Origin of the sequence: Mesorhizobium sp. ORS 3428, assembly GCF_001854785.1 — a bacterium.
Lineage (GTDB): Bacteria > Pseudomonadota > Alphaproteobacteria > Rhizobiales > Rhizobiaceae > Mesorhizobium.
On sequence record NZ_MDFL01000115.1, the window covers coordinates 1 to 56,650 of the forward strand.

Sequence of the window (56,650 nt, forward strand, 5' to 3'; positions counted from 1 at the left end):
CCTCCGGGTCAAGCAGCCGCAACAGCCGCGAGAAGGTGTCGTGGCTGGGCGCCGCCTCATATTCGATCAACCGCGACAGCGCCTGTTTGCGCTCCTTTGCGAACAGGGAGAACTCCGTCGCATTGCTGGCGCCGCATAAGCTCGCCGCGATCATCATCACGATCAGGTCGCCAAGCCGATGCGTGGCGTTGCCAGCACGCGGATCAGGCACCGCGCCGAAATAGCTCTCAAGGCTGGAAATGGCAGTCTCTCCCTCGCTCGACTGCCTGCCCAAAGAATCCTTTCTCAGGCCAACTTCAAGTCCCAAAAAGCCATATGCGATTCCCCTGCCCACTAGGGGGAGATGTCCGGCAGGACAGAGGGGGGCGCGAAGGAACGCAACTTCGCCAGGTTATTCTTCTTCTTCGGCGCTCMCGAAGCGCTGCTCCTCCGCAAGCGCCGCCTTCACCAGCGCATTGGCCGCCCACACCGACAAATCCTCGCCCTCCGCCGCGCTGAGGCCRCAGACGTCGCGCTGGACGATCAGCGCCTCCCAGCCGATCACCATGGCAAGGGCGCGCACGAGCTGGTTCCAGCGCTTCGGGTCCAGCCTGGCCCGCAACGGCGACAAAGCCTGCTCGATCCACTCGATCCGGCGATAGCCGCGGCGCGGCGCGCCCTCCGCCGGTGGCTCTCCATCGACCGTGAGCTTGATCAACGAGCGGCCGAGCTTTTCGACCTCGGGACTGACATGGTGCAGCGCGCGCACCAGATGCTCGACGCGGGCCTCGCCGTTATCGCTCGCCTGCTCGATGGCGCGATCGACCGACGCTTGGCTGAGCGCGCCGATCGTCGCGTCGAGCAGCAGCTGATCGAAGCTCGGGAAGTAGAGATAGACCGTTCGTCGCGAGACCTCGGCCGCGGCGGCTACGTCGTTGACGGTCGGCGTCTCGCCGCGGGCGAGCAGCGCGATCGCGGCATCGACGATCGCCTTGCGGGTGCGACGCTTCTGCGCGGTACGGGGGTGCGGATTGACATTCATGCAGGCGGAGTATACCGGAGTGCATTAATTGCACAAGAGTGCAATATAGGTATCAAACTCTTTCAAAGGGGGCTTTCATGACAATTTCCAGCCATACCGCCGATGACGCTCGTTTCCTGGGGCCGGGTGAGGGGGAGGCGATCTGGTTCCTGAGAAACCGCATGACGGTGAAGGCCACCGCGGCCAGCACTGGCGGCGGCTTTGGCCTGTTGGAATCGCTCATCGCGCCGGGTTTCTCGCCGCCGCTGCACGTCCATCGCCGCGAGGACGAGTCCTTCTATGTGCTGGAAGGCGAACTGACGATGAAATGCGGCGATCGCACCTTCCGGGCGAGCGCGGGCTCATTCGTCTTCCTGCCGAGAAATGTTCCGCACACTTTCGTGGTCGAGGGAGACAAGCCGGCGCGGATGTTGACGCTGCTGACGCCGGGCGGCGGCGAAGGGGTTTTCATCGACGGCGGAAGGCCGGCGGAGGCAGAAGGATTGCCGCCGGCAACGCCGCCCGACATCGAGGCGCTGAAGCGCGTGAGCGCCCGCTATGAGGCCGAAATCATCGGGCCGCCGATGGCGCCGACGGGCAGCTCAGCAGCGGCCAGGGGCTGACGTCGCTAGAGGTGCACGTAAGCCGTCAGCGGCAGGTGATCGGAGGCGACCCGCGACAGCGGCGTGTCATGCGCTTCCACCGCCGAGACCATGCCGTGCCGGTTGCCCATAATCCGGTCGAGCGCCAGCACCGGCAGGCCCGACGGAAAGGTGGGCACCGCCGGCGGAGAGGGCCCGAAGGTGGTGTGCAGCGTGTTGAGCGCCGAACGGGTGCCGAGCCGCCATTCGTTGAGGTCGCCGAGCAAAAGCGTCGGCCTTTCGTCGGCGCTGCTCATGATGTCGTGCACGACGCGGGCCTGTTCGGAGCGCCAGCGGCGCAAGAGGCCGAGATGGGCGGCGATCACGCGCAGCGTCCGCTGCTCGTCGAGATCGATCTCGGCGACCAGCGCCCCGCGCGGCTCCAGCCCCGGCAGCTTGATCTGGTGGACGTCGCGCACCGTGCCGCGCTTGATCAGAAGCACGTTGCCGCGCCAGCCATGCGCCTTGCCGTTTCCCAGAACCGGCACCGGCACAAGGCCCGTTTCCAATTCGAGGCGTGCAAGATCGAGCAGGCCGGCGCGGTCGCCGAAGCGGTTGTCAGCCTCCTGCAGCGCAATGACGTCCGGGCTGATTTCGCGGATGACGCGAGCGGTCCGCTCCGGGTCGAACCTCCGGTCGGTGCCAATGCATTTGTGGACATTGTAGGAGGCGACCACTATTTCGGCGCCGTTGATCCGCTTGCGCGGCGTCGACAGGGCCTTGCGTGCGTTTCTGCCGCGAATTGACAAGAGCACGGTGTGCGGAAGGCTGCGTCCGTTTCTCTCCATTGGTCTGATGCTCGTCCTCCTTGTTTATAGATAGGGCGATCCCAGCCACAGCAATCGATCGAAGACTCGAACGACGAAGGGCCGGGCCTTCAGCGTCTGCAGCGTCACCGGCCGCGCGGAAGCGATTGCGGCGTCGATGCGGGCCGCGATCGCGGCGGCAAAGCTGGCGTCCAGGATCTCCATGTCGATCTCGAAATTCAGCCTCAGCGACCGGRCATCGAGGTTGGAAGAGCCGACATAGGCCCATACGCCGTCGATCGCCATCAGTTTCGAATGGTCGAACGAACCTTCGTGGCGCCAGACCCGGCAATAGTGTTTCAGCACCTGGTCGAACTGCGCCGTCATAGCATGGTCGACGAGGAATAGGTTGTTCACCTCCGGCACGACGATGTCGATCTCGACGCCGCGCCGGCCGGCCGTGGTCAGCGCGCTGATCAGCTCGCGGTCCGGCAGGAAGTAGGGCGACATGATGCGGATCGATTTGCGGGCGACCGAAAATGCTCCCATCAGCAGCTTGTGGTTGGTTTCGTTCGCGGCATCCGGTCCCGTCGCCACGGCTCTGACCAGCATCGGCTGACCGGGCGGCGGCTGGAGCCGATCGAGCTGCCAGACATCGCCCTTCAATGCCTCGTTGCCGGCGAAGCGCCAGTCCTCGGYTGCCACCGAGAACAGGTCGGCCACGACCGGCCCGGTGACCTCGAAATGCGTGTCCCGGGAACTGTCGGAGCCGGCGAATTCGGCGGAAAATCCCTTGCGGATGTTCATGCCTCCCGTGAACGCCACCGTGCCGTCGACAACCAGGATCTTCCTGTGGGTTCTTAGATTGGCATAGGGAAGTCTCAACCCCATGACGATGGCGCCATTGAAGAGGTCGACGGCGACGCCGGCCTCCCGGAGTTGCTTCAGGATGCTGGGCACCGAATAGCGCACGCCGACGGCATCGATCAGCACCCGCACGGCCACGCCGCGTTTGAYCGCGCCGGAGAGCGACTGCACGAACATCTGCCCGACCGCGTCATTGTCGAAGATGTAGGTTTCGAGAARGACGCTGCGCTTGGCATCGTCGATCGCCCTGCACATCGCGGTATAGGCCTCGTCGCCGGTCTCGAGCACGGCGATCGTGTTGCCCGACGTCAGCGGGCGCCGCGCCACCCTGTCGCCCAGCGTCTTCAGCCCGATGAAGCGCTGACCGTATTGCGCGTTGATCAAGGCTTCCATCGCGATGTCGCGGTCGTGCCTCGCCTCCGCGGTCTCGCCGGTGACGGGCCGCAGGGCGCTGATCGTCGCGCGGCGGATGCGGTTGATGCCGGCGATGGCGTAGATGATCGCGCCGAGGAAGGGCGACAAGAGCATCACGCCTACCCAGCCTGTGGCGGCGCGCACGTCTTCCTTCGTCATGATGGCGTGGACGATACCGACGGCCGCCATCGCCAACGACAGGAGAAGGATAAGCGTAGACCAGTGACTCGCGATCGCCTGCAGCATCGGCCCGACTATTGTGCGAGCCGGCGCGGAAGGCAATGCGGATGGTCAAGGCGATCCACGCCCGGACGCCGGGATGCGCCAACCGCGCAAGGGGCTGAAAGCGTCACGATCGTTCGGCCGCCTGCAGCCTGGCGGCAAGGACGGCGGCCATCTGCTCGACCAATTCCGAGATCGGCCGCGTCTTCTCCCAGGCATAGATCGAGACCACCATCGGGGGCTCCGCGCCGAACGGCGCGTAGGGCCGGACGCGATGTCCGGCTATGGCGCTCCTGGGCAGCAGCGACAGGCCAAGTCCGGCTTCCACGCCGACCAGCACATTGCGGAGGCTGCTGCCGGAGAAGGCGATGTACCAGCGGCGCTGCTCGCGTTCGATCCGCTCGAACATGGCTTCGCGATAAAGTCCTCCGGGAGGGAAGGYGACCAGCGGAACCGGATCGGGCCAGTCGGACTTGCTGTCGGCGCTCTCGAACCATGCCAGCGCCTCGGGAAAGCTGGCGCGGCAGTCGGGCTCGGCCTTCGCTTCCTTGACGATGACGATATCGAACTCTCCGCCGCGATAGCGTCGGGTCAGATCGCGGCTCAATCCGGCGGTGACATCCAGCCGGATCTCGCGATGGCGTTTGGCGAAACCGCCGAACACCTCGGCCATCGCCGTGTTGACGATATCCTCCGGCACGCCGATCCGGACGGGTGTTGTGCCGGCCGGATCGCCAAGCGCCGTTTGCGCCTCCTGCTGCAGGGCCAGGATGCGGCGTGCGTAGCCGAGCAGCCGCTCGCCCGCAGCGGTCGGCCTGATCGGCCGCGTGACGCGGTCGATCAGGCTGTAGCCGAGGGCATCTTCGAGTCGGGCAAGCTGCTGGCTGATGGTCGACTGCGTCATGTTCAGGCGCTCGGCGGCCTGGGTGAAGCTGCCCGCGTCGGCAATCGCGATGAAGGCGCGCAGGAGGCGAGGATCGAGCATCTTTGTCACCTCATGTCGATGCGGAGCTTCGGTGGTCCGATCCATTCAAAATCATGATGACGTTGATGCATACATTTAATTTTTGGATGGAGCCAGCAGCCCTTATCTGATGATCGGAAACGGTCGTGCATCGGCCGGTGCCGTCAGGAGTGCAAAAATGCTTCGTCTCGCAACTGTTTTTGCTTCCGCGCTGCCGGTCCTCGCGTCCATGTTGTCGATCGCATCAGGAGAAACCATGAGCCAATCCCCATTGCATGCGGCCGCGGCTGGCGATGACGTGCGGACCATCGAGAAGCTTCTGTCCGAAGGTGCGGAGATCGACGCGCGCGACGGCACCGGTGCCACGCCGCTGCTTGTCGCGACCCATGGCAACAAGATCGACGCGGCCAGGGCGCTGATCGAGGCCGGGGCGGACGTTAACGCCAAGGACAATATCGAAGACAGCCCCTACCTCTATGCCGGCGCGCGCGGACATATCGAGATCCTGAAGACGGCGCTATCCCACGGCGCCGATCTGAGAAGCATCAACCGCTATGGCGGCACCGCGCTCATCCCGGCTTGCGAGCGCGGCCATGTCGAGACCGTACGCACGCTGATCGAGGCAGGCGTCGATGTCGATCATGTCAACAAGCTCGGTTGGACCGCGCTGCTTGAGGCGATCATCCTTGGCGACGGCGGCGAGCGCCACCGGCAGATCGTCGGACTGCTGGTCAAGGCGGGAGCCAATGTCAACCTCGCCGACAGCGACGGCGTCACGCCGTTGCGGCATGCGCGCAGCCGCGGCTTCAAGGAGATCGAAAAGCTGCTCGTGGCCGCCGGCGCAAGCTGAGCGGCGGCTTCGATGCAGAAGCATTTGCGGGTCGAGACCGCCTCCGGCCGTATACTGATGCTAGCGGTCGTCGCTCTGGTCGGCCTCAACCTCAGGCCTTTCATTACCGGCATTGGTCCGCTGGCGGCAAAGGTGCGGGCTGGGACTGGTCTCGACATGCAGGGCATCGCCCTCCTCACCCTGGTGCCGATGCTGGTGATGGGACTGTTCGCCTTTGCCGGCCCGTCCCTTGAGGCTCGCATTGGGGCAAGCCGGGCGCTGATTGCGGCGCTTGTCATCCTCGCCCTCGCATCGTTTCTGCGCCTCTTCGTCTCGACCGGCGTCGAGATGGAGGCTACGGCGGCCCTGCTCGGACTAGGCGCGGCGGTCGTGCAGGCCCTGTTTCCCGGCATCGTCAAGCGGCAGTTTCCCGACCATGTCGGCCTCGTCATGGGACTCTATTCGGCGACGCTGATGGCCGGCGGCGCGCTTGGCGCGCAACTCGCGCCGTTGATCGCCGCGGCTTCTGGAAACTGGCATGTCGGGCTTGCCTGGATGGCGTTTCCCGCCTTGATTGCCGCTGCCCTCGCCATGTTCTGCCTGCCGCGCCACGGTGCCCGACGGTTGGGCGGGAATGCGGCGGCGGCCCTCCTCAGGCGGCCGCGCACATGGTTGCTGATGGCATGCTTCGGCCTCGTCAATGGCGGCTACTCGACCTCGGTGGCCTGGCTGGCACCTTGCTATCAGGAGCACGGCTGGGCGAGTGCGGCGAGCGGCGCATTGCTGGCGATCATGGCGGTTGGCCAGGCGCTGTCGGCCCTGCTGCTCCCCGCGCTTGCCGGCAGAAGCGAGGATCGCCGGCCATGGCTCTGGCTGACGCTGGCAATGCAGGCAGCCGGCTTTGCCGGGCTCGTGCTGCGGCCCGAAGCCGCGCCGTTCGTCTGGGTGGTTTTGCTGGGAGCGGGGCTGGGCGGTTGCTTCTCGCTCACCATGATCGTGGCGCTCGAGCATCTTCCGGAGCCGGCGGCGGCAGGCGCGCTCTCGGCCCTGATGCAGGGCGGCGGTTTCCTGATCGCGGCGATCCCGCCATGGATCGTGGCCGTGCTTCACGACATGACCGGCAGCTTCACGCCTGGATGGCTGCTGCATCTCGCGTGCATCGCCGTCGTCATGGTGCTGACGCTCCGCCTCGCGCCGCGCAGCTATGAGCGAGCGATGAAGCTGTCGCAGCCTGCACCGCTCGCGCTCTGACCGGGACGCACCTCACGCCCGCCTCGCCGCCATCCTTAGCCACGGCGCGAGATGGAACGCCGCCATCAGAAGATACATCGGCACCATGCCGCTGAGCGTCGAGGCGCCGGGACCGGACATGCACATCATGTCCTGGGCGCCATAGGCGGCCGTAAGCAGCGCCATGAGCGCGAAGGTCGGCGCCGCGGCGAGACCGAGCCGATCGGCGAGGCGGAAGCCGCCCGACCCGGACGGGCAAGGGGCGTTCGCCGCTTCGACGGGAAGATCCGGGTTTTCGGCGCTCATCGCATTCACCTTCCAAATGGCTTTCAAGACGCGGAGGRGAAATTGGGGAAATCGGCCCTGGCGGCGCGGGCGACGCCGCCAGAGTCGCTTCGCGCTCAGGCGTTCTTGTTGCGGAACGCCGCCTCGCCGGCATCCGACACCTCGACCCATCTCTGGTCGGGAGCGGCGCCTTCCTCGTAATTGTCGTGCCAGTTCCACCATTTGTAGGTCGGCGTCTGGGGATAGCCTTCGGGCGAATCCTCCCACACCTCCTGGCGGCCGAGCGGCGTGACGTCGAGATAGCTCCAGACGGTGCCAAACGCCTCGTCGCCGCGGTTGTTGACGAAGTAGGTGCGGAAGATGCGGTTGCCGTCATGGATGAAGACGTTGTGGCCGTGCCATTCGTCGACGCCGAAATCCTTATCCCAGCTGTCGGTGATGGTGTACCAGGGCATCTTCCAGTCCATGCGCTGCTTCAGCCGCTGAATGTCGGCCTGCGGCGCGCGCGAGGCATAGGCAAGCGTGGTGTCGCGGGCATTGAGATGGGCGAGGTTGCCGACCTGGTCGGCGCCGAGCGAGCAGCCGCGGCAGGCGTGCTCGGGCCAGCCATAGACGCCCGGCTCGAAGAAGGCGCGGTAGATGATAAGCTGGCGGCGGCCTTCGAAGAGGTCGAGCAGGCTTGCCTTGCCGTTGGGGCCTTCGAAGACATAATCCTTCTCGACAAGCATCCACGGCATCCGGCGGCGTTCGGCGGCCAGCRCATCGCGGGCGCGGGTCAGGGCCTTCTCCTTGACGAGCATCTCCGAGTGGGCGCCTTCCCACGCTTCTTGCGAAACGACCGGCGGTGTCTTCATGTGCTGGGTCATTGCTCTTGTCCCATTCTTTCGGTTTGGTTGAGGGTGACAAGCACAGACATAGGACCGGACGGCGCGATGGTGAGAGTTACAAGTGTGACGCGATTCGATCCGGGTGCTGCGGCGGGCACTGAATGGACTCGCTGATCACCGCCGCCGGCCGCGCGCTCGCCGCGGGTGATCCGCTCGGCGCGCTGAAACGTGTCGCGCTGCGCGACGACGCGCCGGCGCTGGCGCTGCGCGGCATCGCGATGGCGCAGCTCGGCGACCTCGAGCGGGCCAAGGCGCTGCTCAAAAGTGCCGCCCGCGCCTTCAGCCCAAGGGAGGCGGTGGCGCGCGCCCGCTGCGTCGTTGCCGAAGCCGAGATCGCGCTGGTCTCGCGCGACCTCGGCTGGCCGGAGAAGGCGCTGCGGGCCGCGAGATCGACGCTTGCATCGCATGGCGACCGCGTGAATGCCGCCTATGCCGGCAGCCTCGAAGCGCGCCGCCTTATCCTGATCGGCCGCCTCGACGAGGCCGAGCGTCTGCTGGCCGGCTTCGATCCGGCGCCGCTGCCGCCTGTCGCTCGTGTTGCCCATGAGCTCGCCGCTGCCGGCATCGCGGTCCGGCGCCTGAGGACGAAGGCCGCGCGCGCAGCGCTCGGCCGGGCATCGCTTGCCGCTTACGAGGCCAACATTCCGGCGCTGAGGACCGAGGTCGAAAATGCCTCGCTTGTGCTGAACGAGCCCGTGGCGCGGCTTGTCGCGGAGGGCGGGGAGAAGCCGCTTCTGCTCGAGGAGGTCGAGGCGCTGCTGGCGTCCGGCGCGCTCGTCGTCGATGCCTGCCGCAATGTCGTGCGCCGGGACGGAACGGTGGTTTCTCTGGCGACGCGGCCGGTGCTGTTTTCGCTGGCCCGCACGCTTGCCGAGGCCTGGCCGGCGGATGCGTCGCGCGAGACACTGCTCAGGCGCGCCTTCCGCGCAAGGCATGCCGACGAGTCGCATCGTGCGCGCTTGAGGGTCGAGATGGGACGACTGCGCGCCGAGTTGAGCGGGCTCGCCGAGATCAACGCCACCGCTCAAGGCTTCGCGCTTGTGCCACGCCATGCCGGCGCGGTGGTCGTTCTGGCGCCGCCCGTCGAGGAGGAGCACGGCGCGGTGCTCGCCTTTCTCGCCGATGGCGAGTCATGGTCGAGCTCGGCTTTGGCGATCGCGCTTGGCGCCAGCGCGCGCACCGTGCAGCGGGCGCTGGAGGAACTGTCGGCTGAGAACAAGGTGCAGGCGGTCGGACGTGGCCGGGCGCGCCGCTGGATGACGCCGCCGATGACCGGATTCCCGACTGTCTTGTTACTCCCGGGTCCGCTGCCGAGCGATTAGGGTCGAGGCAAGATTGTTCCGATTGATGGAGATCAAGATGAAACGAGCGACTGCCGAAATCCTGCGAGAATACGGACCTTTTCCGGGCGTCAAGACTGTTGCCGGCGTGACCTTCGACGGCGAGAAAGTCTGGTTCGCTTCCGGTGACAAGCTTAACGCGCTCGATCCCGTGACCGGCGCCACGACGCGCTCGATCGATGTCGCCGCGCATGCCGGAACCGCCTTCGACGGCAAGCATCTCTACCAGATCGCCGAAGACCGCATCCAGAAGATCGATCCGGCGACGGGCAAGGTGCTGGCCAGCATTCCGGCCCCCGGCAATGGCGGCGACTCCGGTCTTGCCTGGGCCGAGGGCTCGCTCTGGGTCGGGCAACATCGCGCCCGCAAGATCCATCAGGTCGATCCCGAAACCGGCAAGGTGATCCGCACCATCGAATCCAAGCGCGTCGTCACCGGCGTCACCTGGGTAGACGGCGAACTCTGGCACGGCACCTGGGAAGGAGATGAAAGCGATCTGCGCCGCGTCGATCCGCGCTCGGGCGAGGTGCTGCAGACGCTGGACATGCCGGCAGGAACCGGCGTGTCAGGTCTGGAGTCCGACGGCAAGGGCTGCTTCTTCTGCGGCGGCGGAGGCAGCGGCAAGGTCAGGGCAGTGCGCCGTCCCGGATACACCCCGAACAAGGTTTCCGCCGCCGGCAAATAGCGGGCTGGTCGAACCTACACAACAGAAAGGGCGGCCTCGATCAGGCCGCCTCGCGCGCTGGCTGCGCAACACCCTTGGAGACCTGTCCGGCATTCGTCCTGTCGATATGCGCCCAGGCCGGCCGCTCGAACAGGAAATTGCCGAAACCCGTCAACTTCACCATGAAATAGAGTGCTACCGGGCTGACGACCGAGACGATGAGCACCGCCAGGCTGAGCATGCCGGTATCCGTCAGAAGCCCGCTTGCCAGCGCGGCACCCCGGAACAGCGACATCGGGATGGTGAAGGCGACATAGACGACCAGCGAGTGCTCGCCGAGCCAGCGCAGCCATTCCATGGCGGCGAATTTCGACAGGAAGCCGCCGGCGACGCAAAGCGCCAGCGCCCCGGCAACGGCGAGCACGAGATGCAGCGGCGGCCACGCCGCAAGGCCCATCTGCGTGCCGACCGGCTGAACGGAATAGCCGGGCGAATAGACGAGCAGGCCGTTGACGATCGCCCAGGCGACGAGGCCCGCGACCGCCAGAGCCGGACGCTCCTGCATCCAGGCGACCAGCCGGAACACCAGTGGCGCAATGACGAAGCCGAGATAGAAGAACACGAAATAAGCCGCGAACTGTTCAAGCGCATAACTGTCGGGATGCGGCGCCCACATCTGCAGTCCGCTCGCGACCGGGATGACGGCCCAGTGCGGCACGCGAAGTTCCCGCAAAATGCGCGCGACGAGGCCGAAGACCGCCAGCATGTAGATGAACCACAGCACGCCATAAGGCTGGACGACGGCCATTGCCAGGTCGTGCAGCATGCCGTCGAGGTCGCGGCTGTAGATGCCGATCTTCAGCCCGATCGAGATGATCGCCCACAGCACGTAGAAATAGAGATAATGCACGACGCGCCGGTCGATATAGCGCCGCCATGGCCGGTCGATCACCTGCGACAGGAACAGGCCGGAAATCAGGAAGAATTCCGGCATGCGGAAAGGCGTCGCAAAGCCGATGACATAATGGAGGAAGCCGACGCCGCCGGTATATTCACCGGTGTTGTAGGCAGAATACATCATCACCACCAGGATGATCGAAAGACCTTTTGCCGTGTCCACCCACGGCATGCGCGTCGAGCTGTTCATAAGCAAATCTCGAGGAGAACCTGCGCTATACTACCGGACAGGCTCATCTCTAGCAGCATGAAGCTTCGGATATCGTAAACGCCGAACTCTTGCCCGATGGTGTTATGCGTTTCCCTTGGGATGGGGTTAATGCCCCGTATCCCGCATCGCCACTGCCACGATCGCGCCCGAGAGAAAGGTCAGTGCAGCGATCGCCGCGATTGCCGCAACGAAGCCGAAGAAGTCGGCGATCAGCCCCGCCGACAGCGCGCCAACCGCATAGCCAAGATCGCGCCAGAAGCGGTAGACGCTGAGCGAGCGCGCCCGCCAGGAAGGATGCGACGCGTCAGACACCGCTGCGATCAGGCTCGGATAGACCATCGCCGTGCCGAGGCCGAGCAGCACGCTCGCCAGCAGCCACCAGCCGAAATCGCGGGTCACGGCGGTGGTGAGAAGCCCCGCCCCCTGCACCCACATGCCGGCGACGATGAGGCCCTTGCGGCCCCACCGATCGCTCAATGGTCCGGTCGCGACCTGCAGCACGCCCCAGACCGCGGGATAGACCGCCTTGAGGATGCCGATCCGTTCGACGCCGAGCCCGTTGGCGACGAAGAAGAGCGGAAACAGCCCCCAGCTCATGCCGTCGTTCAGATTGTTGACTAGGCCCGCCTGCGAGGCCGCGAAGAGGTTGCGGTCGCGGAAGGAAGTCAGCATGAAGATCTCGCGGAAGCCGAGCGGCGAATCCTGTTTGGCGTGGTTCGAAAGCTCCAGCCGCACATGTTCGCGTGTGTCGCGTACCAGGAGGATCGACAGCGCAGTACCCAGGATCGCATAGCAGACGCCGAGATAGATCGGCGCCGGACGCAGCCCGTAGCGGCTGGCCAGATAGCCGGTGAGGAACGCTGTGACGCCGACGGCGAGATAGCCGGCAAACTCGTTGAGGCCGACGGCCAGCCCGCGCGATTTCGGCCCGACCAGATCGACCTTCATGATCACTGTCATCGACCAGGCAAACCCTTGGTTGATGCCGAGCAGCGCATTGGCGGCGACGATCCAGCCAAAGCTCGGCGCCCAAATGATGATGAAGGGCACCGGCAGGCCGAACAGCCAGCCGAGGATCAGCACGCGCTTGCGGCCCCATTTGTCGGCAAGCTGTCCGGAGACGAGATTGGCGCAGGCCTTGACCACGCCGAAGCTGACGATGAAGGACGTGACCAGCGTGGTCGAGGCGATGCCGAATTCTTCCGCGCCGATCAGCGGCACGACGGTCCGCTCGATGCCCACCATGCCGCCGACGAAAGCGTTGATCAGCACCAGCAGCGCGAACTGTTTCCAGTTGGCCTTGAGGCCGAGCGCTACGCCGGGCGCGGCTGCGCTCAAGATTTCGCTCCGGCATTCGCAGCCCGGTTGCGCGCGGCGTCCGGCGGCGGGGGAGGGATGTCGGCGGTCATGGCGGCGACGAACTGGTTCTCGTCCTCGATGCGGAACGCCTTGTTAAAACGCCGCTCGAAGCCGATCGTCGATGTCGGCTTGCCGCTCAGCGAACGGCCGCAGACCGAACCTGAATAGGCGCCGGGCAGCACCTCGATGTGATCGGGCAATTCCTTCAGCCGCCGGACGCTGGCGTAGAGCGCGCGGGCGCCGTCCTCGGCGCTGGAAGCAAGCTCGGTGCGGCCGAGATCGCCGACCATCAGCGTATGGCCGGTCAGCACGAACCAGGGTTCGCTCGATCGCGTCCGGTCRGTGACAAGCAGGCTCAGATGTTCCGGCGTGTGGCCCGGCGTGTRCATCACGGTCGCCGTCACATTGCCGAGCTCCAGCACCTCGCCATCCTTCACGCGCCGGAACGGGAAGCCGGCCTCCACGCCCTCGAAGAGCACGTATTCGGCGCCTGTCGCCTCGGCGAGCGCCCGCCCGGCTGAGATGTGGTCGGCATGGATATGCGTGTCGACGACGTAGAGGATGCGCATGCCCGTCGCGCGCGCAGCTTCGATATAGGGCGCTATGTCGCCGACCGGATCGACGACGGCGGCGGAAGCCTTGCCGCCGCAGCCGAACAGATAGGAGGCGGCAACCGGATCGGTATGCAGGAACTGCCTGAGAATCATCGCTTTTCCTCCGCACGGGTGGCCGCGCCGGGCGCGCCGCGCCGCTTGACAGCAGGTCGAAATCGTCATTCAATTATTCTGTTGAATGACGATGCGTCGTTGAAAGGACGATGTCAATCCGCAATCCGAAGCAGGCGCTCTACGAACAGTTCGCGATCGTCGCCAAGGCGCTCGGCCATCCGTTGCGCCTGGAGATGATCGAGCAACTGGCGCAAGGCGCGCGCAGCGTCGAGGCGCTTGCCGCCAAGCTCGGCCAGCCGATTGCCAACATCTCCCAGCACCTGCAGGCGCTGCGCCGCGCCGGCATCGTTGCGGCCGAACGCGACGGCAAGTTCGTGCGCTATTCGCTTGCCGATGAGAGTGTGCTTTCCGCCTTCGCCTCGGTGCGCGCGGTCGCCGAGCGTCGGCTCGCGGAGGTCGACCGCATCGTGCGCGGCTATTTCGAAGCGCGCGACCAGATGCGCCCCGTCAGCCGCGACGAACTCCAGGTGCTGATGCGCGACGGGCTGGTGACGGTGATCGACGTCCGCCCGCCGGACGAGTTCGCGCTCGGTCATGTGCCGGGCGCGATCAATGTCCCGCTCGGCGAGATCGAGGCCTGGTCCCAAAATGCCGATGCCGGCAGGGAAGTCGTGGCTTACTGCCGCGGTCCCTGGTGTGTGATGTCCTTCGAGGCGGTGGCCGCGCTGCGCTCGCTCGGCCATTCCGCGCGCCGGTTAGAGGACGGCATGCCCGAATGGAAAGCCGCCGGCCTGCCGGTGGAAATGGCCGCCTGAAGGCCTGCGAGATGTAATGCCGAGCTCGGCCCCATGCCGGCCTGCCGGTTGGAAGTCTTCAGGCTGGAAACAGGAATGCCGAAGCGGGATCGAAAAAGATCTGCCGGCTCGAACCGCCGACGGCGTGGTCCGGTTCGGCCGCGTCTGAGGTCGGCCTGACGTCGATCTCGTCGCCCGACGCGGTGCGCRCCACGACGCGCCGGCGGTCGCCGAAGAAGGCGGCATCGACGATCTGGACGGCGAGCGACGCATTTCCCGGCACGGGCGCCAGGCGGAATGCCTCCGGCCGTACCATCAGGCTGGCCTTCTGGCCGCGGTCGAGCTTGTCTATCGCCTTTACGCCCTTGACGATCGAGCCGTCAGCCAATCGCACCACGGCTGTGCCGTTCTCGGTTTCGAGATGCTCGACGGCCAAGAAATTGGAATTGCCGATGAAGCCGGCAACGAATTCGTTCGCGGGCCTCAGATAAAGGTCCTCGCCGGTGCCGATCTGCGCGATGCGTCCGCTCCTGAACAGGGCTATCCGGTCGGAAAGATGCAGAGCCTCCTCCTGGTCGTGCGTGACGTAGAGGATGGTCACCCCGGTCTCGCGGTGGATGCGGCGGATCTCGGCCTGGATTTCCTGGCGCAATTTCTTGTCGAGCGCCGACAGCGGCTCGTCCATCAGAAGGATCGGCGGATCGTAGGCGAGCGCGCGGGCAAGCGCCACGCGCTGCTGCTGGCCGCCCGACAGCGCGCCCGGATAGCGGTCGGCGAAACTCTCGAGGCGCACCAGCGCCAGCATGTCGGCGACCTTGCGCTTCACCTCGCTGTCCGGCTTGCGGCGCACGCGCAGCGGAAACGCCACATTCTCGGCGACGCTCAGATGCGGAAACAGCGTGTAGCGCTGGAAGACCATGYCGATGTTGCGCTTGTGCGACGGCACGGCAAGTAGCGACTTGTCTTCGAGCAGTACGTCGCCCGAGGTCGGGTCCTGGAAACCGGCGATCGCATAGAGCGTCGTCGACTTGCCCGATCCGGACGGCCCGAGGAAAGTCAGGAATTCGCCCTTGGGCACATCGATGGTGACGTCGTGGACGGCCACGAAGGCGCCGAACGCCTTCCTCACCGCGCGAATGGAAAGGAATGGCCGGGTCATCTGGACAGTTTTCTGCGAAGGAGTGYGGTCACGATCATCAGGCATAGGGTCAGGCCGACGAGCAGGCTGGAGGCGGCGGCGACGACCGGGCTGAGGTCGGCGCGCAGGCTGCCCCAGATCTTGACCGGCAAGGTCTGCAGGGTCGGGCTCGCCATGAAGATCGCCACCACCACTTCGTCCCACGAGGCGAGGAAGGAAAAGATGGCGGCCGAGAAGATGCCGATTCGGATCGAGGGCAGCGTAATTCTGAGCCTCGCCTGCAGCGGGCTGGCGCCGCAGACGATCGCCGCGTCCTCGATGGATTTGTCGAAGCCTTCGAGCGCGGTGGCGATCGGAATGATGGCGAAGGGCAGCGCCAGAATGGTGTGGGCGATGACGAAGCCCGTCGTGGTGCCGGCCAGCCCAATGCGAAGGAAGAAGGCGTAGATGGCGATGGCGAAAACCACGACCGGCAGCACCATCGGCGTCAACAGCAAGCCACGCAGGAACTGCCGCCCGCGAAACTCGCCCCGGACCAGGCTGAAGGAAGCAAAGAGGCCGATCAGTACCGAGAGGATGGCGGCCATCGCGGCAATCTTCGCGCTGGTGAGCGCTGCATCAATCCAGGCCGGATCGGCCAGCAGCTCTTGATACCATTTCAGCGTCCAGCCAGGCGGCGGGAAGGCCAGCCAGCGCGACGAGCCGAACGACAAAAGGACGATGAAGACCACCGGCAGCAGGAGGAAGGCGGCGACAAGCGCAGTGAAGCCGGCAAGTGCCGCGCGCAGCCATCCGAGCCGGTCGTAGTCGAGCAGCATCTCAGAGCCCTCCGCCGAGGCGCCTCGCGCCCACCAGGCGAAGCTGGATCGCATAGAGCGCCATGGTGACGACGAGCAGCACGAGGGCGGCAGCACTTCCYAGCCCCCAGTTGAGCAGCGACTGCACCGTCTGGGCGATCATCTCGGCGAGCATCATGTTCGACGTGCCGCCGAGCAGCGCAGGCGTCACGAAGTAGCCGAGCGACATGACGAAGACCATCAACCCGCCCGCGGCGATCCCGGGAAGCGACAGCGGCAGGAGGATGCGGCGGAACGCCTGGAGCGGGCCTGCGCCGCAAAGGGCGGCGGCGCGCAGCGTCATCGGGTCGATCGCGCGCAGCGTGCCGACCAGCGGCAGGATCATGAAGGGCAGCATGATGTAGACCATGCCGATGGTGACGCCGGTGAGATTGTTGATGAGCGGCAGCGGCTCATGCGTGATGCCAAGGCCCATCAGCGCCCGGTTGATCACGCCGGTGCGCTGCAGAAGCACCATCCACGCATAGGTGCGGGTGAGGAGGTTGGTCCACATCGACAGGATGATGATGCCGAAGACGATCGAGCCGAGCGCCGGCGGCATGATCGCCAGCATCCAGGCGATCGGAAACGCCACAACGATGGTGACTGCGGTGACGACGGCGGCGACCAGGAAGGTGTTGAGGAACACCCGCACATAAGTGCCGCTGCCGAAAAGGGCTGCGTAGTTCTGCAGGCCGGGCTCCGGATCGGTGACGCTGCGCAGCAGTAGCGCGACCACCGGCACGATGAAGAACAGGCCGACCAGCGCGAGGGCCGGCAAGGCCCCGCCGCTGCCGGCCGGCAGGCCGGCAAAAGATTGGCGTCTGAAAGCGCTTCCCGTCATGGAACGTTCCGTCCTTCGAGCGGGGCGCGATTGCCACGCCCCGCTCTTGTCTTGGCGGCTACTTGGTCTGCCAGGCGTACCAGCGCGTGGCGATCTCGTCGCGATGCTCGGCCCAGTAGTTCATGTCGAGGTTGATCTGGCCGTCGACATGCGCATCAGGCAGACCCTTAACCACGTCGGCGGGCATCTCGGCCTTGGCCTTGGTGTTGATCGGCGCATAGCCGCTCGCCTCGGCGAACTTCGCCTGGCCGGTCGGGCTGGTGGCGGCGGCGAGGAACTTCATGGCGCTGTCCTTGTTCTTGGCGCCCTTCGGGACGACGAGAACGTCGGCGGCGGTGAGGTTCTGATTCCAGGAGACGCCGACATCGGCGCCGTCCTTCTCCAGCGCGAAGACGCGGCCGTTCCAGAGCTGGCCGAATGCAGCTTCGCCCGAAGCGATGAGCTGCTGCGATTCGGCGCCGCCGCCCCACCAGACGATGTCCGACTTGATCGTGTCGAGCTTCTTGAAGGCACGATCAAGGTCGAGCGGATAGAGCTTGTCCGCCGGCACGCCGTCAGCCAAAAGCGCGATCTCGATCACGCCCGGCGCAGACCATTTGTAGAAGGTTCGTTTGCCGGGAAACTTCTTGGTGTCGAACATGTCGGCCCAGCTTGTCGGTTCGCCGGAAACGGCGCCCTTGTTCCAGGCGAGCACGAAGGAATAGTAGAAGCTGCCGACGGCGTATTCATTGCTGAAGCGCGGATCGAGGTCGGCCTTCGGCACGGCGGCGAAGTCGATCGGTTCGAGCAGCCCGTCTTTCGCCGCCTTGATGGCGAAGTCCATCTCGACGTCGACGACGTCCCAAGTGACGTTCTTCGCGTCGACCATGGCCTTCAGCTTGCCGTAGTCGGTCGGGCCGTCCTGCAACACCTTGATGCCGGAGCTGGCGGTGAACGGCTCGGCCCAGGATTTGGTCTGCGCCTCCTGCGTGGTGCCGCCCCAGCTGGTGAACACCATTTCATCGGCCTTGGCGGCGGTTGCAGACAGCAGTCCGGCGAGAATGCCGGCTAAGATCAGTTTCATCTCATTCTCCTCTGATTTCTCTGTTCCGTTTCTTGTTTTTTTTCTGTGCATCCACGCCATGCCGTTCTCAGCGCATGACGAAGGGATCGGGGATCGGCTCGTCCGAGGTCTTGATCMAGACGGATTTCGAGCGCGTGTAATCGCGGATGGCGTCCAGCCCGCCTTCGCGGCCGAGCCCCGACAGGCCGTAGCCGCCGAAGGGGACGAGCGGCGAGACGGCGCGGTAGGTGTTGACCCAGACCACGCCGGCATAGATGTCGCGCGCCATGCGGTGCGCCTTGCCGAGATTTGAGGTGAAGACGCCGGAGGCGAGGCCGAAGGGGGTGTCGTTGGCGAGCGCCAGCGCTTCGGCCTCTGTATCGAAGGCAAGCACGCTGAGCACCGGGCCGAACAGCTCCTCGCGTACGCAGGGCAGATTGATGTTGCCGGCCTCAATGATGGTCGGCGCGTAATAGAAGCCGGCGCCGATTTCTGGCCTAGCCCCGCCAGTGACCAGCGTGCCGCCGGCGGCGAGGCTTTCGGCTACGATATTCTCGATCCGATCGCGCTGGCGCAGCGTTGCGAGCGGCCCCATTTCGGTCGCCGGATCCTGCGGGTCGCCGATGCGGATCGCTTCGGCCTTGCGCTTCAGCCGGCCGAGGAATTCGTCCTTCACGGAGCGTTCGATCAGCAACCGCGATCCGGCGACGCAGCTTTGACCGGATGCGGCAAAGATGCCGGCGACGACCGCATTGGCGGCGCTGTCGAGATCGGCGTCGGCGAAGACGACGACCGGGCTTTTGCCACCGAGCTCGAGGGTCGTGTAGGCGAGGTTCTCCGCCGTGTTCCTGACGATGGCGCGCGCCGTTGACGGCCCGCCGGTGAAGGCGACGCGCGCGACCAGCGGATGGCTGGTCAGGCGCCGTCCGCAATCCTGCCCGAAGCCGGTGAGGATGTTGACAACGCCGGCTGGAAAGCCGGCTTCGCTAACCAGCTCGGCGAGGGCGAGCAGCGGCGCCGGGCCGTCCTCGGAGGCCTTGAGCACTACCGTGCAGCCGGCCGCCAGCGCCGGGCCGAGCTTGACCGCCGAGAGGAAGAGCTGCGAGTTCCACGGCACCACCGCCGCAACAACGCCGATCGGCTCGCGGCGGATGGTGACGTCGAGGTCCGCCTTGTCGATCGGCACATGCGCGCCTTCGTGCTTGTCGGCAAGCCCGCCATAGTAGCGGTAGTAGTCGCCGACATAGGCGATCTGGGCACGGGTCTCGCGGATGATCTTGCCGGTGTCGCGCGTCTCCAACTCGGCCAGCCGTGCGGCATTGGCGGCGACGAGGTCGCCGAGCCTCACGAGGAGCTTGCCGCGCGCGGTCGCCGTCATCGACGCCCAAGGCCCCGAGCGCAGCGCGCGGTGCGCGGCCTCGACGGCGCGATCGACATCGGCTTCGGTTGCCGCCGGCATCTTCGCCCATGGCACGCCGGTCGACGGATCGATGCTGTCGAAGGTCGCGGACGGCTCGTCGAAGCGGCCGTCGATGAAGTTCCTGAATGCGGCGTCGGTCATGGCCTTGTCCGTTCGCGGTCAGATGAAGGCCGGCATCACCCGGTCGATGAACAGTTGCAGCGATTTCTTCTTGCGCTCGTGCGGAAGGCCGCTGTCGATCCAGATCGAATACTGGTCGTAGCCGAGCGCTTCGTAGGCCTTCAGCCGGGCGATGACCTCGCCCGCTTCGCCGATCACCAGGTTCTTGCGGATCTTGTCTGGCGCATATTGCGGCATGGCGGCAGTCTCGTCGGCCGTGAGCGGCTCCAATATGCCTTGGTGCACCGGCTTCTTGTTCTGGAACCAGGCGCCGAACTGGCAATAGAATGTCGACAGATCCTTGCTGAGCCGATCGGTCTCGGCTGCATCCTCGGCAACGAATGTATGCATCAGGAGCATGATCTCCGGTCGTTCGATCTCCGGATGCGCGGCGCATGCGGCCTCGAAGCGCTGCATCAGGCTCGCGACCTCATCGTCGCCGGAAGCCAGCGGCGTTACCTGCACCTTGCACTTGTTGGCAACGGCGAAGTCGTGCGAGTTCGGATCGCGCGCGGCCACCCAGATCGGCGGGTAAGGTTGCTGCAAGGGCTTGGGTGAAGAGGTGGTCGGCGGGAATTGCCAGAACTCGCCGGAATGCGCGTAGTCACCGTCCCAGAGGCCGCGGATCGCCGGGATCATCTCGCGCATGCGCTGGCCGGCGGCCCAGGCATCGAGCCCGGGGAAGAGGCGCTGATATTCGTAGCTGTAGGCGCCGCGGGCGATGCCGACATCCAGCCTGCCGCCGGTGATGATGTCGGCCATCGCCGCCTCGCCGGCTAGTTTGATCGGGTGCCAGAAGGGCGCGATGATGGTTCCGGTACCGAGACGGATGCGGCTGGTCTTGCCCGCCAGATAGGCGATGTTGATGAACGGATTGGGCGAGATGGTGAACTCCATCCCGTGATGCTCGCCGATCCAGGCCGTCTCGAAGCCTGCCTCTTCCGCCAGCAGCACCAGCTCCCCCAACTCGCCCAGAAGCTCCGAATGCGGCTTGCCGAGATCCGAGCGTTCCATATGCACGAAAAGCGAGAATTTCATCCCTGGTCRCCTGTGTTGAGGGGAACGACGGCGCTCCTGGCGAGCGGCCGCACCTCGCCTTCGACCTCGTTGCCGACATAGACCCCGAAAGCATCCTCGGTGCATTCGCGCACATAGCGGGAAAGCATGGAGCGGATTGCCGGGTCAGTAATCTTCAAGCTGCTGATGGCGTCGATGTCGACGAGCCGGATGCCGCGATCGCTCGACGCCGGCACATCGAAGGTGCCGCGATAATAGACATGTGTGCGTGAAACATCTCCGGCGTCGTCCCACACGGCGAAAAGGAAGCCGAGCTGCGCTTCGATGGCCTTTGCGGCAAGAAGCCCCTTGAGACTTTTGCCGTCGCCAGCCGAACCCAATCCTCGTCCTCTCGGCAGTTCGAACGAACCGTCCGGCGTTTCGAGGAACAGGATCCTGCCGGCGTTTTCGAGGATGGCGCCGACATCGGTGCCGGGCTGGGCGGCGGCGAGCGCCTCCTGGCTGAGGCCGGGCGTGATGTAGGCGCCGCGGCAATAGCCGAGCGGCTGCGCAGAATTGTGCTGGAAATCGCGAACGCGGCCGATGAGGATCGAATGGTCGCCCGCATCGACGAGCCGCTCCAGATCGCAGTCGAAGGAGGCGACCGCGCCGTCGATGACCGGGCTGCCGGTCTGCCCCGGCCGCCAGGCGACGGAAGCGAATTTGTCGGCTGCCTTCGAGGCGAAGACGCCGGAGGCTGCCTTCTGGTTTTCGCTGAGCACGTTGATGGCGAAGCTTTTCGATGTCGCGAACACCGGATGGCCGAGCGCCTTGTGGGCGATGCAGACAAGCACCAGCGGCGGGTCGAGCGATACGGAGGTGAAGGAGTTGGCGGTGAAGCCGCGCGGTTCGCCTTCCGGCCCGATGGTGGTGACGATGGTGACCCCGGTCAGGAAGGAGCCAAGGGCGCGGCGGAACTCGCCGCTGTCCAAGCCGGCCTGCGTTGCATCGTCCACGCTTGCATCCTCGCTGAGGAAGCCGGCGATGTGTCGGGTGGTGAACTCTGGATCCGCCACCGCCATCATGTGCCTTTGGCCGGCAAGCACGACACAGCGGCCGTGCGGTGCGAGCCTTGCCATGGCGGCCGACATTGCCGGCGAGGAGTTCTTGTCCTCCGAGCCGGTCATGAACAGGGCGGGCACCGCGAGCGCCCGCAAGCGATCGGCGTGGTCGCTGTCGGYGCGCGCGAACAGGCGGTAGGTGCGGGCATAGCCTTCGGGATCGACCTCATTCAATGCCGTCGCTGTCTTCTCGGCAGCCGCCTTGAGCCCGGGCGGAACCGGATCGCCGAACCAGCGCGCAATGGTCTGGGCGGCACCCGCGGCGTCGCCGCGGCCGGCGAGGGCAGCCGCGCGCTTGCGGACAGCTTCGGCGAGTTCGGGCGGCCGACGGAAGACAGCGTTGAGCGAAACGATGCGGTCAACGCGCTCCGGCGCCAGAAGGGCGAGTTCCTGCGCGACGAGCGCGCCCATCGAGTGGCCTACGACCGATACGCGGTCGAGGCCGAGATGGTCGAGCAGCCGGATCGCCTGCCTGGCATAGTCGGCCAGCTCCGGTGCCTGTGGCGGCAGCGGCGAGCGGCCGTGGCCAAGCATATCGATGGCGATGACGTCCCAGCGGTCCGCCATGCGCTCGATCTGCGGCTGCCAGATCGCCGCGTTCATGCCGACGCCGTGAATGAAAAGCACCGGCGCGCCCGATCCGGCGCGGATGAAGCTGGTGCCGTCGGGCGCGGCGGCCTGGGTCCATTCAAGTGCCGCGGAGTCAGCCATGCAGGTCCCCGAGCTCCTTGAGGTCCTGGTAGCGGTCGCCGATGCGATGATGCGGGCGGCCGCCGATCGAAGCGCCAAGCGCCACGACCAGCTCGTCCGGCGCGGGCGCATCGCCGATCTGGAAATGCACCGTCAGATAGTGCGAGCGCCGGCCCTCGTCGTTCTTGTCCATCAGCGGGATCATGATCGGCGTGTTCGGCCCGCCGCGCAGATTGGTGAAGGCTAGATAGGTCTTGGCGCCGACGGCGCRGCGATAATGATTGCCGAAATGCAGCGTGTGGATCAGCGCCGAGGCGTGCTCGACTTCGCCCGACGTGCCGCAGATGGCGGCCTTGCCGTAGCCTTCGATCGCCTCGCCAGAACCGGCTACGGCGATGATCTCGCGGGTTAGGGTTTCCCCGAGCACCGGCGCATAGGCGCGGATCTCGGGCGAGAGATCTTCGGTGAAACCTCGACCCGCCCAAGGGTTCGTCAACACGGCAGCGACACCGATCAAGCGCAGCGGCCTGGGGGCTGCCTTGCCGCCTTCGATCAGCGTGTTCTCGGTATAGGTGACGATCTTGCGAATGGCCGGCTGCATGGAAACCTCTGTCGGGCGACGCTGAGAAAATTGCGCCGTCTTCCTGCTTGTCTTATGGTATACCATACTATGGAGCACCAAATACCTTGTCAACTGGCCATGGAATCTGTTTTTGTGACCGCGCAGGGAGCAAGCACATGCAGGACGATACGCTTCGCATCGATCGCAGCGCCAAAACCTTGAGAACATTGGCTCTCGAGCGCATGCGCGAGGCCATCATGGATTTTCATTTCCAGCCGGGGGAAAGGCTGGTCGAGCGGCCACTTTGCGACCAGCTCGGCGTCAGTCGATCAGTCGTGCGCGAGGTCTTGCGGCAACTGGAGGCTGAGGGGCTTGTGCAGATGGTCCCCGGACACGGGCCGGCGGTGGCCAAGCCGGATCTCGGCCGCACCGACGAAATCTACGAGCTCAGGGCGCTGCTGGAAGGGATCGCGRCGCGCGCCTGTGCGCAATCGGCGACCAATGCGCAATTGGCCATACTGGAGCAAGCCCTCAGCGAACTCTTCGAAGCCTGGGCCTCGGGTAAGCCGCCGGCGGTGATGCGGGCGACGACGAAATTCTACGAAGCGCTGTTCGAGGCTGCGGATAAGCGGGTCGCCTGGGAGATCGTGAGTGGGCTGAATGTGCGCATCAACCAGCTGCGTTCGATGACGATCGCCTCGGCGAACCGACGCGAGCCGGCGATCGCCGAAATGAACGAGATCATGAATGCGATCAGGGCGCGCAAGCCGGAGGAGGCGGAAGCCGCAGCGCGGCGGCACGTCGAATCCGCCTGGAAAATCGCCCGCACAACGCTGCAGCCGAACGGCTAGCTGAGGGAGGTTCGGGTTGAGAAACCCCCGCCCAAATGCCCGGCCTCCGGATTTGCCCTTCACCTCGCGGTAAACGCAAATTCGCTTCGGTCAGAGCGTGGCGTCCAGACGGCTGGGAACCGTGCCAATGATAGGCCCGCCCGGTCGCAGGCGGGCCGAGCAATTGAACTGCAGTGAAACTCCGGCTCTCAGTCCTTGGCGCGCTCGACGTAGGAGCCGTCGGCGGTCATCACCACCACGCGGGTGCCAGCGGTGATGTGCGGCGGAACGGCGGTGCGCACGCCGTTGGAAAGCACGGCCGGCTTGTAGGACGAGGACGCCGTCTGGCCCTTGGTGACCGGCTCGGTATCCACCACCTCGAAGACGGCGCGCTGCGGCAGCGTCAGCGAAATCGGCACGCCGTTGAACTGCGCGAGCTGCACGGCCATGCCTTCCTGCAGGTAGGGGGCCATGTCGCCGACCACGCCTTCCGAAGCCACGACCTGGTCGTAGCTTTCCGGGTTCATGAAATGGAAGCCTTCGCCGTCGGAATAGAGGAAGGTGTGCTCGCGCTCCTCGACATAGGCGCGCTCGACCATCTCGGTCGTACGGTAACGCTCCGAAACCTTCACCCCGTCGCCGATGCGGCGCATGTCGAGCTGCGTCACCGGCGTGCCCTTGCCAGGGTGGATGTTTTCAGCAAAGAGGATGACATAGAGCTTGCCGTCCTTATCGACGACGTTGCCTTTGCGTAAGGAACTGGCGATGACCTTGACCACGATATTCAATCCTAATCGAGTTTTTCGGCCTGCAAGCGTTGATTGCTATAAATCGGCTACGGCGGCCTTCGCGTGYGCCCTAGCGCATCTTGCGCCGAACCGCCAGCCTTCAGAGCGATTTTCCTGCCTATGAGTGACGCTTCGCCCTGGTGGACGCCGCATGTTCATGCCGATCGCCGGCCAAGGCTGATGGCGCGCAACGCCATAGCTGCCGCGCTTCGCGGCTGGTTCGGGACACGCGATTTCGTCGAGGTGACGACATCGGCGCTGCAGGTTTCGCCCGGCAACGAGGCGCATCTTGCCGCCTTCGCCACCGAAGAGGTCGCGCCCGACGCGTCGCGCCGGCCGCTCTACCTCCACACTTCGCCGGAATTCGCCTGCAAGAAGCTGCTTGCCGCCGGCGAGAAGCGCATCTTCAGCCTCGGCGCGGTCTGGCGCAACCGCGAGCGCGGGCCGCTGCACCATCCGGAATTCACCATGCTCGAATGGTACCGCGTCGGCCAGACCTATGAGAGCCTGATGGATGACTGCGCCGATTTCCTGGCACTCGCCGCGGAAAAGGCCGGCGCGAAAAGCTTCCGTTTCCGCGGCCGGGAGGCCGACCCGTTCGCCGAGCCGGAGCGGCTGAGCGTGGCGGACGCCTTCTTGGCGTATGGCGGCATCGATCTTCTGGCGAGCGTCGCCGCCGATGGCAGCACCGATCGCGAAGCCCTCCACGAGGCGCTGGTCGGCGCCGGCCTGCGCACCGCGCCCGACGACAATTGGGCCGATCTGTTCAGCCGGGTGATGGTCGAAAAGGTCGAGCCGGCGCTGGGGCAGGGGCGCGCCACCATCCTCTACGGCTATCCGGTCTCGGAGGCTGCCTTGGCCCGGCCGAGCGCGCAGGACCCGCGCGTTGCCGAGCGCTTCGAGCTCTATTGCTGCGGCGTCGAACTCGCCAATGCCTTCGGCGAGCTGACCGATCCGGCCGAGCAGCGCCGCCGCTTTATCGCCGAGATGGATGAGAAGGAGCGTGTCTATGGCGAGCGCTATCCGCTCGACGAGGATTTTCTAGCCGCTCTTGCCGTCATGCCTGAGGCGAGCGGATCGGCCCTCGGCTTCGACCGCCTGGTAATGCTCGCGACGGGTGCCGCCAGGATCGAGGATGTGGTCTGGGCGCCGGTGGCCGGCGCGTAGATCCGACTACCCTGCCGCGCGCGCCCGTTTCTGGCCGCGCCGCGACAGAAGGTTGGCGACGACCAGGAGCACGATCGACAGTGCCATCATCAGCGTCGCGGCGGCGGTGATCGCGGGGCTGAGCTTTTCGCGCAGGCCGATGAACATTTCGAGCGGCATGGTGCGCTGGCTGGCGCTGGCGAGGAACTGCACGACCACCACTTCGTCGAAGGAGGTGACGAAKGCGAAGGCCGCGCCCGATAGGACACCCGGCAGGATCAGTGGCAGCATCACCCGGAAGAAAGCTGTCACTGGCTTGGCGCCCGAGATCGCGGCGGCGCGCATCAAATTGCGGTCGAAGCCGGTGAGGCTGGCACCCACCGTCACCACGACGAAGGGGCTGGCTAAAGCCGTATGCGCCAGAATGATGCCGGCATAGGTGCTGGCCAGYCCGACACGCGCGTAAAACAGATACGAGCCGACGGCGGTGATCACCACCGGCACGATCAGCGGTGAGAGCAACAGCGGCATGACGATGCGGCGTCCGGGGAATTTCTCGTCGGAAAGCGCGATCGCCGTCAGCGTGCCGAGCGTGGTTGCGATTAGCGTCGTGCCGAAGGCCACAATCAGGCTGTTGCCGATCGCGTACTGCCAGCGCTGCGTGCCGAGCACCACCTCGTACCAGCGCGTCGAGATCCCCTCGAGCGGGAAGATGAAGAAGGCTCCGCTGTTGAAGGAGAGCGGCACCGGAATGAGGATCGGCACCAGCAGGAACAGGATCACCAGCCCGCACCAAAGCCAGAGCAGGGTGATGCGGATGCGTTCGCCGGTTGTCGGGTAGGGGGACAGGAGCATGGCTACACCAGCTTCAGGCGGTCGAGGCCGAGGATACGGGCGAAGATGCCGAACAGCGCCAGCGTGAAGACGAGCAATATGAAGCTCAGCGCCGCCGCCATCTCCCAGTTCAGCTCGACATTGACGTAGTTGGCGATGAAATTGCTGATCAGCTGGTCGCTCGCGCCGCCGATCAGCGCCGGCGTGATGTAGTAGCCGAGGCAGAGGATGAAGGTGAGCAGGCATCCGGCCATCACGCCCGGGAAGACCTGCGGAATGTAGACGCGGCGGAAGGCGGTGAACGGCCTGGCGCCGAGCGAATAGGCGGCCTTCATCTGCGAGGGCGGAATGGTGCGCATGACGCTGTAGATCGGCAGCAGCGTGAACGGCAGCTGGATATGCGTCATGGCGATGATCAAGCCCATGCGGCTGTACATCAGGTCGAGCCGGTCACTGGCGACGCCCAGCCAAAGCAGCATGTCGTTGACCAGTCCGAATTTCTGCAGGAGCACCGTCCAGGCGGCGGTGCGCACCAGGATCGACGTCCAGAACGGCAACAGCACGGCGACGATCAGGATGGCCCCCAGCCCCTTCGGCACATTGGCGATGAGGTAGGCGAGCGGGAAGCCGAGCAGCAGCGTCGCGAGGGTCACGGCCGCCGCGACGAAGAAGGTGCGCGCGAACACCTGGACGAAGATTGCCTGTTCGGGCGGCACACGCTCGATGCCGCCATCGGCGTTCCAGCGCAGGTCGAGCGCGCTGAGCAGGTAGAAGGAGGTTAGGCTGCGCGTGCCGCTCTGGATCGCCGGCCAGGTCGACGGCGCCGACCAGAAGGGCAGGGATTTCATGGCGTCGAGAGCGGCCTGGCCGTCGGCGTTTTCGAGCTTGCGCACCGTCTTCAGTATTTGGCTGCGCGCGCCGGGGAGGCGGGCGTTCAGGCTCTTGGCCAGCTCATAGGCTGTACCCTTGGCCTGGTTGTCCTTGAGGTCCGCGGCAAGCGCGGTGAAGGCCTCGTCGCCAGGCAGGCCCTGGCCGTTCCAGCCGGCGAGCGCCACGGTGGTTCGCGGCAAGGCGTCGGCAATGGTCGGATCGTAAACGGCGCGCGAAAGCAGCAGCACGATCGGGATGCCGAAGCTCAGCGCCAGGAGGATGAGCAAGGGTGCGGCCAGGAGCAGCGAGCGCAGCCGGTCGCCGAATTCGGCGCGGCGGAGCGCCGCCGACACGGATTTGAGATCCGCATCGGCGGCAGACCGGTCGCGGGCCAGCGTCGGCCGGTCGAGTTCGCTGGGCTGGAACGCCGACATCTTGGGTCCTACTGGGCAAGCCAGGCGTTGAAGCGCTTGACGAGGTCCTCGCCATAATCGCCCCAGAACTCGGTGTCGGCGACAAGATAGGCACCCTTGAGATGGTCCGGGGCGTTGGGCAGCTTCGGCAGCGCGTCCGCCGCCACGAAGGATGCAGCATCCGTGCGCACCGGCCCATAGGTGATGTAGCTGGCGAGCTTGGCGTTGTTCTCGGGCTTGCTGATATAGGCGAGGTACTTGTAGGCAAGCTCCGGATTGCGCGCGCCCTTGGGAATGCTGATCATGTCGTATTCGAGGATCTGGTCGTTCCAGACGATCTTGAACGGCTTCTTGTCGTTGTCGATGGCGTTCTGGATGCGGCCGTTCCAGGCAGTGGTCATCACCACTTCCTTGGAGGCGAGCAGCTGCGCCGGCTGCGCGCCGGCATCCCACCAGACGATGTCCTTCTTGATCGTGTCGAGCTTCTTGAAGGCGCGGTCGACACCCTCCGGCGTGGCGAGCACCTTATAGACGTCGGCAGGGGCCACGCCGTCGGCCATCAGCGCCCATTCGAGGTTCTGCGCCGGGAACTTGCGCATGGCCCGCTTGCCCGGGAACTTCGTCGTGTCGAAGAGGTCGAGCACCGAGCTCGGCGCCTCCTTCAGCACGGTCGGGTCATAGGCGAGGATGTCGCCGTAAGCATCGAGCCCGACACCGCAATCGAGGGCCGAGYCCTGGATGAACTTGTCGCGGGGCGCAATCTTGGAATAGTCGAGCCGCTCGAGAATGCCGGCATCGCAGCCCTGCAGCACGGTCGCGGTCTCGACCGTCACCAGGTCGATCGGCACGTTGCCGGTCTCGACCATGGCCCTGACCTTGCCGAGATCGCCGAGATATTCCTGCTCGAGGATCTTGGCGCCGGTCTCCTTGCTGAACGGCTCGAACCAGGCCTTGCGCTGCGCGTCCTGCCAGGCGCCGCCGCTCGCCATGATGGAGAGCTCGTCGGCCATAGCTGCGTGGCCGAACGTCATGACGGCCGTGGCGGCGGCCAGCGCGATGAGATGTTTCCTCACATAGTTCATGTCGGGTTCCCCTGTTTTGGAGTGGCGCCGGYCGTTCCGGCATCGGCCGGAAAGGCGCGGCAATCGTTGGGCGCGCAGGAAACCGTCACGGTCTCGCCGTTTGCCATGGTCGCCTCGGGGCCGACCTTCACGGTCAGCACCTGGTCGTTGGCGAGCCTGGCCAGAAGGCGCAGGTGGTCGCCGAGATAGATACGCCCGTCGACGGTGGCCGGGAGCGCGTTGCCGCCGGCGGGTGTGGGCGCCAGGTTCAGCCGCTCGGGCCGCACGGCGACATGGCAGGCGCTGCCTTGCGTGACGCCGACGGCCAAGGCGGTGATCTCGCCGCCGCCGTTGAGCCGCACGCGGCATTGCGAGCCCGAGACGCGGTCGACCACGCCTTCCAGCGTGTTGTTCTCGCCGATGAAACTCGCCACGAACGAGCTTTGCGGCGCGTTGTAGAGATCGTCGGGCGTGCCGAGCTGGGCGATCGCGCCCAGATTGAACACCGCGACGCGGTCCGACATCGTCAGCGCCTCGCTCTGGTCATGCGTGACATAGACGATGGTGACGCCGAGCATCGTATGCAGTTGCTTGATCTCGAGCTGCATATGCTCGCGCAACTTCTTGTCGAGCGCGCCGAGCGGCTCATCCATCAGCACCAGGCTCGGCTGGAACACCAGAGCGCGGGCAAGCGCCACACGCTGCTGCTGGCCGCCGGACAGCTGTGCCGGCCGGCGATCGCCGAACTGCCGGAGCCGCACCATATCGAGCGCACGCGCCACGCGGGATGCAATGTCGGCCTTGCTCACCTGGCGGACCGAGAGTGGGAAGGCGACGTTCTCCTCCACCGTCATGTGCGGAAACAGCGCATAGTTCTGGAACACCATGCCGATATTGCGCTGGTAGGGGGGCAGGCGGTCGACYGGCTGGCCTTCCAGCGTGATCGTGCCATGCGTCGGCCGCTCGAAGCCGGCGAGCATATTGAGCGTCGTCGTCTTGCCGGAGCCGGAGGGGCCGAGCAGCGTCAGGAATTCGCCGCGCGCGACGGTAAGGTTCATTCGCGTCACCGCGAAGGTGCGCCCGTCATACGACTTCTCGACATCGGTGAACTCGACGAATCCCCGGCCAGTGGAATCGGCGAGTGCGGCAAGCGAGGCCATGGCGGGGGTGGCCGRCATCGCAGTCCGGACGGCGCTCATTGTCCGCAGTCCCGGATGCAGCTGATCGATTCGAGATACGGTTTGCGATCCATGCCTCGTCCTCCCGGGAACCAGCCTGCCGCTCGGCAGATCGCCCGACTTGCATGGTCACACAATTAACCTGAAATCGACCATAGATGCGGACAACTTTGCCCGTCAAGGGAATTTTTGCTAAGTTGTGTGATTATTTTGACCGGACATCGAGCGGATGCCTGTCGGACAAGCTCTATTGTACGAGGCAATGTCTTATGCTAGATGCCCCACAAGTGAGACGTCAGCCCTAGTTCGAATCCCGTATGCTCCAAGATCTTCGCCTCACGGAGGATGAAAGTCCGGTCTATCGCCGTCTTGCCGACGCGATCGCCGAACGCATCGCCGCCGGCACGCTCGCGGTCGGCGACCGGCTGCCACCGCAGCGCGAGATCGCGCGTGCATTGGGTATCAACGTCACGACGGTGACGCGCGCGCTCTCGACTCTGCAGGAGCAGGGGCTGCTCGAGGCTAGGCCGGGGCGCGGCACCACGGTTGCCGCCCGCGACGTCGCCGAGCGGCCGGGCTTCGTGTCGGCGCCGAGCGACCAGAGCGGCATCATCGACCTTTCCGTCAACCGGCCGCCCACCTCCGCCTATCTCGACGCGGTCGCTGCGCTGCTGCCGCGGCTCCCCAAGGATCGGCACTATGCCTCTCTGCAGGACTACCATCCGCCGGAGGGGCCGCTTTGGGCGCGCGCGGCGATAGCCGACTGGCTGAGATCCGTCGCCGGTGATGGCGACCCGGGCCGCGTCGTGCTCGCAGCCGGCGCCCAGCATGGCCTCGACTGCGTTCTTGGCGCCGTTACCCGGCATGGCGAGGTCGTGCTCGCCGACGAGGTGACGTACCAGGGCATCAACGCGCTCTGCCGCGTGCACGGGCTCGACTTGCGGGGCGTCGCGATGGATCGCGGCGGCATGCGTCCCGACGCCTTCGAAGTCGCCTGCGTGCAGTTGCGTCCGCGCGCGGTCTTCCTGGTGCCGACGCTGCACAATCCGACGACGATTACGTTGAGCGAGCAACGCCGGCACGAGCTTGCCGCGGTTGCCCGCCGCCACAACGTGCTGATCATCGAGGACGACGTCTACCGTCCGCTGGCCGACGATCCGCCGCCGTCTTTCGCCAGTCTCGAGCCCGAACTGACCATCCATCTCGGCGCGCTGTCGAAATGCCTGGCGCCCGGCCTGYGCCTCGGCTTCGTCATCGCCCCGCGCCCCATAGCCGGCCAGATCGCGGCGGCGCTGCRCATCAACTGCTGGAGCATCAGCCCGCTGACAGCGCTGATCGGGGCAACGCTGATCGAGGAGGGGGCGGCAGCCCGCATCATCGAGATCCAGAAGCAGGAGCTGCGCCAGCGCCAGGCCATTCTGAGYGAGATCCTGGGGCGCTTCGACATCCAGAGCCACCCCACCTCGACGCATGCCTGGCTGCGCCTGCCTGAACCCTGGCGCGGCGCCGGCTTTGCCCGCACCTGCCTGGAACGCGGCGTCGCCGTGCTGCCGGGCGATGCCTTCGCGGTCGGCCGCGAGCCGGTGCAGCACGGCGTGCGCATCAATGTCGGCGCGGCCCGTTCGCAGGACGATCTGCGCACCGCGCTCACCGCGATGGCCGAGCTGCTCGCGGCCGGTCACCTGCAATTGCCCGGCTTCGYCTAAGACCATGACACCCGCATCCGCGTCGAAGCCAGCGCCGAAAATCGTCGAAATCGCCATTGTCGGTGCCGGCGTCGTCGGCCTGGCGACGGCATTACGCCTTGCCGGCGAAGGCCGCGAGGTGCTGCTCATCGACCCCAACGAGCCGGGTTCCGGCGCCTCGTTCGGCAATGCCGGAACGATCGCCGAATATGCCTGCATGCCGGTCGGCAATCCGGGCGTGCTGCGCGCGCTGCCGAAGCTGCTGTTCGATCCCGACAGTCCCTTCGCGCTGCGCTGGGCGGCGCTCTTCCAACTCGCGCCATGGCTGATCCGTTTCGTCCGCCAGTCTCTTCCGGCGGCCACCCGCGCCAACGCGTTGGCGCTCGCCGGACTGCTTGCCGAGGCCTTGCCGGCGTGGGAGGAGATGGCGGCGGAGGCTGGCCTCGCCGACCTGCTGCGTCGCAACGGCTGCCTGTACATCTACCGGCGTGAAGGCGATTTCGCTGCCGCGGCTGCTGGGCGGGCCATGCGCGCCAAGTTTGGCGTCCATCAGGAGGCGCTGACCGCCGAGCAGGTGGCCGCGCTGGAACCGCGACTGGCGGAGTTTCAGCCGCAGGGCCTGCTTTTCCCGGATTCAATCAATGTCAGCGATCCGAAGGCGGTGATGCAGCGGCTTGCGACGGCTGCCGCGGACCGCGGCGTCCAACTGGTGCGAGCAAAGGTAACCGGCCTCGCGCCGGACGCCGGCGGCATCCGGCTGAGCGGTCCTGGTCTTGGCATCACGGCGCGGACAGTCGTGGTCGCGGCAGGCGCCCGCTCACGGGCGTTGGCCACCCAGGCCGGCGACAGGATCCCGCTGGACACCGAGCGCGGCTATCATCTGGAATTCCCGACCGAAGCGCCGCTGCTCAACCGGCCGGTCTGCCCGGTCGATCTCGGCTTCTACATGACGCCGATGGAGGGCAGGCTGCGAGTCGCCGGCACCGTCGAGCTCGGCGGGCTTGCGGCGCCGCCAAACCCGCGCCGGCTGGCGCTGCTCGACCGCGGTGTGCGGCAGTTCTTTCCCGAACTCGGCCGGCCGTCATCCGAATGGCTGGGTTTCCGTCCGTCGCTGCCCGATTCGCGTCCGGTCATCGGCCGGTCCAGCCGCTGTCCCGGCGTCATCCACGCCTTCGGCCATGGCCATCTCGGATTGACGCTGGCGCCGATCACCGCGCGGCTGATCGCCGATGTGATCGCAGGACGCGGTGATCCGGCGCGTGTCGCGCCTTTCGCGGCCGACCGTTTCTGATTAGTGTGCGAATACCTGCTCCAGTGAGCGGAAGCCTTTGAACTCCAGGGCATTGCCAGACGGGTCGCGGATGAACAGCGTCGCCTGTTCGCCGGGCTCGCCCTTGAATCGCACCATCGGCCGTTCGAGCCAATCTATGTCGGAGCGGGCTTCGAGCCGCGCTGCGAGCCGCTCCCATTCGTCTATCAGAAGCACAGCGCCGAAATGCGGGATCGGCACGGCCACGCCGTCGACCTTGCCGTCGCGGGCGGCCTCGACCGCCCGCGGCCGCAAATGCGCCGACATCTGGTGGCCGTAGAGGTCGAAATCGACCCAGGTGGCGGATGAGCGGCCGATCGCGCAGCCCAGCACCTCGCCATAGAAGGCGCGGGTTTCGTCGAGATCGCGGACCGGGAAGGCGAGATGGAAAGGCGTCATGCGGGAAACTCCGAACAGGCAATTGTGCCGTAGGCGACCGCTCCGGCCGCCTTTGGGCGATTTGGTCGCGGCATCCTGATTGGCCTTCGCCCATTGCACAAGCGGCAATGGAACAATAGATGGTGCCGCAGCTTCCATAGATGGTGCGGCAGCGTCTTCCTCCGAGACCGCTTGAAACAAACAGGACAAATCGCATGGCCGATACGCTCGACGCAGCGAAACTGACCGACCGCGTCGCGGCGCTCGTCGAGGCGGCGAAGCGCGCCGGCGCCGACGCCGCCGACGCGGTCGCGGTGCGCGGCCGCTCGGCCGGCGTGTCGGTGCGGCTGGGCAAGGTCGAAGGCACCGAATCGTCGGAAAGCGAGGATGTCTCGCTGCGCGTTTTCGTCGGTCAGCGGGTGGCGAGCGTCTCGGCCACCGCCGCTTCCGATCCCAAGATGCTCGCCGAGCGCGCCGTCGCCATGGCGAAGGTCTCGCCCGAGGATCCTTATCAGGGTCTCGCCGATCCGGCGCTGCTCGCCCGCAATCTGCGCGATCTCGATCTCTTCGATCCGACCGAGGTTTCAGCCGATGAGCTGAAGGATGCTGCGCTTGCGGCCGAAGCGGCGGCGCTTGCCGTCAAGGGCGTCACCAATTCGTCCGGCAGCAATGCCAGCGCCGGCCTGGGCGGCCTCGTGCTCGCCACATCGCATGGCTTCCTCGGCCAGTATGTCGCCTCGCGCTTCTCGCGCGCGACCAGCGTCATTGCCGGCGAGGGTACGGCGATGGAGCGCGACTACGAGTTTTCTTCGCGCCAGCATTTCGCCGATCTCGACGCGCCGGAAGACATCGGCCGCAAGGCGGGCGAACGCGCCGTGCGCCGCCTCGGCGCCCGCAAGGCCGCCACCGGTCCCGTCGACGTGGTGTTCGACCCGCGCGTCGCGCGCGGCATTGCCGGCCATCTCGCCGGCGCCATCAACGGCGCGGCGGTGGCGCGCAAGACCAGCTTCCTGCGCGACATGATGGGAAAACAGGTGGCCTCAAGCGCGATCACCGTCACCGACGAGCCGCTGCGGCGCCGCGGGCAGGCCTCGCGCCCCTTCGACGGCGAAGGCGTCGAGGGCGAGAGGCTTTTGATGGTCGAGAAGGGTGTGCTCAACCACTGGTTCCTGTCGACCTCCGCCGCGCGCGAGCTCGGCCTCGCCACCAATGGCCGCGGCTCGCGCAACGGCTCTTCCGTTTCGCCGTCCTCGACCAACCTCGCCATCGAACCGGGCGAGCGCTCGCCGGAGGAGCTCATCGGCGCCCTGAAGCGCGGCTTCTACGTCACCGAGGTCTTTGGCCAGGGCGTCGACATGGTGACCGGCGAATACAGCCGCGGCGCCTCCGGCTTCTGGATCGAGAACGGCGCGCTCGCCTATCCGGTGGCCGAGGTGACGATCGCGTCCAACCTCAAGACCATGTTCCTCAACATGGTGCCGGCGAGCGACCTTGACCGCAATTTCGGCACTGCCGCGCCCACGCTCCTGATCGAAGGGATGACCCTTGCCGGTGCCTGACATGGCCATCTCAGCCGGGGCGCACGAGGACCTCGCTTTGCTGCGCGATGCCGCCCGCGAGGCGGGCACGATCGCCATGCGCTATTTCGGCCACAACCCGCAGGTGTGGATGAAGGGCGGCACCTCGCCGGTGAGCGAAGCCGACCATGCCGTCGACGCCTATCTGCGCGAGACCCTGCTCAAGGCGCGGCCGGATTATGGCTGGCTGTCGGAGGAGACCGCCGACGATCATGCCCGGCTGTCGGCCCGCCGCACCTTCGTCGTCGATCCGATCGATGGAACGAGGGGCTTTCTCGACGGACTGCATTCCTGGTGCGTCAGCGTCGCCGTGGTCGAGGACGGCCGCTCGCTGGCCGGCGTGCTCGCATGCCCGGCCAAGCAGGAGACCTACTGGGCGCTGCCGGGCGAGGGCGCTTTCCTCAACGGCCGGCGCCTCCAGGTGCGGGCGCTGGCCGACACCGTCGACATCGGCGGGCCGAAGCCGCTGGTCGACCGTATCCCCGAGAGCTGGCAGGGCCGGCTGCGCCGCATCGCCTATATCCCCTCGCTCGCCTACCGGCTGGCGATGATCGCCAACGGCAAGATCGACGCGACCTTCGTCAAGCCCAATGCGCATGACTGGGACATCGCCGCCGCCGACCTGATCCTCGCCGAAGCGGGCGGCACCCTGCTAGACCGCACCGGCAAGCGGCCGCTCTATGCCGGCGAGGTCACGAATCATGGCGCTCTGGCTGCCGGCAGTGGCGAACTGCTTGGTGTGCTTGCCGGCGTCATCGCCGAAGCTGACGAAGGGTGAGCCGGCCCACGGTTCCAAAACCGACTGCTTTGGTCTAGACCTTTCACAAAACTCATGAATCTGCGAAGGATCGGCATGCCCGTGGAAGACGGAAAGAAACAGCTTTTGCACCTGGTGTTCGGCGGCGAGCTGAAAAAGCTGGGTGGAACCGAGTTTCGTGATCTCGATGCGCTCGACATCGTTGGCATCTACCCCGACTATCAGTCGGCGCACGCCGCGTGGAAGGCGAAGGCGCAGGCCAGCGTCGACAATGCCCATATGCGCTATTTCGTCGTTCACCTGCACCGGTTGCTGGACCCGGAAACAAAAGCGGCCGGTTGACATCGATGGAGCATGAAGCGGTGAAGGGGGCGACCAGGCGCGCTGCCAGGCGTGGCGGGACGCGCATGCTGTGGCGCCGCATCCGCGAGCCGCTCGCCCAGTCGCGGTTCGTCAAGAATTTCATCGCCAGCCTGTTCGCCTGGTTCGTGCGCCTGATTCGCATCACCAGCCCGCTGGTCAAAGGATCGACGCAGGTCGCCGGCGGCGCCTACGCCCATCTCGAACCCGGCATCATCGCGCTGTGGCACGGCCAGCATCTGTTGACGCCGGCCTATTATCCCAAGGGCCGGCCGCTGGTCGCCATGGTCTCGCGCAGCGCTGACGCCGAGCTCAATGCGCTGATGCTGAACAGATTCGGCATCGAGGCGGTGCGCGGCTCCGGCGGCCGCGACAGTTCAAGGCATCTCGACAAAGGCGGCGCCAAAGCCCTGATCGCGCTCAAGAAATCGCTGGTTGCCGGCAAGAATGTCGCCATGATCGCCGACATTCCGCATGGCACGCCGCGAGATGCGGGGCTGGGCATTGTGTTGCTGGCCAGGCTTTCCGGCCGGCCGATCCTGCCTTCGGCGATCGCCACCAGCCGCCGGAAGGTGCTGGAGAGGAGCTGGGACAAGACCACCATCAACCTGCCCTTCGGCCGTTCCGCGGTCATCGTCGGATCGCCCGTCTTCGTGCCGGCCGACGCCGACGATGCCGAGATGGAGCGTAAGCGCCAGGAGGTCACCGCCGCGCTCAACGCCGCGACGGCCGAAGCCTACCGCCTCGTGGACGGCGCCAAATGAGCGAGCGTTGGGCTCGCGCGGCCCTGACGGCCTACCGCTATGCGGGGGCCGTCGCCTATCCGCTGATCGGACCTTACGTCGCCTGGCGCGCCTCGCGCGGCAAGGAGGACCGGGCCCGCCGCCGCGAGCGCTATGGCGTCGCCGGCAGGCCGCGTCCGGAAGGGCCGGTGATCTGGATCCATGCCGCCAGCGTCGGCGAGACGATCGCCGTTGTGCCGCTGGTCGAATCGATTCTGGACTACGGCGTCAACATCGTGCTGACGACCGGCACGGTGACTTCGGCACATGTTGCCAATGAGCGGCTCGGAACCCGCATCATCCACCAATATGTGCCGCTTGACCTCAAGCCGGCAGTCAGCCGCTTCCTCGACCACTGGCAGCCGGAACTGGCCATCATCGCCGAGTCGGAGATCTGGCCGATGACCATCCTGGAGCTCGGCGCCCGCAATGTGCCGCAGGTGCTGGTCAACGGACGGCTTTCCGACCGCTCCTTCCGTTCATGGAAGAAGCGCGCCAGCGTCGCCGAGGCGCTGTTCGAGAACCTTGCCCATGTGGTTGCCCAGTCGGATGTCGACGGCGAGCGTTTCCGCGTGCTCGGCGCCCGGCCGGTCACCGTCTCCGGCAATCTCAAGGTGGATACCAGTCCGCCGCCGGTCGACGAGCGGGCTCTGGCGATGCTGCAGCGCCAGATCGGCAGCCGCCCGACCTGGGCCGCGACCTCGACCCATGACGGCGAGGAGGTCGTCGCGGCGGAAGTTCATGCGACCTTGCACAAGCGCCACCATGGCCTGCTGACTATTGTCGTGCCGCGCCATCCCGACCGCGCCGACGCGCTGGCCGCGCAGATCTCCGGCATGGGGCTGAAGGTCGCGCGCCGCAGCAAGGGCGACCGGATTTCGCCCGACACCGATATCCTGCTCGGCGACACGATCGGCGAGATGGGGCTTTACCTGCGGTTGACCGAGATCGCTTTTGTCGGCCGTTCGCTGACCTCCGAAGGCGGCCAGAACCCGCTGGAGCCGGCGATGCTCGACACGGCCGTGCTTGCCGGCCGCAACGTGCAGAATTTCCGCGAGGCCTATCAGCGCCTGCTCGACCGCGGCGGCGCCAAGCTGGTGCGCGACCGCGACATGCTGGCCGGCGCCGTCAATTTCCTTTTGACCAACGAGGCGGCGCGCCACGAGATGATGGCGGCGGGGGCGGCGACCGTCGACGAGATGCGCGGCGCGCTCGCCCGCACGTTGAAGTCGCTCGAGCCCTATATCCAGCCGCTGGTCGTCAAGGCGCGCCTGAAGGGCGCCAACGGGCGCTAGCGCATGACCCCAAAAATCGAACCCGATTTTTGGAAAGGATCATGCGCAAGAGCACATTGCGCGGAGCTGATGCCATGACCAGCGAAGCGCCGCCCTTCTGGTGGGAAAAGCCGGACTGGCGAGTGCTGGCGCTGTCGCCGGTCTCGGCCGCCTATGGGATGGTGGCGGGCCGGCGCATGCGGCATGCGCCGCGCGAAAAGGTCGGGGCGCCGGTGCTCTGCGTCGGCAATTTCACCGTTGGCGGCAGCGGCAAGACCCCCGTCGCCATCGCGCTGGCGAAACAGGCAAAGCGCATGCAACTGAGGCCCGGCTTCCTGTCGCGCGGCCATGGCGGCTCCTTCGGCAAGCCGCATGTCGTCGATGCGCATCACGACGCCGCCAAGCATGTCGGCGACGAGCCGCTGCTTCTGGCCGAGCACGCGCCGGTGGCGGTGACGCCCAACCGCGCCGCCGGCGCGAAGCTGCTGCTGGAAGAGCATGGCTGCGACTTCCTGATCATGGATGACGGCTTCCAGTCGGCGCGCATCCATATCGACTACGCGCTGGTGGTGATCGACGCGCGCTTCGGCATCGGCAACGGTCGCGTCATTCCCGGCGGGCCGCTCCGTGCCAGGATCGTCGACCAGTTGGTCTTCACCAGCGCATTGTTGAAGATGGGCGAGGGGACCGCCGCCGATACCGTGGTGCGCCAGGCGGCGCGCGCTGGCCGGCCGATCTTTCTGGCGCATGTCAAGCCGACCAAACGGGCGCGGTTTGCCGGCGGCCGCTTCCTCGCCTTTGCCGGCATCGGCCATCCCGAGAAATTCTTCGAAACGGTGCGCGGCGCCGGCGGCGAGGTCGTAATGTCGCGCGCCTTCCCGGACCATCACTTCTACGCGGCGGATGAACTCGCCGACCTTGCAGCGCTCGCGCAGCGCGAGGGACTGCGCCTCGTCACCACTGCCAAGGACGCCGCCAGGCTCCGCCACGGCACGGCACCCTCGGGCTTCCTCGATCAGCTCGACGTGCTCGATATCGACGCGGTGTTCGAGCTCGACCATGTGCCGAAGCGCATCATCGACGAGACGCTCGATGCGTGGCGGCTGCGCAAGATGCGGATGTCGTCATCTTAGGGCGGAGCGACGCGAAGCGGAGCGCAGACGTCGGCTAAAAAGCACTGGGAATCAAGAGGTTACACAGACTGGCAGCGCTGCTGCGAGGTCGCGGTATGGATCCCAGGATCTCCGCGACGGAGCTTCGCCCTAGGATGACGAAGTTGAGGCGTCTACCCCCGGCTTCTCAGCTCCGGATGCATTTCCACCTCGCGGCGCAGCGACGCGGCCGCGTTCGCATAGGGCTCCTGCCTGGCCACGCTCCAGTATTTGAGCTCGTCCAGCGGAATGCTTTCGCCCGTGACGGCGCAGCGCACGAACGCGCCGGGGCTCGTCACCTGGAAGTCGCCATCGAGGTAGCGGATGCGCGCTTCCTTGCCGCCGGGGCCTTCAAAACGGTTCATCATGAAATGGCGCTTAAGTTCATCGGGGGTTCAATCGCCACAAATCGTCGGCGAGGTCAAGCTTGACGCAATGCTCATGTAATATTGCTTGGCCGGCACATTGGTTCCGGAGCCGGCATGGATATCAACTCGACCCGCCTGACGTCGCTCCTGAAAGAGGCGCTCGCGCCGCTGCCGGTGCCGTCGTCCAAACCCGACCCGGCGACCGCCGCGCTGGTCAAGGCGCTGGTGCAGCCGCCGGCCCCTTCGACGGTGCAGTCTGCGCAACTCGCTGCGCAGACACTGAACGGCTCGTTGGGCACGCCGCCGGCTCAACCGTCCCAGCGCCTGTCCTCGGCCGAGATCGAGAGCGCCTACAGAGCCGTCATGGAAGCTGGCACCGATGGGGCCCAGGCAAGGGCTTCGAGAGGCAGGCAGCCAGCGGCGGATGCCGGCCAGCCTTCGCGAGCGCCGGCCCAGGCCCAGCCGGCCGCCGTCGACAATACGCCGAGGGTTGCGGCGACCCCGCCGCCGGCGACCTTTTCGCCGACCATTGCTTCGACAGTCCTGGTTGCAGCAAACGCCAACGCGCCGCAGCGTGGAGGCGCTCGCCCCGGCCATGCTCCGCGATCCGAGCCCGGCCACACACCGCTATGGATGGTATCGATCGTGACGGCCATCGTCTCGGCCGTGACCACCACGATCGTGCTGATGCTGCTTCGCTGACCGGGGGCTCACACGTCTTCCTGCAGGAAGGCTTCCAGCTTCTCCGACGCCAGCCCCGCCTGCTCGGCGATTCGTCTCGCAAGGTCCGCCGCGGCCGCGCGTGGCCGCCCAACAGGCCGGTCGAGCCAGTAGGACACCGGATTGAGCGCGACCCGATCGTCGACGGCGACGATTCGTCCGGATTTGAGTTGGTCCTGCGTCAGCGGCGGCCGCGCCAGAGCGATGCCCAGCCCGTGCGCGGCCGCGTCGAGTACAAGATTATAGTCCTCAAAGCGCCGGTCGTGCGGGCGCGGGCGGTAGTCGACATTCTGCGCCGCGAACCAGGTGCGCCAGCCGGACGCGTCCGAATCGTTGATCAGCGGGAATTTGAGCAGCCGCGCCGGGTCGCCTTTGCCGATCTCCTTCGCCAGCTCCGGCGAGGCGATCGGAAAGATCTGTTCCTCAAAAAGCTGCACCGACACGCGGCCCGGAATGCGGCCGCGCCCGCAGCGCACCGAAAGGTCGATGCCTTCATCGGCAAGGTCGGCCTGGCGGTGGTCGATATCGAGCACGATGCGGAGCCGGCTCGGGTTGTTTTCGAGCGCCGCCATGCGCGGCATCAGCCAGAGGCCGCTGACCGAGGGAATAGAAGCCAGCCGCACGACCGCGGTGCCGCGCGGCTCGACCCAGCGGTCGGAATTGAAAGAGATCAGCGCGAAGGCTTCGGTGGTCCTCAGATGCAGCCGGTTGCCTTCATTGGTCAGCTTCACGCCGCGCGCATTGCGCTCGAACACTTTGAGCCCCAGCCAGTCCTCCAGCTTGGCGATCTGCCGGCTGACCGCGCCATGGGTGAGGTTGAGTTTTTCGGCCGCCGCCGAGAAGCTTCCGGTGCGCGCCGCCGCATCGAAGGCACGCAAGGTTTCGAGCGGCAGCATCTGGTTCGAGCTGTGATCCATGATCACAGCTGACTCTCGAATTGGTCGTTTGTCAATCGGCCGGCAATGGCGTTCCCTGCTTTCATGACATTGAAAGGCGAGGATTCGGCAATGAGCGCTTACACCGGCACGTTGAATGAGACACAGCGCATGGACACCGCGGCGGCGGTCGCGGTCGCGATTACGGTGGCCGGCTGGGCCTCGGCCTTTCCGGCGATCCGCGCCGGCCTTGCCGCCTTCCAGCCGCTGGAACTCGGGGCGCTGCGCTTTGCCATCGCGGCCGTGCCGGCGGCGATCTTCCTTGCCGTCAAGCGCCCGGCGCTGCCAAGGGTCGACGAGTTGTGGCGCTTCGCCTTCGGCGGCGCCATCTTCGTCGCGCTTTACACCGCCATGCTCAATTTCGGCGAGTTGACCGTCTCGGCCGGCGCCGCCAGCTTCATCATCAATGTCAGCCCGATCTTCACGGCAATCATGGCGATGGCTTTGCTCGGCGAGCGTTTCTCCGGCGTGGCCTGGGTCGGCACGGTGATCTCCTTCACCGGCATCGGCATCATCGCGGTCGCCGACGGGCACGGCCTGCATTTCAACGCCGGCGCGCTGCTGGTGCTGGGGTCCGCGCTTTGCTCGGCCGTCAACACCATCGTCCAGAAGCCGCTCTTTGCCCGCCATCATCCGCTGACGATCGCCGCCTCCAACATGGTGCTCGGAGCACTCTGCCTGTCGCCCTTCCTGCCGGAAGCGTTTTCGCAGGCAGCGGTTGCCGATTCCGCCGGTCTCGGCGCCGTCATCTATCTCGGCATTGTGCCCTCGATGATCGCCTATGGTGCCTGGGCGACGGCGCTGTCGCGCCTGCCGGCCGCACGCGCCTCGAACTTCCTCTACCTGGTTTCGCCGACCTCCGCTTTGATCGGCTTCTTCTGGCTTGGTGAAGTGCCGTCGCTGCTCGGCATCCTCGGCGGCGCGCTGGCGCTCGGCGGCGTCATCGTGGTGAATTTGAAGCGGTAGATCAGACGGTTGGGGCCGGTTCCTGACTCAAGAAAAGAGCCGCTTCGAGCGGCTCTTTTCTTGTCCCCCCACCCGGACCTTTGGTCCGACCTCCCCACAAGGGGGAGGTAGGGCGCCGAACTTTACCCTCCCCCTTGTGGGGAGGGTCGCTGCGAAGCAGCGGGGTGGGGGGCTGCGCCCTGCTAGTTTCTCACCTTCGCCCGAACAGCCTTTCGATATCCGCGAGCTTCAGCTCGATATAGGTCGGACGGCCATGGTTGCAGGTGCCGGATCCCGGCGTCGCCTCCATCTGGCGCAGCAGCGCGTTCATCTCCTCGGCCTTGAGCAGGCGGCCGGAGCGGACCGAGCCGTGGCAGGCCATGGTCGCCGCGATTTTGTTCAGCCGCTCCTTCAGCGTCTCGACCGTGTCGTTGTCGACGATCTCGTCGGCGAGGTCGCGCACCAGCTGCTGCACGTTGGTTTCGCCGAGCATCGACGGCGTCTCGCGCACCGCCACCGCGCCAGGGCCGAAGCGCTCCAGGCCGAGGCCGAATTTGGCAAGGGTCTCGGAATGCGTTGCCAGCCGCTCGGCGTCCTCTTCCGGCAGATCGACGATCTCCGGCAGCAAGAGCATCTGCGACGGCACCGCGCGCGAACTGAGCGCGTTCTTCAGCGCCTCGTAGACCAGACGTTCATGCGCCGCGTGCTGGTCGACGATGATGAGCGAGTCCCTGGTCTGCGCGACGATGTAGTTCTCGTGCACCTGCGCGCGCGCGGCGCCCAGCGCCATGCCGAGCAGCGCCTCGGCCGGCTCAGCCGTGCCCGCCCGCGTGTCGGCGCTGGCAAGCGGCCCGGTGTCGAAGGCGGCCTGCTCGCTCTCGGCGAAGCCGTTGCGTTGTGGCCGCGCTTCGTCCATGTCGAGCGGCCGATGCGGCGAACGCGCCAAATTCGAACCATGGTCGAAGCCGCTGAAGCCGGAGACGCGGTGGGCGGCCTCGTAGCTGCGGTGTCCATTGACGGGGCCAGGATGCGCGAAAGGCGCAGCACCCGGTCGGAAGGCCGCCATCATGCCGGCCGCGCCGGTGGTCGCGGCGCGGATGCCGGCGCCGGCAAGCGCTTCGCGGATGGCGCCGACGATCAGCCCGCGCACGAGGCCCGGATCGCGGAAGCGCACATCGGCCTTGGCCGGGTGGACGTTGACGTCGACGGTGGCCGGATCGAGTGAAAGGAACAGCACCGTCACCGCATGGCGGTCGCGCGGCAGCACATCGGCGAAGGCGCCGCGGATCGCTCCGGCGATCAGCTTGTCGCGCACCGGCCTGCCATTGACATAGGCATATTGCTGCAGGGCGTTGGCGCGCGTGTAGGAGGGGATCGAGACGTGGCCGGCAAGATGCACGCCGTCGCGCACAGCATCRATGGCAACCGCGTTGTCGGGAAAATCCTTGCCCATCACTTGCGCAACGCGGGCGAGCCGGCCTTCGGGCGTGTCGCCGGTCGCCGGCAGTTCGAGCGTCGAGCGGTCGGCGCCGGCAAGCGTGAAGCGCACAGCGGGGAAGGCGATGGCGATCCGTTTCACCACATCGCTGGTCGCCGAGCTTTCGGCGCGCTCGCCCTTCATGAATTTCAGCCGTGCCGGCGTGGCGAAGAAGAGGTCGCGCACCTCGACCGTGGTGCCGCGGTTTGCCGCCGCCGGTTTTACCGCCGAGACCCGGCCGCCCTCGATGCCGATCTCGGCCGCGCTGTCGCTGCTTACCGTGCGCGAGCGGATCGAGAGCCGCGCCACCGAGCCGATCGAGGGCAGCGCCTCGCCGCGGAAGCCCAGCGACCGGATGTCGTGGATGTCGTCGGAAAGCTTCGAGGTGCAGTGGCGGGCGACCGCCAATGACAATTCCTTTTCGGGAATGCCCGAGCCGTCGTCGGTGACGCGGATCAGCGAAAGCCCGCCGCCGGCGGTAACGATTTCGATGCGCGAAGCACCGGCGTCGAGCGCATTCTCCACCAGTTCCTTGACCACGCTCGCCGGACGCTCGATCACCTCGCCGGCGGCGATCTGGTTGATCATCGTTTCGGAAAGCTGGCGAATGGGCATTCGACAATTATAGGCGGATTCGAATGATGTGGGGGAGGGGTGGAATGAGGTTGGCAACAGCAAGCGTCGCGATCCTTCGCGCCCCCCTCTGTCCCGCCAACATCAAGGGGTTCGCTCCCCAGGACGCCGCCTCACGCCTGCGCGGCCAGCCAATCCCTCACCTTGCGCGCATTGTCGCTGAGCTCGCGATTCTTCGGCCAGATGACATGGAACGCGATGCCGGTCCTCAGCACATGGTCGGTCACAGGGACCAACAGGCCAGATGCCACCAGCCGCTCGACGAGATGCCGCCAGCCGAGCGAGATGCCTTGCCCCTCCATCACCGCCTGGATCACCAGCGCATAGTCGTTGATGCGCAATCCGCGCTCGGCATTGCGCAGGCTGGTTCCGGCTGACGCGAACCATTCGTCCCAGTTCGGCGCCTCGCGATAGGGCTCCTCAAGATGGATCAGCCGGTGCGTGGCCAGTTCCTCGACGGTCTTTGGCATGCCGAACTTGGCGAGATAGCTCGGCCCCGCGACCGGGAAGATCTCCTCGTCGGAGAGCGACAGCGAGTGATAATCCGGCCAGTCGCGCGGCATGCCTCCGCGCACGCCGAGYGGGATGCCCTCGGCGATGATGTCGAGATCGCGGTCGGCGGTCTGGATGCGAAGGTCGATGCCTGGCAGCGCGTCGCGGAACTGCTGCAGGCGCGGCATCATCCAGAACGACCCGAAAGCCGTCGAGGCGGCGAGCGTCACATGGCCGCCCGTCGCCTGCAGGCGCAGGTCCTCCGCCGACTTGCGGATATGGGACAGGCCCAGCGAGACATCGGCGTGGAAGCGCTCACCAGCCTCCGTCAGGAGAACCTGGCGGTGGCGGCGCTGGAACAGCTTGGCGCCGAGTTGTTCCTCCAGCCCGCGCACGGCGTAGGAGACGGCCGCCTGCGTCATGCCGAGCTCGCGCCCGGCGGCGGTGAAGCTCGACAGCCGGCCTGCCGCCTCGAAGACGACGAGGCTGCCGGCCGAGGGCAGGAGGTGGCGCAGGCTTCGCATAAGTCCACCTTATACAAGAGATCAGGATTTTCCAGCGTCACATTCATATTTCGCCTCGCTAACCTGACCGGGAAGAAGGATGAGAAGCTCCATGAATGCACCGTCTGCAGAAGCAATCGAAACCCCCCACCGCCGCGGCGGCGGCCGTCTCGGCCGCAAGGCGCTGAGAAGCGCGCCGATCGCGTCGTTTCCGACCCTGGTCCGCCAGATTCCCGCCTACGAGATCGTTCCCGAGGAGGCGGTAGAACTGATCCACCAGGAGTCGCTCAAGATCCTCGAGGAGGTCGGTTGCGAATTCCGCGACGACGAGGCAATCGCCCTCTGGAAGGCGRCCGGCGCCGACGTCTCGGAGACGCGCGTCCGCATCGATCGCGCGCTGCTGATGGAACTCGTCTCGAAGGTCCCGCCGGAGTTCACGCTCAACGCGCGCAACCCCGAGCGCACCGTGCGCGTCGGCGGCAAGAACTCGATCTTCGTGCCGATGTATGGCGCGCCCTATGTGCGCGACCTCGATAACAAGCGGCGCTACGGCACGCTGGCCGACCTCAACAATTTCCACAAGCTCGCCTACATTTCGCCGGCGCTGCATTCGTCGAGCTCGATCATCTGCGAGCCGATGGAGATCCCGGTGCCGAAGCGGCACCTCCACATCATCCATTCGGCGCTGAAGCATTCCGACAAGCCGTTCATGGGCATCGTCACGTCGAAGGAGCGCGCCGAGGACACGATGGCGATGGCTGCAATCGTCTTCGGCGAGGACTTCGTCCGCGACAATTCGGTGCTGGTATCGATCACCAACTGCAACTCGCCGCTGGTGTGGGACGCCACCATGCTCGACGCCATGAAGGTCTATGCGCGCCACAACCAGCCGCTGATCCTGGCGCCCTTTGCGCTCTGCGGCGCTTCGACTTCGGCCTCTGCCGTCGGCGCGGTGGCGCAGGTCAATGCCGAGGCGCTCGCGGGTGTGGCCTTCACCCAGCTCATTCGCCCCGGCTCGCCGCAGATCTACGGCCAGTTCATGGTCACCGTCGACATGAAGACCGGCGCCCCGATGGGCGGCACGCCGGAAGCCGCGCAGATGATGTATCTGATGGGCGCGCTGGCCAGGAAGTACAAGCTGCCGTGGCGCACCTCCGGCTTCCATGTCGGCTCCAAGCTCAACGACGCCCAGGCCGGCTACGAGGCGAACATGCTGATGCATGCCGCGATCCTTGCGGGCGCCAACTACATCTGGCACTCGGCCGGCTGGCTGGAGGCTGGCCTCACCTGCGGCTATTCGAAATTCGCCACCGACTGCGAGCAGCTCGTCGGCTGGTACAAATACGCCGGCGGCGTTCCCTTCGACGATTTCAAGGACGCGATGGCCGCGATACGCGAGGTCGGTCCGCAGGGCCATTTCCTCGGCACGCAGCACACGCTCGACCATTTCGAGAAGGCCTTCTTCATGCCGAGCATCATGGACTTCAACTCTTTCGAGCAATGGAGCGCCGAAGGGGCGAAGGATCACGACACGCGCGGCCTTGAAAAGGCGCGGAATATGCTCGCCGATTACCAGGAGCCGAAGCTCGACGAGGGCGTCGCCGACGGTCTCAAGGATTTGATCGCCAGGCGCGAGGAAAAACTGCCGGACAGCGTTAGTTAACGGAACAGGCGTAGACCTGACAGAACCAAAAGGGAGGAAAAAATGGGACTCTTCAGAAGCAATGGCGATCGTGTTCCAGCCGCCATCGAGGCGATGGCGCAAGAGGTGCGCGCGGGCCGCGTGGACCGGCGCGAATTCCTGGCGCTGGCAAGCGCCTTCGGCGCATCGACGGCTTTCGCCTATGGCATGATCGGCTTAGAGGCGCCGACAAAGGCCCTGGCCGACGAGCCGAAGAAGGGCGGAACGCTGCATGCCGCAATGTCGGTCAAGGCGCAGAAGGATCCGCGCACCTATGACTGGACAGAAATGGCCAACGTCACCCGCACCTGGCTGGAGCCGCTGGTCCGCTACACCCACCAGTTCACCTTCGAGCCGGTGCTGCTCGAAAGCTGGGACGTCACCGACGATGCCACCGAATACACGCTGCATCTGCGCAAGGGCGTCACCTGGAACAATGGCGATGCCTTCAACGCCGATGACGTGGTCTTCAACCTGAACCGCTGGTGCGACAAGGGTGCCTCCGGCAATTCCATGGCGGCACGCGTAGGCGCGCTGATCGACGCAAAGACCGGCAAGGCGAAGGACGGCGCGATCACCAAGGTCGACGACCACACGGTCAAGCTGAAGCTCTCCCAACCCGATATCGCGATCATACCGGGCTTCACCGACTATCCCGCGCTGGTCGTGCATCGCGACTTCGACAAGGACGGCGCCGATCCGATCAAGAAGCCGATCGGTACCGGTGCTTTCGAGCTGGTGTCCTATGCGGTGGGTTCGAAGGCGGTCGTCAAGCGCCGCGAGAACGGCAAGTGGTGGGGCGGCGAAGCGCCGCTCGACGGCGTCGAGTTTACCGACTACGGCACCGACTTCAACGCCACGGTGAGCGCCTTCGATTCCGGCGAGATCGACCTCGATTTCGAGACGCCGGCCGACTTCATCGACGCCCTCGACAAGATGGATCTGGTGAAATCGGAAGTCGCGACGGCGACCACGCTGGTTGCCCGCACCAACGTCACGCACAAGCCCTATGACGACAAGCGGGTGCRCAACGCGCTGCAGATGGCGGTCGACAACAACGCTGTGATGCAACTGGGCTACAGCGGTCGCGGCACGGTCGGCGAGAACCACCATGTCAGCCCCATCCACCCGGAATATTATCCGCTGCCCAAGAAGACCCGCGATGCGGCCGGTGCCAAGAAGCTGATGGCCGACGCTGGACATGCCGACTTCGAGCATGAGCTGATCACGGTCGAGGACGAATGGCAGAAGAACACCGGCGATGCGATCGCCGGCCAGCTGCGCGATGCCGGCATCAAGGTGAAGCGCACCGTGCTGCCCGGCTCGACCTTCTGGAACGACTGGACGAAGTACCCCTATTCCATGACCATCTGGTACATGCGTCCGCTGGGTGTGCAGGTGCTGGCGCTCGGCTACCGCACCGGCGAGGCCTGGAATGAGACGGCCTACTCCAACCCGGAGTTCGATGCCAAGCTCCAGCAGGCGCTCTCGCTCGTCGACGTCGCCAAGCGCAAGGAGGTGATGAAGGATGTCGAGCAGATCCTGCAGGATTCCGGCGTCATCATCCAGCCCTTCTGGCAGAAGCTTTACTGCCACATGAGCAAGAAGGTGAAGAACTACGCGATGCACCAGACCTACGAAATGGACTTCCAGAACGTCTGGCTGGAGACCTGAGACGGGCGGCGCAAGGACTTCATGAGCCGCGAAAAAGCCGATATGCAGGATGCGTGGCGGCGATCGTGCCGCCACAGCGCCGAACATCCGGAGATCCTGCATGAAAACGATAGTGGTGGCCGCTGCCATGTCGATTGCCTTGCCCGCCGCAGCGCTCGCCGGGCCGGCTTCCAGCGCCGTGAAGTTCTTCTATGTGCCGCAGGTGAAGTTCGAGGCGGACGCGAAATACCGCGACCGCTTCACCGATCCGGTCACCAAGCTTTTCGCGCTCAACGACAAGGCGCAGAAAGAGAAGCCGGACGAGGTAGCCTGCATCGATTTCGATCCGGGCCTCGACGCCCAGGATTTCGATCAGAAGACCGTGTCGAAGACGCTGAAGCTCGCAGAAGCCGTCAATGGCGATACGGCCGAGGTGACGGCAAGCTTCAACCTTTTCCCGGAAGGCGATGACTCCAAACGCGAAATGGTGTGGTCGCTGAAGAAAGTGGACGGCAAGTGGAAGATCGCCGACATCACCTCCAAGACCAGCGACTGGACGCTCAGCGCGCTGGGCTGCGGCTCCTCGACGGACTGATGCCATGCTTCGCCGCCTCGTCCTCGCGCTGTCGGGCTTGTCGATGCTGGCCGCGGGGCTGAATAGCGGCGCCTCCGCCCAGGGGCTGTTCGGCTCGCCGCCGCCGAAAGCATCTTCCGGCGATAATGCGCCGGCGGACGGCCTGGCTCCTTCACCTTCCGCAAAGCCGGCGCCGCAAACCGCGCCGGCCGAACCGGCGCCTGCAGCGCCCGTCCTGCCTGGATCGCCGACGGCGGTGGTGAAGCCGTTCTACGAGCGCCTCGGGCTGGAATTGGATCCGGCCCAGCGCAAGAACTTCATCGATCCGGCCAAAACCGTGCTCGACAAGAGCGATGCGCTGCGAGCTTCGGGGCAGGGCGAATGCCTCGACCCCAACATGGCGCTCGACAATGCCGAATACGACAAGCTGGCGATCGACAAGAGCCTGCGCACCGTCGAAGCCGTCAATGGCGACCAGGCCAAGGTGGTGGTGGCTTTCGTCGTCGAAGGCTACCAGCACCGCCTGGAATGGAAGCTGAAGAAGGTCGGCGGCGACTGGAAGATCGCCGACCTTCTGTCGGTCACCGGCGAATGGGCGCTCAGCCAATACCAGTGCGAATGATGGTGATCAGCTCAGCCGCGTCCGCGATAGGGCGCAACCCCGGTATCCGGCAGCCAGGCGCCTTCGGGCGGCGCGCCGGTCTGCCAGAAGACATCGATCGGGATACCGCCGCGCGGGAACCAGTAGCCGCCGACGCGCAGCCAGAGCGGCTTGGTCGCCTCCACGATGCGGCGGCCGATCATGACCGTGCATTCCTCGTGGAAGGCGCCGTGGTTGCGGAACGAGGTCATGAACAGCTTCAGCGACTTCGATTCCACCAGCGTCTTGTCGGGCGCGTAGTCGATGACGATGTGGGCGAAGTCGGGCTGGCCGGTGACCGGGCAGAGCGAGGTGAATTCCGGGCAGGTGAAGCGCACGATCGCCGGCGGTCCGTCGCCGCGCTCGAACGGTACGGTCTCCAGGACCGCCTGTTCTGGGCTCTGTGGCGTCTCGACGTGCCTGYCGAGCTGGGTGAGGTTCTTGGCGTCTGTCATGGGTGGCTCCTTGCTGCCGCCAAAGATTTCAATGGCGGCAGACTCGATCGAAAGTTGCGCCGCGATCCCTCAGGCACGGCGCGTTTGGGCGCTCATTAGCACAATTTGAAACCGCAGGAAGATGATGACCAGCAACGACCCGCTTCTCCAACCCTATCAGCTCAAGCACCTGACGCTGAAGAACCGGGTGATGTCGACCAGCCACGAGCCGGCCTATTCCGAGGACGGCATGCCGAAGGAGCGCTACCGGCTCTACCATGCCGAAAAGGCCAAGGGTGGCATGGCGCTGACCATGACGGCCGGCTCGGCGATCGTGTCGCGCGACAGCCCGGCCGCCTTCGGCAATTTGCATGTCTATGACGACCGCATCGTGCCGTGGCTCGCGGAGCTGACGGACGCCTGCCATGAGCATGACTGCAAGGTGATGATCCAGATCACCCATCTCGGCCGCCGTACCGGCTGGAACAAGGCCGACTGGCTGCCGGTGCTTTCGGCCTCGCCTGTGCGCGAGCCGGCGCACCGCGCATTTCCGAAAACCATCGAGGACTGGGATATCGAGCGCATCGTCGCCGACTACGCTGCCGCTGCGCAGCGCTGTCAGGCGGCCGGCCTCGACGGCATCGAGTTCGAATCCTACGGCCATTTGATGGACGGCTTCTGGTCGCCGGCGACCAACCATCGCGACGACGATTTCGGCGGCTCGCTCGACAACCGGCTGCGCTTCACCAACATGGTGCTCGACGCGGTGCGCGCCGCGGTCGGCGAAAAATTCATCGTCGGCGTCCGCATGGTCGCCGATGAGGATTTCGAAAAGGGCCTGTCGAAGGAGGAGGGCGTCGAGATCGCCAGGCGCCTCGCCAACTCCGGCAAGGTCGACTTTCTCAACATCATCCGCGGCTCGATCGAGACCGATGCGGCGCTGACCAAGGTGATCCCGGTGACCGGCATGCGTTCCTCGCCGCATCTCGATTTCGCCGGCGAGATCAGGGCAGCGACCAAGTTCCCGACCTTCCACGCGGCGCGCATTTCCGATGTCGCTACCGCCCGCCATGCCATCGCCACCGGCAAGCTCGACATGGTCGGCATGACGCGCGCCCACATTGCCGATCCCTATATCGTCAAGAAGGTAATGGAGGGCCGCGAGCACGAGATCAGGCCGTGCGTCGGCGCCACCTACTGCCTCGACCGCATCTATGAGGGCGGCGAGGCGCTCTGCATCCACAATGCGGCGACCGGGCGCGAGGCGACAATCCCGCATGTCATCCAAAAGAGCGAAGGACCAAGGAAAAAGGTCATCATTGTCGGAGCCGGGGCAGGGGGCCTGGAAGCCGCGCGGATAGCGGCGGAGCGAGGCCATGAGGTGACGGTTCTCGAAGCCTCAAGCCAGGCCGGCGGGCAGGTACGGCTGGCCACCCAGAACCCGCGCCGCAAGGAACTGATCGGCATTATCGACTGGCGCCTTGCTGAACTCGATCGGCTCGGCGTCGAGATCCGCTACGACACCTGGGCCGAGAAGGACGACGTGCTGGCGCTGTCGCCGGATGTGGTGATCGTCGCCACCGGCGGTTTGCCGCAGAACCCGCCGCTGACGGCCGGCGACAATCTCGTCACATCGAGCTGGGACATCTTGGCGGGCAGCGTCAAGCCGGCCGAGAACGTGCTGCTCTATGACGACAATGGCGGCCATCAGGGCATGGGCGCGGCGGAGCTGATCGCCAACAGCGGCTCGAAGCTGGAGCTGGTCTCGCCGGAGCGTTTCTTCGCGCCGGAAATGGGCGGGCTGAACCATGTGCCCTATATGCGCGCCTTCCACGAGAAAGGCGTCACCGTCACCATCAACACCCGGCTGCGCTCGGTGCGGCGCGAGGGCAATCAGCTCGTCGCCGAGCTGGCGTCGGATTTCGCCGATGGCTGGCGCGGCGAGCGGCGCGTCGACCAGGTGGTGGTCGAGCATGGCACCGCACCCCTCGACGACCTCTATTTGTCGCTGAAGCCGCTGTCGAAGAATCGCGGCGCGGTCGATTACGAGCGCCTGGTGAGCGGCGGCGAGATTTTTCCGCCGCGCAATCCGGAAGGCGGTTTCGTTGTCTTCCGCATCGGCGACGCGGTCGCCTCGCGCAACATCCATGCCGCCATCTATGACGGCATCAGGTTCGGGATCCGGATCTGACGCTGGAGCATGATCGCGAACCCTCGGTTCGGAAAAGATCATGCTCGGACCAAAAGATGGAGCCCACTCCGATAGATCGGAATGGGCTCTACCGGTGGCGCGCAACCGACCTTCGCAAGGAGAGCCACCTGCCGCTTCGGTTGGCTGCGCGCCGCGCATGGCGCCGGCTTTATGCCGGCGTCGTGCGTTCGACTTCAGAACATTCTCGCCGTGGCCATGCAAAGGACGGTGATGACCAGCAGCCCGCCGGCGATGCGTTCGCCTCTGGTCATTTTCGCGCGCAGTTCGGTTTGCGCCGCCGCATCGGCGCCGGCCAACCGCCGGCTGGCGGAGCCGACCAGCGCGCCCTGCACACCGGCGGCGATCAGCGCGGTCACGATGCCAAGCGCCAGCACCTTCTCCATCGAGCCGAAAGCAGCTTCATGGAAGAAATACCAAAGCAGTATGCCCGTCAGGAAAACCAGAACGGCTGCGCCCATTTGCGGTCGGAAGAACCGTTCCGCCCGAATATCGGGATCGCGGGCGACCGCCATGGTCGTGCCGGCCCAGAACACGCCCGCCATGACATGCAGGCCGATGACGACGATGTAGACAAATTGCATGACCGCATTCCTCTCGTTACGCCCGCTGCTAGCGTGCCGCCTTGCCGGTCAATTGGTCCGGCGACACCATGAATAAAACAAAATTAGATATCTAATGGTTAGATGTCAATGCATCATGCGGAGTTTCGCCATTCCATTGCTTATTCTAGTGTCCGGCCATGACGCCGTTTGATCGCCCGCCCGTCGGAATGAACCTCGCCCGCACCTCCAAGCTGGTGGCGCAAGCCTTTGACGCTGCCTTGGTGGAGGCCGGCGGCACGCTCCCGGTCTGGGTTACTTTGCTCTCGGTCAAGTCGAAGGAACTAGCCAACCAGCGCGAGCTTGCCGGCATGATCGGCATCCAGGGCGCGACGCTGACGCATCATCTCAACGCCATGGAGGCGCAAGGGTTGCTGACGCGCCGCCGCGATCCGGAGAACCGCAGGGTCCACCAGGTGGCGCTGACCGAGGCCGGCGAAGCGCTGTTCGAGAGACTGCGCCTTGCGGCGATCGCCTTCGACAAGCGCTTGCGGGCCGGAATTGAGGATCAGAGGCTGGCCGAGTTCGCCGAGGTGCTTGCGGCGCTTCGTGCGAATGTCGGGGGGCAGCCCTAATGCATGTCGCCCAAAAGTGCGCAGCGGTTTTGGGGGAACGACATGCATCAAAACAAAGATTTAAAGCGCGTCGTCTGAATACGTTTCAGCGCGAGCGCTTTGAGGCCCGGTTAGGCGTGCTGCCGGCGCGTCAAGCCACACTGCCCTGCAGCACCGTCAGCTTCGCCTTCTTCGGGTTACGCGCCATCAGCCAGTCGCGCGCCTGGTCCTGCGGCATCGGGAACGCGATGGAATAGCCCTGCACCTGGTCGCAGCCGATGGACAGCAGCGAGTCGAGCTCAGCCTCGGTCTCCGCGCCCTCGGCGACGATCGAGATGCCGAGGCCGCGGGCAAGCTCGGTGATGGCGCGCACGATCTTGGTGTTGTCGCCGTTCTCGTTGATGTTCTGGACGAAACGGCGGTCGATCTTCAGCCGGTCGATCTCGTTCGGGTTGACGTGGCTGAGCGAGGCGTAGCCGGTGCCGAAATCGTCGAGCTCCAGATGCACGCCGGCGGCGCGGATATGCCTGAGCTTGGCGGCGATGCCGGTCTTCTCGTCGTCGAGGATGACGGATTCGACGATTTCCAGCGACAGCTTCTGCGGCGCGAGCCCGGCCCGTTCCAGCGTCGAGAACAGGAACGTGTCGAAATCCGGTTCGCGCAGCTCGGTGCCCGAGACATTGACGGCGATGCGCCCGAAATCGATGCCGGCGCGGTCCCATTCGGCCGCTTCGTTGATCGCCTTGGTGATGACGATGCGGCCGATATCCGGCATGAATCCGCATTTCTCGGCCACCGGGATGAACTCGCCGGGCGAGATCATGCCCCGAACGGCGTGCTTCCAGCGCACCAGCGCCTCGATGCCGCTGATCTTGCCGCTGGTGAGCGACACCTGCGGCTGGAAATAGACCTCGAACGTCTTGTCCGCGATCGCCGTGCGGATGTCCTGCTCGAGCTGCTTGCGATAGTCGAGCTCGCGCCGAAGCTCCTCGGAGAAGAAAGAGAAGCTGCCGCCACCCATCTTCTTGGCTGAATAGAGCGCCAGATCGGCATGGACGAGCAGGTCCTGCGCATTGTCGGCATCGACCGGGTAGACTGCGATGCCGGCACTGGCGCCCGGCATGATCGTCGCGCCCTGGAAGATGATCGGTTCGTTGATCTCACCCAGGATGCGCTTGGCCAGCGCATGGATGTCCTCGGTGGTGYCGGCGCCGTTGAGGATCATCACGAATTCGTCGCCGCCGAGACGGGCGCAAAAATCCGATGCGCGGCAGGAATCGCGCATGCGCTGGGCGGTGACGACAAGCACATAGTCGCCCGCCGCGTGCCCCAGAGTGTCGTTGATCTGCTTGAAGCGGTCGAGGTCGAGCTGGATCACCGCCAGCCGCTCGCGGCGGCGGTGCGCGCCCTTGATCAGCGTGTCGAAATGATCGGTGAGGAAGGTGCGGTTGTGCAGTCCGGTCAGTCCGTCATGTACGGCGATGAAGGCCATCGAGTTTCGGGCGTCGACCAGCTCATGCGTCTTGCGCAGGATGGCGTTGGACATCGGCCGGAAGATGAACAGCGCCACCAGCACGATGACGCCGATGGTGGCGAAGAACAGCGTGCGGTGCAGGTTGAGCATCTTGCTCGAACGCTCGTCGGCAAACGCGCTGATGCGCTGGCCGAGCGCGGCATAGCCGGACAAGGTTGAATTGGCGACAGAGGCGTCGAGGCCGACGCGCTCGCCGCTGCCCTTGTAGCCGTCGCTTTGCATGCCGAGCTGGGATTCGAAGGACGACACCAGCCTGTCGCCATTTGCGATCAGACCGACCGAGAAATAGTCGAGATGGAACGGCTTGCTGAACAGCACATATTCGATCGATTTCGGATCGTTGCGCGCCGGGGACTGCGGATCGGCGCCGGTCTCCTTCAGCAGCCTGTCGTAATTGGTCTCGAATTCGGACGTTGCCTGCTTGAGCGCGGTGACCAGCGCCGGCTGCTTGTCGCGCGGAGCCGAGCCGGTTGCGCCCGCCAGGAAGACGATGCGCTGCGACAGTGCCTTTTGCGTGGACACGATGTCGAGCAGCGCAYCATTGCGCTGTTGCTGTGCCATCAACTGCTGCAGAAGGATGAAGGACGCCATCACCATGGCGGCGATGATCAGGAGGGCCAGCCAGTAGCCGGCCTTGATCAGCAGAATCAGCTTGCGCGAAACGCTCTGCACCGGCTGCTGCGACATAACTGAGTGACCCCTCCGGTCGACGGATTCCTGCCATGAAATAGCGGCGGGAAAACCCTTGGCCTGAAAGGGTTAACAGCTTGGCAAGCAGGCGCGCCACTGGCCCCGGCGGCGCCACAAAGCTCGCAAGATGGTTATTGCGTCCTTTCGGGTATCATCGGCATTTGAATGCATCCTCGTCGCAATCCGCGGCGGGATTGCCGTGGGCTTTCGCAACGCCACAGAAGCGGTCGTTTTTGCGATGGATTTTTCTCATCCGCGGCGCGACAGTCCAACCTCGAACCGAACAGGGCCGCAACCATGAGCGCAGCATTCCTATCCCATATCGACAGCGAGCTTCAGGGCCTGAAATCGGCCGGTCTCTACAAGTCCGAGCGCGTCATCTCCTCGATGCAGTCGGCCGAGATCGAGGTTGCTGGCGAGAAGGTGCTGAATTTCTGCGCCAACAACTATCTCGGCCTGGCCGACAGCCCCGAACTTCGCGAAGCCGCCAAGCAGGCGCTCGACCGCTACGGCTACGGCATGGCCTCGGTGCGCTTCATCTGCGGCACGCAGGAGGAGCACAAGGCGCTGGAAGCCACCATCTCGTCCTTCCTCGGCATGGACGACACCGTCCTCTACGGCTCCTGCTTCGACGCCAATGGCGGCCTGTTCGAGACGCTGCTTGGCGAGGAGGACGCCGTCATCTCGGATGCGCTGAACCATGCCTCGATCATCGACGGCGTGCGGC

Annotated in this window: 56 protein-coding genes (1 of these 56 cut by a window edge); 25 read left to right on the forward strand and 31 right to left on the reverse strand. The window is 65.6% G+C overall.

Annotation, left to right across the window (positions count from 1 at the left end):
- Nucleotides 1-274: transposase family protein (locus ORS3428_RS13065; protein ID WP_244507954.1), on the reverse strand; the 274-nt coding region annotated here is incomplete at its 3' end.
- Between the two features lie 117 nt (nt 275-391).
- On the reverse strand, nt 392-1,021 hold the full coding sequence (locus ORS3428_RS13070; protein ID WP_071098298.1) for a TetR/AcrR family transcriptional regulator: 630 nt from the start codon (nt 1,019-1,021) through the stop codon (nt 392-394).
- A 77-nt stretch (nt 1,022-1,098) separates the two neighbouring features.
- Here ORS3428_RS13070 and ORS3428_RS13075 point away from each other — a divergent pair, with 77 nt between their 5' ends.
- Nucleotides 1,099-1,623, forward strand: a complete 525-nt coding sequence (locus ORS3428_RS13075) for a quercetin 2,3-dioxygenase (protein ID WP_071098301.1) — start codon at nt 1,099-1,101, stop codon at nt 1,621-1,623.
- Between the two features lie 5 nt (nt 1,624-1,628).
- Here ORS3428_RS13075 and ORS3428_RS13080 read toward each other — a convergent pair whose 3' ends face one another.
- From ORS3428_RS13080 to ORS3428_RS13090, 3 genes are all read right to left on the reverse strand, one after another.
- On the reverse strand, nt 1,629-2,429 hold the full coding sequence (locus ORS3428_RS13080; RefSeq protein ID WP_071098303.1) for an endonuclease/exonuclease/phosphatase family protein: 801 nt from the start codon (nt 2,427-2,429) through the stop codon (nt 1,629-1,631).
- 24 nt (nt 2,430-2,453) lie between these two features.
- Complete coding sequence (locus ORS3428_RS13085) at nt 2,454-3,914, reverse strand: phospholipase D-like domain-containing protein (protein WP_071098306.1); 1,461 nt, start codon at nt 3,912-3,914, stop codon at nt 2,454-2,456.
- Nucleotides 3,915-4,017: 103 nt separating this feature from the next.
- Complete coding sequence (locus tag ORS3428_RS13090; protein ID WP_071099237.1) at nt 4,018-4,875, reverse strand: LysR family transcriptional regulator; 858 nt, start codon at nt 4,873-4,875, stop codon at nt 4,018-4,020.
- Between the two features lie 235 nt (nt 4,876-5,110).
- On the opposite strand from ORS3428_RS13090, the gene ORS3428_RS13095 reads away from it, so the two are divergent.
- Entirely contained in the window at nt 5,111-5,704 is a 594-nt protein-coding gene (locus tag ORS3428_RS13095; RefSeq protein WP_244507955.1) for an ankyrin repeat domain-containing protein, read from the forward strand.
- A gap of 12 nt (nt 5,705-5,716) precedes the next feature.
- Nucleotides 5,717-6,934, forward strand: coding sequence for a cyanate transporter (locus tag ORS3428_RS13100; protein WP_071098308.1), 1,218 nt, complete (start codon nt 5,717-5,719; stop codon nt 6,932-6,934).
- Nucleotides 6,935-6,946: 12 nt separating this feature from the next.
- Here ORS3428_RS13100 and ORS3428_RS13105 read toward each other — a convergent pair whose 3' ends face one another.
- Nucleotides 6,947-7,219 (reverse strand): hypothetical protein, encoded by a 273-nt coding sequence (locus ORS3428_RS13105; RefSeq protein ID WP_083355146.1) that lies wholly within the window; start codon nt 7,217-7,219, stop codon nt 6,947-6,949.
- Between the two features lie 95 nt (nt 7,220-7,314).
- Complete coding sequence (locus tag ORS3428_RS13110; protein ID WP_071098312.1) at nt 7,315-8,064, reverse strand: DUF899 domain-containing protein; 750 nt, start codon at nt 8,062-8,064, stop codon at nt 7,315-7,317.
- 122 nt (nt 8,065-8,186) lie between these two features.
- Here ORS3428_RS13110 and ORS3428_RS13115 point away from each other — a divergent pair, with 122 nt between their 5' ends.
- Both ORS3428_RS13115 and ORS3428_RS13120 read left to right on the forward strand, forming a co-directional pair.
- Nucleotides 8,187-9,407 (forward strand): DNA-binding protein, encoded by a 1,221-nt coding sequence (locus ORS3428_RS13115; protein ID WP_071098315.1) that lies wholly within the window; start codon nt 8,187-8,189, stop codon nt 9,405-9,407.
- 37 nt (nt 9,408-9,444) lie between these two features.
- Nucleotides 9,445-10,110, forward strand: a complete 666-nt coding sequence (locus tag ORS3428_RS13120; protein WP_071099239.1) for a Vgb family protein — start codon at nt 9,445-9,447, stop codon at nt 10,108-10,110.
- A 40-nt stretch (nt 10,111-10,150) separates the two neighbouring features.
- Here ORS3428_RS13120 and ORS3428_RS13125 read toward each other — a convergent pair whose 3' ends face one another.
- The 3 genes from ORS3428_RS13125 to ORS3428_RS13135 all read right to left on the reverse strand — a co-directional run bounded on the left by ORS3428_RS13125 (nt 10,151) and on the right by ORS3428_RS13135 (nt 13,323).
- Nucleotides 10,151-11,236 (reverse strand): acyltransferase family protein, encoded by a 1,086-nt coding sequence (locus tag ORS3428_RS13125; protein WP_071098317.1) that lies wholly within the window; start codon nt 11,234-11,236, stop codon nt 10,151-10,153.
- A gap of 126 nt (nt 11,237-11,362) precedes the next feature.
- Nucleotides 11,363-12,595, reverse strand: a complete 1,233-nt coding sequence (locus ORS3428_RS13130) for an MFS transporter (RefSeq protein ID WP_244507956.1) — start codon at nt 12,593-12,595, stop codon at nt 11,363-11,365.
- Nucleotides 12,592-13,323 carry an MBL fold metallo-hydrolase gene (locus tag ORS3428_RS13135; protein WP_071099240.1) on the reverse strand — a complete coding sequence of 244 codons (732 nt, stop codon included), beginning with the start codon at nt 13,321-13,323 and terminating at the stop codon, nt 12,592-12,594. Before ORS3428_RS13135 ends, ORS3428_RS13130 begins: the two co-directional genes overlap by 4 nt.
- Nucleotides 13,324-13,433: 110 nt before the next feature.
- Here ORS3428_RS13135 and ORS3428_RS13140 point away from each other — a divergent pair, with 110 nt between their 5' ends.
- On the forward strand, nt 13,434-14,099 hold the full coding sequence (locus tag ORS3428_RS13140) for an ArsR/SmtB family transcription factor (RefSeq protein ID WP_071098322.1): 666 nt from the start codon (nt 13,434-13,436) through the stop codon (nt 14,097-14,099).
- Between the two features lie 58 nt (nt 14,100-14,157).
- Here ORS3428_RS13140 and ORS3428_RS13145 read toward each other — a convergent pair whose 3' ends face one another.
- From ORS3428_RS13145 to ORS3428_RS13180, 8 genes are all read right to left on the reverse strand, one after another.
- Nucleotides 14,158-15,237 carry an ABC transporter ATP-binding protein gene (locus ORS3428_RS13145; RefSeq protein WP_071098324.1) on the reverse strand — a complete coding sequence of 360 codons (1,080 nt, stop codon included), beginning with the start codon at nt 15,235-15,237 and terminating at the stop codon, nt 14,158-14,160.
- Nucleotides 15,234-16,034, reverse strand: a complete 801-nt coding sequence (locus ORS3428_RS13150; protein ID WP_071098326.1) for an ABC transporter permease — start codon at nt 16,032-16,034, stop codon at nt 15,234-15,236. The genes ORS3428_RS13145 and ORS3428_RS13150 overlap by 4 nt, the downstream gene beginning before the upstream one ends.
- Before the next feature lies 1 nt (nt 16,035).
- Nucleotides 16,036-16,896 carry an ABC transporter permease gene (locus ORS3428_RS13155; protein WP_071098328.1) on the reverse strand — a complete coding sequence of 287 codons (861 nt, stop codon included), beginning with the start codon at nt 16,894-16,896 and terminating at the stop codon, nt 16,036-16,038.
- A 58-nt stretch (nt 16,897-16,954) separates the two neighbouring features.
- Nucleotides 16,955-17,959 (reverse strand): ABC transporter substrate-binding protein, encoded by a 1,005-nt coding sequence (locus tag ORS3428_RS13160; protein ID WP_071098329.1) that lies wholly within the window; start codon nt 17,957-17,959, stop codon nt 16,955-16,957.
- A gap of 67 nt (nt 17,960-18,026) precedes the next feature.
- Nucleotides 18,027-19,499, reverse strand: a complete 1,473-nt coding sequence (locus ORS3428_RS13165; protein WP_071098330.1) for an aldehyde dehydrogenase — start codon at nt 19,497-19,499, stop codon at nt 18,027-18,029.
- An 18-nt stretch (nt 19,500-19,517) separates the two neighbouring features.
- Nucleotides 19,518-20,555, reverse strand: a complete 1,038-nt coding sequence (locus ORS3428_RS13170; protein WP_071098331.1) for an LLM class flavin-dependent oxidoreductase — start codon at nt 20,553-20,555, stop codon at nt 19,518-19,520.
- Nucleotides 20,552-22,345 (reverse strand): alpha/beta fold hydrolase, encoded by a 1,794-nt coding sequence (locus ORS3428_RS13175; RefSeq protein ID WP_071098332.1) that lies wholly within the window; start codon nt 22,343-22,345, stop codon nt 20,552-20,554. Before ORS3428_RS13175 ends, ORS3428_RS13170 begins: the two co-directional genes overlap by 4 nt.
- A complete protein-coding gene (locus ORS3428_RS13180; protein WP_071098333.1) occupies nt 22,338-22,925 on the reverse strand; it encodes an amino acid synthesis family protein in 588 nt (195 codons plus the stop codon). Before ORS3428_RS13180 ends, ORS3428_RS13175 begins: the two co-directional genes overlap by 8 nt.
- A 137-nt stretch (nt 22,926-23,062) precedes the next feature.
- Between ORS3428_RS13180 and ORS3428_RS13185 the strand changes: the two genes are divergently transcribed.
- Nucleotides 23,063-23,737 (forward strand): GntR family transcriptional regulator, encoded by a 675-nt coding sequence (locus ORS3428_RS13185; RefSeq protein ID WP_071098334.1) that lies wholly within the window; start codon nt 23,063-23,065, stop codon nt 23,735-23,737.
- 188 nt (nt 23,738-23,925) lie between these two features.
- Here the strand turns inward: ORS3428_RS13185 and efp are convergent, their stop codons facing one another.
- A complete protein-coding gene (efp, locus tag ORS3428_RS13190) occupies nt 23,926-24,495 on the reverse strand; it encodes an elongation factor P (protein WP_071099241.1) in 570 nt (189 codons plus the stop codon).
- A gap of 129 nt (nt 24,496-24,624) precedes the next feature.
- Between efp and epmA the strand changes: the two genes are divergently transcribed.
- Nucleotides 24,625-25,671, forward strand: a complete 1,047-nt coding sequence (gene epmA, locus ORS3428_RS13195) for an EF-P lysine aminoacylase EpmA (RefSeq protein ID WP_071098336.1) — start codon at nt 24,625-24,627, stop codon at nt 25,669-25,671.
- A 6-nt stretch (nt 25,672-25,677) separates the two neighbouring features.
- Here the strand turns inward: epmA and ORS3428_RS13200 are convergent, their stop codons facing one another.
- Genes ORS3428_RS13200 through ORS3428_RS13215 form a run of 4 tightly spaced genes read right to left on the reverse strand, consistent with a single transcriptional unit; the run spans nt 25,678 to nt 30,027 of the window.
- Nucleotides 25,678-26,505, reverse strand: a complete 828-nt coding sequence (locus ORS3428_RS13200) for an ABC transporter permease (RefSeq protein ID WP_071098338.1) — start codon at nt 26,503-26,505, stop codon at nt 25,678-25,680.
- Nucleotides 26,506-26,507: 2 nt separating this feature from the next.
- Nucleotides 26,508-27,788, reverse strand: a complete 1,281-nt coding sequence (locus tag ORS3428_RS13205) for an ABC transporter permease (RefSeq protein WP_083355127.1) — start codon at nt 27,786-27,788, stop codon at nt 26,508-26,510.
- Nucleotides 27,789-27,796: 8 nt separating this feature from the next.
- Nucleotides 27,797-28,849, reverse strand: coding sequence for an ABC transporter substrate-binding protein (locus ORS3428_RS13210; protein WP_083355128.1), 1,053 nt, complete (start codon nt 28,847-28,849; stop codon nt 27,797-27,799).
- Nucleotides 28,846-30,027 carry an ABC transporter ATP-binding protein gene (locus tag ORS3428_RS13215; RefSeq protein ID WP_083355129.1) on the reverse strand — a complete coding sequence of 394 codons (1,182 nt, stop codon included), beginning with the start codon at nt 30,025-30,027 and terminating at the stop codon, nt 28,846-28,848. The genes ORS3428_RS13210 and ORS3428_RS13215 overlap by 4 nt, the downstream gene beginning before the upstream one ends.
- A gap of 296 nt (nt 30,028-30,323) precedes the next feature.
- Here ORS3428_RS13215 and ORS3428_RS13220 point away from each other — a divergent pair, with 296 nt between their 5' ends.
- Together ORS3428_RS13220 and ORS3428_RS13225 are read left to right on the forward strand one after the other, a co-directional pair.
- Nucleotides 30,324-31,712 (forward strand): aminotransferase-like domain-containing protein, encoded by a 1,389-nt coding sequence (locus tag ORS3428_RS13220; RefSeq protein ID WP_071098340.1) that lies wholly within the window; start codon nt 30,324-30,326, stop codon nt 31,710-31,712.
- 4 nt (nt 31,713-31,716) lie between these two features.
- Nucleotides 31,717-32,982 (forward strand): NAD(P)/FAD-dependent oxidoreductase, encoded by a 1,266-nt coding sequence (locus ORS3428_RS13225; RefSeq protein WP_071098342.1) that lies wholly within the window; start codon nt 31,717-31,719, stop codon nt 32,980-32,982.
- On the opposite strand, the gene ORS3428_RS13230 is transcribed toward ORS3428_RS13225, so the two are convergent.
- Nucleotides 32,983-33,399 carry a VOC family protein gene (locus ORS3428_RS13230; protein WP_071098344.1) on the reverse strand — a complete coding sequence of 139 codons (417 nt, stop codon included), beginning with the start codon at nt 33,397-33,399 and terminating at the stop codon, nt 32,983-32,985.
- A gap of 194 nt (nt 33,400-33,593) precedes the next feature.
- Here ORS3428_RS13230 and ORS3428_RS13235 point away from each other — a divergent pair, with 194 nt between their 5' ends.
- From ORS3428_RS13235 to lpxK, 6 genes are all read left to right on the forward strand, one after another.
- Entirely contained in the window at nt 33,594-34,937 is a 1,344-nt protein-coding gene (locus ORS3428_RS13235) for a TldD/PmbA family protein (RefSeq protein ID WP_071098346.1), read from the forward strand.
- A gap of 1 nt (nt 34,938) precedes the next feature.
- Nucleotides 34,939-35,733, forward strand: coding sequence for a 3'(2'),5'-bisphosphate nucleotidase CysQ (locus ORS3428_RS13240; RefSeq protein ID WP_071098348.1), 795 nt, complete (start codon nt 34,939-34,941; stop codon nt 35,731-35,733).
- 75 nt (nt 35,734-35,808) lie between these two features.
- The gene (locus tag ORS3428_RS13245) at nt 35,809-36,054 is read left to right on the forward strand and encodes a DUF4170 domain-containing protein (RefSeq protein WP_071099245.1); all 246 of its coding nucleotides are present in this window, start codon (nt 35,809-35,811) and stop codon (nt 36,052-36,054) included.
- 5 nt (nt 36,055-36,059) lie between these two features.
- Nucleotides 36,060-36,836, forward strand: coding sequence for a lysophospholipid acyltransferase family protein (locus tag ORS3428_RS13250; protein ID WP_071098350.1), 777 nt, complete (start codon nt 36,060-36,062; stop codon nt 36,834-36,836).
- A complete protein-coding gene (gene waaA / locus ORS3428_RS13255) occupies nt 36,833-38,149 on the forward strand; it encodes a lipid IV(A) 3-deoxy-D-manno-octulosonic acid transferase (protein ID WP_071098352.1) in 1,317 nt (438 codons plus the stop codon). Before ORS3428_RS13250 ends, waaA begins: the two co-directional genes overlap by 4 nt.
- Before the next feature lie 74 nt (nt 38,150-38,223).
- Nucleotides 38,224-39,261: a tetraacyldisaccharide 4'-kinase gene (lpxK, locus tag ORS3428_RS13260; RefSeq protein ID WP_071098353.1), complete on the forward strand. Its 1,038-nt coding sequence runs from the start codon at nt 38,224-38,226 to the stop codon at nt 39,259-39,261.
- A 152-nt stretch (nt 39,262-39,413) separates the two neighbouring features.
- On the opposite strand, the gene ORS3428_RS13265 is transcribed toward lpxK, so the two are convergent.
- Nucleotides 39,414-39,647: a DUF2093 domain-containing protein gene (locus ORS3428_RS13265; protein WP_071098355.1), complete on the reverse strand. Its 234-nt coding sequence runs from the start codon at nt 39,645-39,647 to the stop codon at nt 39,414-39,416.
- A 114-nt stretch (nt 39,648-39,761) separates the two neighbouring features.
- On the opposite strand from ORS3428_RS13265, the gene ORS3428_RS13270 reads away from it, so the two are divergent.
- Nucleotides 39,762-40,349, forward strand: a complete 588-nt coding sequence (locus ORS3428_RS13270; protein ID WP_071098357.1) for a hypothetical protein — start codon at nt 39,762-39,764, stop codon at nt 40,347-40,349.
- A gap of 8 nt (nt 40,350-40,357) precedes the next feature.
- Here the strand turns inward: ORS3428_RS13270 and ORS3428_RS13275 are convergent, their stop codons facing one another.
- The gene (locus ORS3428_RS13275; RefSeq protein ID WP_108723056.1) at nt 40,358-41,284 is read right to left on the reverse strand and encodes a LysR substrate-binding domain-containing protein; all 927 of its coding nucleotides are present in this window, start codon (nt 41,282-41,284) and stop codon (nt 40,358-40,360) included.
- Nucleotides 41,285-41,374: 90 nt separating this feature from the next.
- Between ORS3428_RS13275 and ORS3428_RS13280 the strand changes: the two genes are divergently transcribed.
- Entirely contained in the window at nt 41,375-42,268 is an 894-nt protein-coding gene (locus ORS3428_RS13280) for a DMT family transporter (protein ID WP_071099247.1), read from the forward strand.
- A 190-nt stretch (nt 42,269-42,458) separates the two neighbouring features.
- Here the strand turns inward: ORS3428_RS13280 and mutL are convergent, their stop codons facing one another.
- Nucleotides 42,459-44,339 (reverse strand): DNA mismatch repair endonuclease MutL, encoded by a 1,881-nt coding sequence (mutL, locus tag ORS3428_RS13285; protein WP_071098359.1) that lies wholly within the window; start codon nt 44,337-44,339, stop codon nt 42,459-42,461.
- A 131-nt stretch (nt 44,340-44,470) separates the two neighbouring features.
- Nucleotides 44,471-45,373 (reverse strand): LysR substrate-binding domain-containing protein, encoded by a 903-nt coding sequence (locus ORS3428_RS13290; RefSeq protein WP_071098361.1) that lies wholly within the window; start codon nt 45,371-45,373, stop codon nt 44,471-44,473.
- A 91-nt stretch (nt 45,374-45,464) separates the two neighbouring features.
- On the opposite strand from ORS3428_RS13290, the gene ORS3428_RS13295 reads away from it, so the two are divergent.
- The 4 genes from ORS3428_RS13295 (at nt 45,465) to ORS3428_RS13310 (ending at nt 49,882) form a co-directional block, all read left to right on the forward strand.
- The gene (locus ORS3428_RS13295; protein ID WP_071099248.1) at nt 45,465-47,015 is read left to right on the forward strand and encodes a trimethylamine methyltransferase family protein; all 1,551 of its coding nucleotides are present in this window, start codon (nt 45,465-45,467) and stop codon (nt 47,013-47,015) included.
- Between the two features lie 42 nt (nt 47,016-47,057).
- On the forward strand, nt 47,058-48,707 hold the full coding sequence (locus tag ORS3428_RS13300; protein WP_071098364.1) for an ABC transporter substrate-binding protein: 1,650 nt from the start codon (nt 47,058-47,060) through the stop codon (nt 48,705-48,707).
- A gap of 100 nt (nt 48,708-48,807) precedes the next feature.
- Nucleotides 48,808-49,281, forward strand: a complete 474-nt coding sequence (locus ORS3428_RS13305) for a DUF3828 domain-containing protein (RefSeq protein ID WP_071098366.1) — start codon at nt 48,808-48,810, stop codon at nt 49,279-49,281.
- Nucleotides 49,282-49,285: 4 nt separating this feature from the next.
- Nucleotides 49,286-49,882: a hypothetical protein gene (locus ORS3428_RS13310; RefSeq protein WP_071098368.1), complete on the forward strand. Its 597-nt coding sequence runs from the start codon at nt 49,286-49,288 to the stop codon at nt 49,880-49,882.
- An 11-nt stretch (nt 49,883-49,893) separates the two neighbouring features.
- Here ORS3428_RS13310 and queF read toward each other — a convergent pair whose 3' ends face one another.
- A complete protein-coding gene (gene queF, locus ORS3428_RS13315) occupies nt 49,894-50,355 on the reverse strand; it encodes a preQ(1) synthase (protein WP_071098372.1) in 462 nt (153 codons plus the stop codon).
- 124 nt (nt 50,356-50,479) lie between these two features.
- Between queF and ORS3428_RS13320 the strand changes: the two genes are divergently transcribed.
- On the forward strand, nt 50,480-52,525 hold the full coding sequence (locus tag ORS3428_RS13320) for an oxidoreductase (protein ID WP_071099249.1): 2,046 nt from the start codon (nt 50,480-50,482) through the stop codon (nt 52,523-52,525).
- A 194-nt stretch (nt 52,526-52,719) separates the two neighbouring features.
- Here ORS3428_RS13320 and ORS3428_RS13325 read toward each other — a convergent pair whose 3' ends face one another.
- Nucleotides 52,720-53,127 carry a hypothetical protein gene (locus ORS3428_RS13325; RefSeq protein WP_071098374.1) on the reverse strand — a complete coding sequence of 136 codons (408 nt, stop codon included), beginning with the start codon at nt 53,125-53,127 and terminating at the stop codon, nt 52,720-52,722.
- Between the two features lie 158 nt (nt 53,128-53,285).
- Between ORS3428_RS13325 and ORS3428_RS13330 the strand changes: the two genes are divergently transcribed.
- The gene (locus ORS3428_RS13330) at nt 53,286-53,720 is read left to right on the forward strand and encodes a MarR family winged helix-turn-helix transcriptional regulator (RefSeq protein ID WP_071098376.1); all 435 of its coding nucleotides are present in this window, start codon (nt 53,286-53,288) and stop codon (nt 53,718-53,720) included.
- Nucleotides 53,721-53,850: 130 nt separating this feature from the next.
- Here the strand turns inward: ORS3428_RS13330 and ORS3428_RS13335 are convergent, their stop codons facing one another.
- Nucleotides 53,851-55,920, reverse strand: coding sequence for a putative bifunctional diguanylate cyclase/phosphodiesterase (locus ORS3428_RS13335; protein WP_071098378.1), 2,070 nt, complete (start codon nt 55,918-55,920; stop codon nt 53,851-53,853).
- 300 nt (nt 55,921-56,220) lie between these two features.
- On the opposite strand from ORS3428_RS13335, the gene ORS3428_RS13340 reads away from it, so the two are divergent.
- A protein-coding gene (locus ORS3428_RS13340) for a glycine C-acetyltransferase (protein WP_071098380.1) crosses the window boundary here: on the forward strand, nt 56,221-56,650 show its beginning. Its footprint extends 758 nt past the window's final position; 430 of the gene's 1,188 nt are visible here — the first part of the coding sequence; it begins with the start codon at nt 56,221-56,223; the stop codon falls past the right edge of the window.

Bases quoted from the DNA above. Each gene is read 5' to 3' on its own strand.
- ORS3428_RS13280 (WP_071099247.1), top strand. From the start codon at position 41,375: ATGAGCGCTTACACCGGCACGTTGAATGAGACACAGCGCATGGACACC.
- ORS3428_RS13330 (WP_071098376.1), top strand. From the start codon at position 53,286: ATGACGCCGTTTGATCGCCCGCCCGTCGGAATGAACCTCGCCCGCACC.
- ORS3428_RS13115 (WP_071098315.1), top strand. From the start codon at position 8,187: ATGGACTCGCTGATCACCGCCGCCGGCCGCGCGCTCGCCGCGGGTGAT.
- epmA (WP_071098336.1), top strand. From the start codon at position 24,625: ATGAGTGACGCTTCGCCCTGGTGGACGCCGCATGTTCATGCCGATCGC.
- ORS3428_RS13325 (WP_071098374.1), bottom strand. From the start codon at position 53,127: ATGCAATTTGTCTACATCGTCGTCATCGGCCTGCATGTCATGGCGGGC.
- ORS3428_RS13305 (WP_071098366.1), top strand. From the start codon at position 48,808: ATGAAAACGATAGTGGTGGCCGCTGCCATGTCGATTGCCTTGCCCGCC.
- ORS3428_RS13100 (WP_071098308.1), top strand. From the start codon at position 5,717: ATGCAGAAGCATTTGCGGGTCGAGACCGCCTCCGGCCGTATACTGATG.
- ORS3428_RS13265 (WP_071098355.1), bottom strand. From the start codon at position 39,647: ATGATGAACCGTTTTGAAGGCCCCGGCGGCAAGGAAGCGCGCATCCGC.
- ORS3428_RS13080 (WP_071098303.1), bottom strand. From the start codon at position 2,429: ATGGAGAGAAACGGACGCAGCCTTCCGCACACCGTGCTCTTGTCAATT.
- ORS3428_RS13275 (WP_108723056.1), bottom strand. From the start codon at position 41,284: ATGGATCACAGCTCGAACCAGATGCTGCCGCTCGAAACCTTGCGTGCC.
- ORS3428_RS13140 (WP_071098322.1), top strand. From the start codon at position 13,434: ATGTCAATCCGCAATCCGAAGCAGGCGCTCTACGAACAGTTCGCGATC.
- ORS3428_RS13105 (WP_083355146.1), bottom strand. From the start codon at position 7,219: ATGAGCGCCGAAAACCCGGATCTTCCCGTCGAAGCGGCGAACGCCCCT.
- ORS3428_RS13160 (WP_071098329.1), bottom strand. From the start codon at position 17,959: ATGAAACTGATCTTAGCCGGCATTCTCGCCGGACTGCTGTCTGCAACC.
- ORS3428_RS13170 (WP_071098331.1), bottom strand. From the start codon at position 20,555: ATGAAATTCTCGCTTTTCGTGCATATGGAACGCTCGGATCTCGGCAAG.
- ORS3428_RS13230 (WP_071098344.1), bottom strand. From the start codon at position 33,399: ATGACGCCTTTCCATCTCGCCTTCCCGGTCCGCGATCTCGACGAAACC.
- ORS3428_RS13095 (WP_244507955.1), top strand. From the start codon at position 5,111: ATGAGCCAATCCCCATTGCATGCGGCCGCGGCTGGCGATGACGTGCGG.
- ORS3428_RS13270 (WP_071098357.1), top strand. From the start codon at position 39,762: ATGGATATCAACTCGACCCGCCTGACGTCGCTCCTGAAAGAGGCGCTC.
- lpxK (WP_071098353.1), top strand. From the start codon at position 38,224: ATGACCAGCGAAGCGCCGCCCTTCTGGTGGGAAAAGCCGGACTGGCGA.
- ORS3428_RS13120 (WP_071099239.1), top strand. From the start codon at position 9,445: ATGAAACGAGCGACTGCCGAAATCCTGCGAGAATACGGACCTTTTCCG.
- ORS3428_RS13125 (WP_071098317.1), bottom strand. From the start codon at position 11,236: ATGAACAGCTCGACGCGCATGCCGTGGGTGGACACGGCAAAAGGTCTT.
- ORS3428_RS13320 (WP_071099249.1), top strand. From the start codon at position 50,480: ATGACCAGCAACGACCCGCTTCTCCAACCCTATCAGCTCAAGCACCTG.
- ORS3428_RS13250 (WP_071098350.1), top strand. From the start codon at position 36,060: ATGGAGCATGAAGCGGTGAAGGGGGCGACCAGGCGCGCTGCCAGGCGT.
- ORS3428_RS13310 (WP_071098368.1), top strand. From the start codon at position 49,286: ATGCTTCGCCGCCTCGTCCTCGCGCTGTCGGGCTTGTCGATGCTGGCC.
- ORS3428_RS13235 (WP_071098346.1), top strand. From the start codon at position 33,594: ATGGCCGATACGCTCGACGCAGCGAAACTGACCGACCGCGTCGCGGCG.
- ORS3428_RS13205 (WP_083355127.1), bottom strand. From the start codon at position 27,788: ATGTCGGCGTTCCAGCCCAGCGAACTCGACCGGCCGACGCTGGCCCGC.
- ORS3428_RS13245 (WP_071099245.1), top strand. From the start codon at position 35,809: ATGCCCGTGGAAGACGGAAAGAAACAGCTTTTGCACCTGGTGTTCGGC.
- ORS3428_RS13240 (WP_071098348.1), top strand. From the start codon at position 34,939: ATGGCCATCTCAGCCGGGGCGCACGAGGACCTCGCTTTGCTGCGCGAT.
- ORS3428_RS13075 (WP_071098301.1), top strand. From the start codon at position 1,099: ATGACAATTTCCAGCCATACCGCCGATGACGCTCGTTTCCTGGGGCCG.
- ORS3428_RS13225 (WP_071098342.1), top strand. From the start codon at position 31,717: ATGACACCCGCATCCGCGTCGAAGCCAGCGCCGAAAATCGTCGAAATC.
- waaA (WP_071098352.1), top strand. From the start codon at position 36,833: ATGAGCGAGCGTTGGGCTCGCGCGGCCCTGACGGCCTACCGCTATGCG.